This window comes from Sphingomonas sp. DMC8 (assembly GCF_056314185.1).
The window spans coordinates 111679-166027 of record NZ_JBQUYV010000004.1; the positions used below are offsets into that span (position 1 = coordinate 111679).

Consider the following 54349-nt stretch of genomic DNA (forward strand, 5'->3'; position numbering starts at 1 on the left):
ACGAGCAGCGCCTTGATCGCGGCGCTATCGTCCGATGCCATCAGCCACCAAGGGCTGCTGCCCTTGTCGGACAGGTCGATGCGGGTACCTTCATAGACCAGCCGGCTGCGCAGCACCTTTTCCGCTGCGGCGCGCAGTTGCGGGCCGTTGGCGAGGCCCGAAACCTTGCCCAAAGCGGCGATATAGTCGGCGAGCGAAGCGGTCGGCATTTCCGCCGGCGCCATGCCGATCTGGCCGAGCATGGCGGGCGTCGCCGCGCCGCTGCGGGCCAGCGCCGCGAAGGCGGCGACCCGCTGCAGCCGTACATCGCCATAATCCTCGCGCCGCAGCCTGCCGTCCATCACCGCCTTCATCGCAGTCAGCATCTTGGCACGCGGGCCATCGGGCAGCGGCAGGCCGGCTTCGGCAGTGATCGACAGGATATAGGCGGTCAGCGCCTCCGATCCCTGGCCGCCGGTGGGGAAATAGAGCAGCAGCCCGTCACTGTCCTGATAGGAGGGAATGTCCGCCGCGATCCCCGCCCATGCCGCGGCATCGCCGGTGGCAATGGCGCGCGAGGTCCGCTGCTCGAGGCAGTTATAGGGATAGGCGAGCATATAGTCGCGCACGCCCTGGAGCGGCGGGGCCAGTGTGTCGGTAAGGATCACATCGACCAGCCCGCGGCCCGCAATCGCGCCGGCAGGCGGCGCGATCAGGATCGGCCCGGTGCCCACGCGGGTGAGGCTTGCCGCCCAGGTTTCGACCGGCACCGCCGGGATCACGTCCTGCGTGACGGTCAACTGGTCCTGCGCCTTGCCGTCCTCGCTGCGGGCCTTCACCGTCCAGCGCAGCTTGCCTTCCATCGCCTCGGGCACGGTGAGCGTCCAGACGACCGGCTTGGCGGCGCCGGGCGGCAGGTCCACCGTCAGCGGCTTGCCGTTCGCCACGGCAGGATCGAGCGCAACGGTGGCGGTGACGCGCATCGCCCTGGCCGATCCGTTGCGCAGCGTGAACATCGCCCCGAACCGGTCGCCGCTCCGCACCAGCTGCGGCACGCCGGCATAGATGCTGAGATCCTGCGCGGTACGCACCGACGCCTCGCCGGTGCCGAAATATTGCGCGCCGCTGCTCGCGATCGCCACCAGCTTGAACGAAGTGAGCGCGTCGGACAGCGGCACATCGACCTGCGCATGGCCCCTGGCGTCGAGCGCCACCCGGCCCTTCCACAGCAGCACCGGCTGGAAATTCTCGCGATTGAGGCCCGACAGATCGCCGCCACCGCCGCCGCCGGCTTCCACCGCCTTCTTGCCGTAATGGCGCTTGCCGACCACCTGCGTCTGCGCGGTGGAGGTCAGCACCGACAGCGGCCGGTCGCCCATCATCGCGTCGAGCAAAGCCCAGCTATCATTCGGGGCAAGCTGGAGCAGCGCCTCGTCGACCGCGACGAATGCCACGTCCGCCTGCGCCGCCGGGCTGCCGTCGGGATTGGTCACGCCGACATCCACCTTGGCGGTGTCGCGCGTGGCATAGCTGGCGCGATCGGCCTTCACCGTCACGCCCAGCCGATGGCCTTCCCACCCGACCTTCACCCGCGCCATGCCAAGACGATAGGCGGGTTTGGCCAGGTCCACCGTGGCGGTCGGCTCGCCGCCGTCCTTCGACCAGGGCAGGCCCCATTTGCGCGCCATTTCCGATCGCCACTGCGCCCAGCCGGAGACGCGCCCGCGCACCGCCATCACCGAGACATAGACATCCGGGGCATAATCGCCGGGCATCGGCACCTCGACCACCGGATCCTTGCCGGACAGGCCGACGACGAAGCTCGACAGCACGCCTTCGCGCTCGACCGTCACCAGTGCGGTCGCCTCGCGGAACGGCATCCGGACCTGGAAGCGCGCCGTCTCGCCCGCCTTATATTCGTTCTTTTCGGGGATGACGTCCATGCGGTCGCCATTGTCGCCGCCGAACCACCATTCGTCATTGCCGACCAGCCAGGTGGACTGGACGGCGCGGGCGACATTGCCATTGGCGTCGCGCGTGGTCGCAACCGCATAGACTTCGCCCGATACGCCGGGGTCAAGCTGGCAGGCGGCCAGCCCCTGCGCATCGGTGGTTGCGTCGCAGGTCGCCGACAGCTTGGTGGTCTTCACCTGATTGTCATAGGCGTAGAAGCCGCCGATCAGCCGCCGCCGGGCGGTGAGGATTTCGCGGCTGTACAGCTCGACCGAGATGCGCTGCCCCTGGATCGGCTTGCCGGCGGTATCGAGCGCGACGAAGCGCAGGCGCAGATCGTCCTGCTTCATCAGCCAGCCGTCGGTCTTCACGCCGAGCTGCACTGCCGAGGCGAACAGCGGGATGCGGCGCGAGGCGGTGAGGATCTCGCCGTTCGCGTCCTGATAATCCATTTCGACCAGCATCGTGGTGTTGCGGTCGACCGCCTGCGGCACCGTCACGCTGGTCCGCGCGCTGCCTTCGGCATTCAGCGTCAGCGGCAGCGTCTGGGTGGGGGGCAGTTTCGGTCCCTCGTCGGCATCGCGGGAATCGCCGTCGAGGGGTTTCACCCCTTCGGTCATCGCCTGACCGCCGAAGCTGTAGCTTTCATAGCCTTCGGGCGTGGCGAAGTTCGCGAGATAGGCGACGCGCAGTTCGACCGGCAGGTTCGAGGCTCCGCCGCCCGAAAGATAGCCGACGAACAGGTCGAGCGGCATATTGGCCGGTCGCACCTGTGCTTCTTTCGGCCCGGCGACGCTCGCCTTCATGGTCGGCAGCTTATATTCGTCGACCTTGAACGACTGGCCGGTCCAGATTGTCTTCGGCTCGCCTTTGGGATCGGCCGGATCCTTCAGCAGGAAGGTGAGCGTGTAATCGCCCATCTTGGCGCCCTTGGGCGCGGTCCATTCGGATTCGGCGGTGCCGTTCGCATCGAAATGCACCGGAATGTCGTAGCTGGTGTCCGATCCCTGGTGCGACAGGCGCAGCGTCGCGTCGAACGGCGCCGGCGCCTTGAACCCGGCGGCGACCGGGCTGCGCACATAATGTTTCATGTGCACCGTCTCGCCCTGGCGGACGAGCGCGCGGTCGAACACGGTATGATATTTGTCTTCGGGCGCGCTCCAGCCATAGGGCAGCTCGAAGTCATAGGGGCGGATGCCGTCGCCCCAGATGCTGAGCGAAAAGCTGAAATCGTCCCCCTTGCGCGCCGACACCATCAGTGGCGAGGCGCTGTGGTCATTTTCGCAGCTTGAATAGGTTTGCGGCTCCGGCAGCCCCTTGGGCACGCCCAGCCGGCCGGAGGCATCGGTGGTGCCGCGCGCGAGCAGTTCCCCGGTGCAGCTATCGGTGATCTGGACGCTGGCGCCGCCCACGCCCTTGCCGCTGTCGAGCGCCGTTACCCAGACGAGCGAGCTGTCGCGGCCCCATTTGAAGTGCACCGCCATGTTGGTGACGAGCGCGGCGGTGGCGACATAGCGCGGCGCCTTGCGGCCGAGCAGCGCCTCGCCCAGGCGCGGGCTGGCGAGTTCGACGACGTAGAAGCCGGGCTTGGTCAGCGGGATGCCGACGACTTCGAAATCCTTGCCCTTGCCGGGCAGGCTGACCTGGAACGGCTTGCCGGTGCCGCCGGTAAGCAGCGGCTTGGCGCCGGTCTGGTTGATCGCGATCGTGTCGTCGCCGCGCTTCACATGGTCGTACTTTGTCTCGCCAGCGTCGATCACCGCGCGGAACCATTTGGCGATCTCGCCATCGCCGCCCGCGACGCGCAGGCTCTGGCCGTTCACCGCCATCTGGTTGCCGCGCAGCGCCGGTTCGACATTGCGCACCGTGACCGGCAGCACGCCGCCTTCGCTCGCTTCGAGAATGCCGAAATCGCCGGCGAACTTCACCAGCGGCGGTGGCGCATCGAAACGGATGTCGAGCGGGAAGCGCTCGGCATTGCCGAGCTTGCGGCCGCTTTCGTCGGTGATCCCCTGCGGCAGCACCAGCCGCGCCGTGACCGGCCCGGGCAGTGGCGCCTTGAAGCGAAGGTCGGCGACATAGGCCTTGGTCTTGTCGTCCTTCTGCAGCTCGGGCGTCAGCTGCTTGCCGTCGGCCATCTGGATGCGGATCGCCAGCGCCTGTTCGCGCTTGATCGGCGCGGAGAAGCGAACCCAGGCGTCTTCGACCGGGCTGCAGCCGGCCTGCGGGTTGACGCGCGAACATTCAAAGCGCGCGGTAAAGGGCTTGCGGACGGTGAAGTCGAACCGCTGGTCGGCACCCGCTGTACGGCCGCCGGCGCCGCGAATATCCTTGCCCCACACCAGCGCCATGTCGCGGCCCGGCGGCAGCGGGCGGCGGCATTTGAGCGCGACGACGCTGGCGGTGGCGCGTTGGCGCTCGGCGGCCTCGGCGGGCAGCGCCTCGGGCAGGCCGGCGTCGTTCAGGAAGCTGCGCACTTCCCAGCGATCGGTGCCGAGGTCGTGGAGCAGCTTGCCGGCGGTGTCGGCGGGCAGCAGGTCGACCGGGATCTTCTCGCCGATGCCGTCGACCGCGCAATAGGCATTGGCGGCGACCGAGGCGGGGTCGGGTGCCTGGTTGGCGGCGACGAGGAAGACCTGATCCTCCTCGATTGCATTGCCGTAGCGGCTGGGGAGCACCGCGCGGGCGACCGGGCCGCCGCTGTCGACGGTAAAGCTGTGCTGGCCGCCGATTTCATAGCCTTGCAGCGTTTTCAGCTTGTCCTTCAGCGTGAAGGTACAGGTCATGCCGCCCGGCAGAGGGCTCGCGAATTCATGGACATAGGTGCGCTGGTCGACCCAGCGGCCCTGGCCGTCGACGGGGCATTTCACGTCGAAGGGGCTGGCGGCGCGCGGGTCGCCCAGCGGTACCATCGGGGCCGAGAAGCGAACGGTGAAGCGCTCGATCGCGCCGCCGCCGATGCCGGGCGTGGCGAGTTCCACCTGCGGGCTGTTGTCGCTCAGCGCGGCGACCGCCCCCAGCGGCGCTGCGACCAGAGCAAGCAGGCCGATCCGCACACCCAGTTTCATGTAAAATCCTCTCCCCTTGAGGTGGCGCGAGATTGCTGTGCCGAAACCGCCAAGTCCAGCGATGTTTGCAGGAAATTTGTGACGTTCGATCGATCCGTAACGGATGAAGTTGCGAATGCGGAACGACAAGAAACGCGGCAGTAAACGCTGTGTGGAGCGGCCGGGGGGCGGTTCTCCACATCCGAATCGGAGGCATCGCGTGGGGGTGGCGACTGTCCTGGTTGGGGTCGATGCGGCTGCACGCGAGGCGATGCTGTTCGCAGCGATCTTCTTCCTGATCGGCGGGATCGACGATCTGCTGGTCGACGTCTTGTATGGCATTCGCCGGCTGGGGCGGATGCTTCGCGCGAGGGGGAGGGGAGAGCCCTTGCGCGGGGCACCGGCGGTGCCGTTGGCGGTGTTCGTCGCCGCCTGGGACGAATCGGCCGTGATCGGGCGGATGCTCCGGACCGCGCTGCAGCGGTTCGACTATCCCGAGTACCGGCTCTATGTCGGTACCTATCCCAATGATCCGGCGACGATCGAGGCGGTTGCCGCGGTTGCGGCCGATGATCCGCGGGTTCGGCTGGTGGTGGGGCCTTCGCCTGGCCCCACCACCAAAGCCGATTGCCTCAACGCGCTGTGGCGGGCGTTGCTGCGCGACGAGGCGGCCGAAGGATGGGCCGCGGCCGCCGTGGTGCTCCACGACGCCGAAGACATTGTCCATCCGCTCGAACTGCAGGTGATCGCGGCGCATCTGGAACGCTATGCGGCGGTGCAGATCCCGGTGCTGCCGCTGCGCCACCCGGCTTCGATCTTCGTCTCCGGCCATTATCTGGACGAGTTTGCCGAAGCCCATTGGGCGCTTGCGTAAATAGGGAAATTTACAATTTATGGACCCGGCGTTCCTATAATGAGGATAGCTGCTGTTCGCTATCTCCAAAAAACGGCGGTCGAATCTTGCGATCGGCCGTGCCGGTGTGTACCACGCAACAAGCTGGTTCATTCACCGGCAGGGGCGCTGAACAATAACAGCGGGAGTGTGTTTTGCCATTGCTAGCTTTGCTGGCGATGTGAGGTGGAGGTGCAGATGCCCATGACGATGATTCTTACGGATCAAGGGCTCCTCAAGCGGCTTATGCAGGCCGCAAAGAAGGGGGTCTCGGATCAAGAGCGTCGCGAACAGCGCGTGTCGTTCGTGTACGGGAACCTGCCTAAGAACAGCGCAATGTCCAAGCATCAGGTCGAGCAAGTCCTCGACCATCTGGATAAACTTGAGGGGCGTTAACGAAGCGTGTTCCTCTTCGAGCTAGTTGGTAGAGAAGACGATCCTGTATATTCTCGGCTGGCGGTCGAAAATCTCGGCCGCCAGTATAGTTTTTTGCAATCTCTAGTATATGCCGCGCTGGGCGTAAACCAGCCTATGCTGGCAATAGAGGTTATTAAGGCCCTAAATTTTCACGCTATTTCTTGCTTACATGTTAGCGCTGGCGAGTTTCGTCCGTGTCAGGTCACTGTCGGTGATTATGTACCGCCCCCGCATTTTCAAGTTCCCGCTTTGATGCAGATGTTCACCAATCAGGTGAATAGATACTGGGAGCAATCCGATCCGGTAACGCTGGCTGCCTTCGTTTTGTGGAAGCTAAACCACATCCATCCATTCGTTAATGGAAACGGACGTACGGCTCGGGTCACTGCATACTATGTATTGTGTCTCAAAGCCGGGGGCTGGTTGCCCGGGAAGAAAGTGCTTCCGGAGCGCTTGGTTGAGCGGCGCGATGAATATGTTGCTGCGCTGAAGGCGGTGGATGCATCGGCGCAAACTGGCACGCTTGAACTTGCCCCATTGCATACACTGATGACGCAGCTGTTGGATGCTCAGTTATCGGAGTCCGACACTGCGGGGTAACCGAGTCCACCCACACAAAGTTTGATTGCTATTATCCAGCCGCGCGGCCTAGCGCTTCTATATCGGCACCGGTCAGCGCCAGCGCCTGATCGATCTTGCGTTCGACGTGAATTATCGCGCCGCGCTGTTTGTCGAGCCTCGGGTGCAGGGTGATCCGGTGGATCAGGGCGCGGACCATCGGCACTGCCTCTGCCGCGCTTTCCGGGTCGGCTAGCACCCGTTCGAATTCCTCTATCTGCCGGCGATAGGATTCCTCGATCGCCGGATGCAGCGGCAGGATCTGCGGCAGTGCGTCCAGGCTGGCCAGCTCCTGTGTGAGCCGCTGCTTTTCCGCCTTGGCGGCGGACAGCATGTCGCGGATTTCCGCAAACTCGTTTCCGCCGGCCGCGAAGGCATCCAGCAGACGGTCCATCTTGCGGGTCGCTTCGCCCAGCTTGCGCTCGATCTTGTCGCGGTCGCGCGTGATCGCCGCGCTCTGGCGGGCGAAGTCCAGGTGATATTCGCGCACATAGGCGGCCACCACATCGGGCGCGAGCATGTTCGCCTTCAGGTCCGCGATCACGCGCCTTTCGAGGATAGGCATGCGGATCAGCCGGTTGTTGGTGCAGGCGTTGCCGTTGCGGTGCTTGCCACAGCCCACACAATCACCAACGCAAACGATGGCGGGCGAACCGCAAACGCCGCAGAAGATCAATCCGGACAGCAGGTGCTTCGGCCGGCGCTGATATTCGGGCCGTGTCACCTTCGCAGCCTCCAGCCTGTCCGCGACGCGGTCCCATAGAGCCTGATCGACGATGCGCAAGTGCGGTGCATCGCCCTCCGTCCATTCGGTGCCGTCGTTCGGGCGCATCACGCGGCGCCGCGTCATCGGGTTCACCACCGTCTTCGTGCGGCCATAGACCAGCCTGCCGATATAGATGCGGTTGCGCAGGATGCCGTTGCCGGTCTTTGCCTGACCGAGGATGCTGCTGGCATGCCAATATTGGCCCCAGCCCGGCGGCGGCACGCCTTCGGTGTTCAGCCGCCCGGCAATGGCGCGGGGGCTTTCGCCCGCGTCATATTCGCGGAAGATGCGCAACACGATCGCTGCCTGTTCGTCGTCGATTTCGCGCAGGCCCCGGATGATCTGGCCGCGTTCGTCCAGCCGGTTGGCAATGCGATAGCCATAGGCGCAATTGGCGCTGGACCGGCCCTGGGCGATCGTGCCGCGCTGGCCGCGCCGGACGCGCTGGGCCAGATCGGCACGGAACTGGCTGTCCGTAAAGCCTTTGATCAAGCCGACGATGGGCGTCACGGTGCCGTCGAACAGCGTGAACAGACGCGCGCCCGCATATTCGATCCGCTCGCGGATGATGTGCGCGTCGGCGACGTGGCGGGAAATGCGGTCGGTCGATTCGGCCATCACCTGATCGATGCCGCCGGCCTCGATCAGGCGCAGCATCGCGGCAAGGCCGGGGCGCTGATCCTCCCCGATACCGGCCGCGCCGGAAATGGCGCTGTCTTCGAACACGCCGACGATCGGCCAGCCTTCCGCCTCTGCCCGCTTGCGGCAGGCGGCGATCTGGTCCGCTGTCGATCGCGGGTTCTGGTTATCGCTGCTGAAGCGGGCGTAGACTACGGTCCGCACCGTTCGATTCCTTTTGTGCGCGGGCGGCGGCAATGTCCCTGCGAACGGCCGCGCGCGCAAGAGCCTGCGCCAGCGCGATCAGTTCGGGCGGGGACTGGACGCGGGCGGGGGCGTTCATAGCGACTGGTCCAGGCCCAGCCGGATGCGGTGGACCATATATTCGGGCCATGCCATGCGGCCGGCAGCTCTATCTTCGTCGCGATAGTGCTGGATCAGCTGATTGTGGCGATTGCTGGCGCGCCGCCCCGCCTCCCGCGCCTCGGCCGATCCGCGCGTGCCGTTGCGGGTGACGCGGGCGACGATCGACAACGGGGTCAGCACCCGGCCGCGCGCGGTCGCCCGGTTGTTCCAGTCGGCATTGTGCTGGCTGGAGCAGAAGAGCTGGTTGGCGCGGTTGGGCTCGAACAGCTTGCCACATTCGGGGCAGGTGCGCGGGTGCCACCGGGTGGCCTGTTGCCCCGGCATGCGATTGTGGCCCTCCCCAGGGCACGCTTGTAACAAGGGTGGGGCCGGCGGCTTAGGCATCGGCCTCGCCACCGCGACAAGCGTCGCACGTACCGCAGCCTGCATGCCCGGTACCGTGGCAGTTGCTCTGCGATGGCTTGGACACGGCACTGCCTTGGTTCGGCGGTCTGCCGAGGCCCCGCACCTCGTGCTTCAGCGCAACGCTAAACGATAGATCTTCTGGTGTGGCATCGCGCCAGATCAGAATGGAATTAAAAGGTTGGTGTCCCGGGCGTGGGGGGACGCGGCCTATGTCCATGGGCACACCGATCTGCAGCACGATGAGCGGGCGCCGAAAGAGCCGAGTGCGCACCATAAGCCGCGTAGGCCGGGAGGATTCGATCAGGTCAGCCACGGTTGGCCTCCGCTTCGGCTGCATCAAGTTTCCATTCGCGGGCGCTGATACCCGGTCGCATTTCGATGCTTGCCCCGGTCAGGTGCGCATGCCAGTTCGCCAGCGCGGCGGCTGTGCTTATGGTGTGATGCTTGGCCTTATCGGTGTCTCCACGAACGGCAGCATCTGCCGCCTTCTGGGCAAGGTAGCCGACAAGCCAGAACCAATCGAAAGGCGTCTTGCCTTCGTCGTGACTGGCTCCCCAACGCTCGCGCTGATGGGCGGCTTCAAGAGGCACGGCCGCCATGAAGTCAGATGTTTCGGGCGTGTTGATGATAGCGGCGCGAAGGGCCTGCGACTGATCGTGGAGTTTGCCCATGATCGTATCGACTGCCGCTTCCAGCCTATCGTCCGGTTCTGAAATCGCATGCTCTGCGCAATATTGCCGGCGCCGCGACATAGCGGCGCGCAGCGCTTCGGCTATGCATTCAAAGGTGGCCTCGCTCCAATCGACGGCAACGGGCCGGTCTGGAGACTCGTGATCGTCGGAATCAGCCTGTGTCGTGGCCAGTTGCAGATCGAGCGGGACGATCTTCACACTCGCATTGGCGACATGGCGGCCATTGCAATAGATCGGTCCAGTGGTCGTTTCCGCCCAGCACCGGCCAAGCTTCCCGAAGATCGCCTGTGCAATGCCTTGTGCTTCCTCTGCCGTCGCGTCGTCGGCAAGGTCGATGGTTATGCGCTTGATATGGTCCGTCATCAGAACAGTCCCGGCTGGTGGTTGGCAGGTGCGGCTGGGCGCGGGGGCGGCGGCGTTGCGCTGCGCGCTGCGCGCTTCGGCTCGGGCAGGCGCGGCCATTTGCGGCGCGCTTCCAGATTGCAGTGATGGAGGAACAGGATGTGGGGCAGATCGTGGCCCGGCGCCCACGGCGCGTGGTGATCGATCAGCGCCTCGATGCGGGCCAGCTGCGCCGCGTTCGCCTCGCCGGGCGCACGGGCGACGTGCTGGGCGAGATTCTGGCGCATGCAGGCGAGATCTTCGCGCATCTCGCTATGGCTGGCCTGCAGCTCCGGCTCCGGCTGGCGGTTGGCTATCGCCGCCCACATTGCCGCCAGCGCGCCGGACACGCGCGCCCGATCAGCCGCACCGGCGGCGCGATCGTCGCCGGCCTGGGCGAGCTGCTCCGCGTGGCGCTGGCGTGCGGCGTGCAGGCTAGCGGTTTCGGCCGCGAGGCCGGCCCAGTCGCGGGCGACGGGATCGGTGCGGTTCATGCCGACACGCCCATGCAACCGCAGCCGCTATCGCCGGGCTGATAGAGGTACTCGCGGTCGGGCTCGGCGTGCAGCCGCTGGGCGAAAGTGTCGAGCGTCAGCGGTTTCTTGTCGCCACCGCGCCGGTCGGTCATCATCGCCACGTCTGCGCCTAGATAGGCGCGGAGCTTGCGCTCCATCATCGCGTCGTAGGCGTAGCGATCGGGTTGAACGCGGAAGCGGTTGGCCCAGTGCGCCTGACCGGCCTTGCAGCAGAATCCGCCGCAGTTGTTGTGCACGTATCCGAGGCCGTAGAGACGCGGCGCCGCGATGCCGAATTCCTCAATCGGGGCGAACAGCATCGTCGCGACCCCATCTGGAAGGGCGAGACCGGCATCAAACGCGCGCTCAGCGTCAATCAGCGGGGCTTGGTAGTGCCAGCCGTCCAAGGCATTCCGGTGAAGAATGCCCATCGACTTTGCGTCGCCGAAGAAGCGCTCGGCCTCGTGGTTTCCGATCCCGACGAGGAACGTGTCCGGCGGCCCGAACAGCTCGCCAATGCGATGGCAGTTGGCAGAGCGCCAGTCCGCGAAACATAGGCGCTTCGCCACCTCGGAGCATGGGTCGGCGCCGCTGTTGCCGATGAACCGCCGGTCGCGGAAAATCTCCCACGGATCGCGACCCTCTACAAGCCAGATCAGCTCGGGGATCGCGTCCCGAGTCCTGGCGCGCAGATCTGCAAGGAATGCCCGCCATTCTGGATTGCCGCGGTATTCTTCAATCGGCGTGTCCCCGGGGACTCGATAGTCGGGGAAGTCCTCGGCTTTCACGGTCCAGTTCAGGCGCCGATCTGCCAGGTAGGCCGCAGACTCGATCAGAAACCGATAGGCGTCGGGGTCTTCATACAGCGTGTCGGTGAAGACCATGGCACGCTCAGCGCGTGGGTGCATCACACGGTCGATCATGTCGGCGCGGAACGAACCCTGGACGGCGCTCAGCATGGTGAAGCGGCGCCCGATCATGCCCAGCCCTCTAGATAGCGGGCGAGCGCAGCGAGCAGCTGGCCGCGTTCGTCGTCGAGCGGTTCACCCGAGGCGATGCTCGCCTCGATCGCCAGTTTGGTGGCGTCGGCCAGCTTCTCGATCGCTTCCTGGTCGAAGGGCGTATGAAGGTTGAGCGGCCCCTCGGTGGCGGCGAGCATGATGTCCGCCAGCGCAGTCGCGGCCTGGGACGCTGCGGCGAGGGCAAGGCGGCGGAAGTCGGGGTTGTCGGTCACATCCGTCACTTCACCGCCTCCGGCGCCACGATCTCGGCGTTCCGCGTCTCAGTGAAGGACCAGACCGTTATGTCGCGCGCGTTTGCGGCGATGAAGGTGTCGAACGCGACGTTGAGGTGATGGGCCAGCTTCGGCTGACTGATATGGCCATCGAATCCGTTCTCCCCGAACCGCTCCGCATTGGCTTCCACGAACTGCTCGATCAGCTTTTCGATCAGTTCGCCCTCGGCCTCGAACAGGTCCGTCTCAAAGGGGCCGTCCTGTGTGGCCTCCACCAGGGCAATGTGTACATCGTCGCCGTAGTCACGGCGTGCTGCCGCCAGCGCGGCATCGCGGGTCGCTTCGCTGACCGTGTAGCATTCCGGTTGAACCCATTCGGAGTCGGGTCCATCGGCCGCTTTGGCCGCCCACCAGCTCCATTGCTTGCGGTCGGCGGCGGCATGTTCGGTGCACTTGCGCTGGTAAAATTCGCGCTGCTTGCCGCAGCCGCGTTCGGCGCAGATGTCGACCGGTGAAAAGGTGCGGGTCATGAAAAGTTCTCCCGGACATTGGCCAGCCGCAGCAGCGTGTCGGCGTGGCACCAGATGGAGGTGAGTGGGCACCAGCATTGCAGGTCGCGCCCGCGCAGCTGGTGGAGGCAGGCGAGTAGCCGGCGGCGCCAGCGGTACAGGCCGTTGATTTCGGGTTCGTCGAACGCGGCGGCGCGGAGCACGCGCGGGCTCAGGTCGCCATCGATCCAGCTTCGATAAAGGATCACGCTACGCGCGTGGCCGATCTTCGGCCGGTCGGCGAAGGGATTGCCCCAGATCGTCGGGCGGCCGACATATACCGCGCCCGGCGGGGTGTAGGCCATTTTGCGCCGGGTGCGTTGCAGGCGAACGGGCTGGCGCTGGGCAGTGGCATTGATCGGAGGGGCGATATGCCCCTCCGATCCTACTGCGGGCGAAGCGAAGGCAGGGCTCACGAGTAGCTCGCCCCATTCCCATTCCCGGAGCCGGAGCCGTAGCCGTAGCCGTAGCCGTCGCCGGAGCCGTAGCCGTAGCCGTAGCCGTCGCCGGAGCCGTCGCCGTAGCCGTAGCCGTCGCCGGAGCCGGAGCCGTCGCCGGAGCCGTCGCCGTAGCCGGAGCCGTCGCCGTAGCCGGAGCCGTCGCCGTCGAGCTGGGCCGCCCGAAGCACATAGCGGCGATCCTTATCGGGAACCAACGCGAGCACCTCGGCCACAGGCATGGCCGCAGCGACCTTTTTGGCATGCCTGCGCACCAAGGTGCCGACGCCATCGAAACAGGCGCCGCCAAGGCGAACGACATCGTCCGCCGTGATGATCACTTGTTCCATACCGCCCATGCCTCCGGCGTGATCTCGAAGATGGCCGTGATGTCGTGCAGCATGGGGATATCGGCCGGTGCGCTGATCTTGCTGCTGCTGGTCGGCCCGGTCTCGCACAGCTGCATCACGCCGCGCGTGGTGCCCCAATAGATCGCCATGCGTGCGTTCTTCAGCGGCATGGCCTTGGCGGCCAGATCCTGCCCTTCGGGAATTTCGCCCGCGAATACGCCGCGATGCGCAGTGGTGATAAGAACTTGCTTCATGGTTTCCTCCACGGCGCCTGGATGAGGAGGGCGGTCGGGGCGCCTGGCCGACCGCCAAAGCGGTCAGTCGATCGCCTCGCCCAGCTGGGCGGCGATGCGGGCATAGGTGCGCGCGGCCCTGGCGGCGGCGCCGTTGGGGTCGGTGGCGGGCTTGTGGCCCAGCGCCTTCAGGATGTGATCGGCAGTGCGACTGGCATGGCGGGTCAGGCCCAGCCGCCGCGCCTTGCTGAAGCTGTTGCGCAGGATGGCCGGCACCTGTGCCCAGCAATCGGCGCAGACCAGTTGCCAGCGTTCGCGCGGGGCGGTGCAGCCGCGACGGCGGCAGCGACAGGGGCGATATGCCGTCACGCCATCCTCCGGCGGCGCAGATTGACTGCGCGATCCAGCCGGTCGAATTCGCGGCGTTCCTCCGGGGTCAGCCGCACCGCGTGCGGGCGGCGCGCGTCCAGCTCGCGCCAGCGCGGCATCAGGTTGGGGATCCGCGCGCCCATCAGCGGTGACCGCCTGCGAGCGCGAGTGCCAGCACCACGAAGGCGACGATGCCGCAAAATTCGCTCCAGCGGATCGGATCGCCGGCCATGCGGTGGGGGCTGGCAAGCGGCAGCGCGCGCGGCCGGCTTTTCGGGCGCATGCGCGGGGCGATCACATCGGGACCGGCCAGCATCTGCGCAGTGACGCGCAGGCGGCCTGTGCGGGGAAGATCGACCGGATCGGAATCGTGCGGCATCGGTGCCTCCGTTGATGACGGAGGCGGTATTTGCGGTAGATAAAACTAACAGTCAACAAAAATGTTAGATGAAACTACCAATGCGAGGCCGGTCGACGCCGGTTAGGGTATTTATTCACATTGGGGCGGTGCGGCCCCGAAGCCGGGGGGCGGGATGGTGCACGCGTTTTGTCGCGCATGCGGCGGCGATGTAACGGCGGACTCAAAGTTCTGCCTTCACTGTGGTGTGATGCTTATCAAGCAGGGTGCGCATACTGCACCTGTTGAAGGGAGCGGCGTTGCGGAGGAACAATCGAAGTCGCCACCGAATGCGCTTCCCGCATTTATCTTCGGTGGTGTTGGTATAGCGCTATTTTTTCTGCTGGTTCTGGCCGTCTCGACCGGAAGAGAGGCCGCTGGATCGGGTGCCGTATCAAGTGGCGTCGGCAATCTGAACGGTGCGGCCGACGCCACTGAGAATGGCTCGGCCGCGGAATCGTCAGTCGATGGCGCAAGCGGGTGGCAATATTCCTCCCGCGACGATGATATGTCGAGCAAGAAGGTGTTATCGGCGACACTGTCGAGCAAGAACCAGATTTCGCAGGGAATGCCCTATGGTGACAGTGGCTTGCGCGTCACCATTCGACAGCATCCGCGATGGGGGCGAGATGTTTATTTCACACTGGACAGCGGCCAGCTTGTTTGCGGCGTAAGCGATGAATGCTACGCACTGGTTCGCTTCGACCGAGGCCCCGCCCAGCGCGTGGCGCTTACAGAGCCCTCCGATCATAGCTCCAGCACCCTGTTCGCGTCCGGGCGCCTGGCGTCGGCGATATTGCGTGCAAAGCGGATGGTTGTGGAAATCGAAGTGTATCAGGCTGGGCGGCCACAGTTCGTCTTCGACCTGTCCGGGTTGGACGGGTCGAAAGTGGGGCTATGATCTGCTGTGGTGACCCATGGGGCGGCTCCTTAGAAGCGAGCGCCCTTCACCTTGTGCATGGCCGCGACCCGCTTGATATCGACACGAAAAGTGACGGCGGGATTGAACTGGCGCAGTTCGACATAGTCTGATCCGCGACGTACCAGCTCTTTCACCAGCACCATCTTGACGCCTTCGTCCTGATCGCGGCCGCCGCGCAACTGGACGATCACCGTGTCACCGATGCCCACGCTGTCGCGGGGGCTGACCCACACCTCGTGCCCGGGTTTCAGCGCGGGGACCATGGACTCGCCAACAATACGCAGGGCATAGGCCTGCGCATCCTTGGAAAGGAAATCCGGGCGGCTGATATAATCGAGCACCTGGCCGTGATGTAGTTCGGTGAGTTCGATATGTTCTTCCACGCCCCCGAAATCTCCCCCGACCGCGCTGCCTACCAGCGGCACCGGTGGTAGCGGTTCCTCACCAAAGAACGCATTGCGTACATCCCTGGCGCCCCGCGCGATGCCGACGACTTCCGACAAGACGAAGTCGTTATCGGTGCCTTTCGCATGGTCGAGCGCACGTTCATAATCGGTGCGAGGGGCGGAAATTGCGTTGAGCAGCGCATCCAGCACATCCTGGCTGGGGTTGCCGTGTTTTTCCAATCCTTTGAAGTAGTTCCGCGCAAGCCCGGCATCGGTTGCCCAGCGGCCGAGCGCGAGCCCGTCCGGCTTCAGCGCCAACAGCGCCCGATATACAGGGGGCTTTACCTCCGTCATGGTGTTCGCGGTATCGAACAGCGACCGACTAACGGCAACGGTAGATTGATCTAACATTTCCACTTGACTGTTAGTTTTGTCTACCGCATGCATCGCGGCCATGCAGATTCCGACCCATGACGAGGTGCTTCGCGACCTCGACGCCTTTTTGCGGCGCCATCCCGAAATCGCCCCGTCGCGGTTTGGCCGCGACGTGACGGGTGAGCCGGGGCTGGTGGGCCGCCTGCGCAAGGGCAGCTCCCCCACGCTGACGGTGCTCAACCGGATCAAGACGTACATGGACGCCAAGGACGCGGAACTGGGTGACGCTGTCGACCATGTGCCGGCAGATACTGCGGCGCCCACGCTGCCGTCATCGGGAAACGCCGGTGCCCTTTCCCCCCTGGAGGTGCAGCATGGCTGAGCGTGCGCTTACCGCCGACGAACAGCGGCTGGCCCGCGCGACGAAGCTGGCGGTGCAGATCGCCGGCGGTCTGGAGGATTGCGCGCGCGATACGGGCAAGTCCACGTCACAGCTTTCGCGCTGCTGTTCCCGCGAACATGTCGACAGCATTTCGCTGCGCGATGCGGTGATCATCGACAGCATCGGTTTTGGCAAGGCGGGGCATCCGGCCATCCTGACCGCTTATGCGCGGTTGCTGGGCGGCGTGTACGTCCAGTTGCCCACCGGCCCCGACGATCCCGAAGGCGTGACGCTGACACTGGCCGACGTAACGGCCGAGCTGGGCAGTGTGGCGGGTGAAGTGCGCCACGCGGTGAGCGACGACGGCATGGTGGATGCGCGGGAGGCGATCGCGATCCTGGACAAGCTGTACCATCTGGAAACCAAGGCCGCGACGATGCGCGTGCTGCTCCAGCGCATTGTCGACGGAGAGCGCAGGCAATGAGCAAGATGCATCTGCCGGCGCAGGTGCCCAATCTGGGTGCGCACAAGCTGGCGTGGATCGTCGGCACTTCGGGCGAGATCGGCCTGGAAATCGCGCGCTTCGGCGCGGCGACGGGCAATGCCGCGCTGTTCGACCGCGTGCTGGCCGGCGAAGTGGTGCCCGGCGCGGCGCTGGCCGCCATGATCGAGCTGTGGAGCATGGGCACGATCCAGCGGCGCGACTGGCGCCGGCCGGCGATGCGGTGGTGGTTCGACCGGCCGATCGGCTGGTTTCCGGCGCGACCGCGCGCGGCCCTGGCAGCGGCGGCTGCTGCCGCCCTTCAATCCATTTCTTTCCCCGGCGCGCGGCCCTCGGGTCGCACTGAAGACGCGCGCCATGGCGAGCCGGGTTTCTGCCCCTCTCGGCCCGGCTCGCCATCCCGTTTAAAGGGCGGCGCCCATGCTTGACGCTGCCGGCATCGTCGAATGGGTGCGCAACGCAAAGGCCGGTGACATGGTGGTGTATGCGCGTGGCGAGGCGATTCCGCGCCAGATCGCGGCGATGGCGTGGCGCCTGCAGGAAGCGGGCATGGTCGATCTGGTCCGCCGGCGCGAGCATGCGGGTTTCCAGTTCCTGATGCAGCGGCGCAGCAAGCCCTATGCCGGCACGCGGCGGGTGCGGTTCAGCTATCCGCGTGCATCGGCGGAAACGACGATCCTGCGCATGATCGCCCAGGCGGCGCGGCTGGGCCAGCCATGCCCCACCAATGCGGAATTCGCCCGGGTGGCCGGGCTGGCGGGGGCGGTCAGCGCTTCCTACCGGCTGCGCAAGCTGGTGCGCGACGGCAAGATTTTGCTGATCGACCATGGCCCCTATCAGCGGCGCGTGGCCGTGGTGGTGGCCAGCGGCGCACGGACGATGCCGGCGCGGCTGTGATGGCGGACCTGGTCGACATCGCCGGGGAGATCGAGCGCGAGCATCTGGCGCGCGCGATCGCCGATGCGCGGGCGGTGCCCTTTGTGCCCGGGGAACCGGGCGAATGCGAAACCTGTGGCGATTTTACCGCGCGGATCGTGGACGGGCGCTGTGCCCCATGCCGCGAACCGCGCGTGCCGAAACGGTGGTGAGGGAGGAAGCGATGGGTTGGGAAACGATCGACAATGTGAAGCCGAAATACACCAAGGCCAGCGTGCCGGTGGAAGGCCTCCGCGTCGGTACGCGCCGGGCGATGCGCGACACGCGCTTCATTGAAGTGAAGATCGGCATGGGGCTGGCGCGGCGCGCCCGTTTCGCGAGCGACCGGCAGCAGGTTCGGCTGATGTTCGGCACCGGCACGGATGCCGGCAAGGTGGGCGTTTCCGTCGATCAGGGGGGGGCGTTCGTCGCGCAAAAGGGAAAGCGGTTCGACTATTACACGCTGACCATCAATCGCGCGGCGGCAGAAGGGCTATTCGCGCTGGAATTCGAGCCGTTCACCGTCGATCGCGTGGAGGCGATCCGCCCCGAGAACGGCCAGCCGCCGATGTTCACCTTCCGCGCATCCGACGCGATGCTGGCGGCGGACGCGGAGTGATGGACGCGGCGGAAACAGCACGGCGCCTGGGCGCGGCGATGGCCGAAGTCCGGCGGCAACGCCTGGAGGGCCTGGCCTATGCCCGCGCCTGGCGCGCGCGGATGCGGCCGGTGTTCGACGCACTGTACCCCGAAACGGTGGGGCGGCACGGCCGCTGCAGCAAGTGCGGGCAGGTGGTGCAGCATGGCTGACCGGCGCAAACGATATGTGATCGATATGCTTCCGGGAGACGGCCGACGGCGCGTCATCCGGATTCCGTTTGCGGATCTGGCGGCGCCAAGCGGGATCACCCCCGGGCAGCCGGGCAGCCGGGTGTGCCAGTGACCGGACAGAACCGCAGCACCGCCGTCATGCAGCGCCGGCATGTCGCACATGACTCGCTCGATTATTTCCCCACGCCGCCCTGGGCGACGCGGGCGCTGACCGAGTGGATCGCGCGCGAGCTGGGCGATCCGATGGCCGAACAGAGGGTATGGGAACCAGCCTGCGGCGAAATGCACATGGCACGCCCGCTGCGCGAACGCTTCGGCACGGTGATTGCCAGCGACGTTCAGGCCTATGGCGAGCATGCACTGATCGATTTCCCGTCCCATGGCTGGACCTATCCGAAGGTGGATTGGGTCATCACCAACCCGCCTTTTGCCCTGGCGGAATCGTTCATCGCCACTGCCTTCGATGTGGCGCGGAGAGGCATCGCGATGCTCGTGCGTACTGCCTTTCTGGAATCGGAAGGGCGGGCGGAGGGGCTGTTTCTGGCGAACCCGCCGGCCTTTGTGCTGCAATTCGCGGAACGGGTAGTGATGCTGAAAGGCCGTCTGATCCGCGCCGGCGCGGTCGATCCGTTCGCCAATGTCGCCGGCACCAAGGCCAGCAGTGCGACCAGTTATTGCTGGATCGTCTGGCTGCGCGGGGCCGTGTGGGGAGAGCCGGACACGCGATTCCGGTGGCTGTTGCCTTGCCGGCGGCGGCTGGAGTGCGACGGGGATTATCCGGATTACACGGCACCTGCGGAGCTGGTGCCCACCTGAGATCGGGAGGCGACGGTCCAACTTTCTCCCGTCGTTGGCGGGCCTTGCCGGGTGGCCCCTCCCGAAACCCGGCACCTGAAACAGAATAGCCCGATCTACGGGAGGAATACGTGTCTTCACCGTCCGCCAGCCTTGCCGATCTCGACGCCATCCGGCGGCGGCACTCGCTTTCGGGCCTGATCGGCAAGAAGGTGAAGCTGCGGCGTAGTTCGGGCGGGTTTAAGGGATTGTGCCCGTTTCACCAGGAGCGGACGCCCAGCTTCCATGTGAGCGATGCCAAGGGCACCTATCATTGCTTTGGCTGCGGCGCGCATGGCGACCTGTTCCGCTGGGTGGAGGAAACCGAGGGCGTCGACTTCAAGGAGGCCGTGCGCCGGCTGCGCGAGGGTGAGCCGATCCGGGCCGATGCGGCGATCGCGCAGCGCGAGAGCCGGTGGCGGGAGGATTCGCCGTTCGTCGATTCGGTTGAGGTGGCGCGGTGGCTATGGCGCACGTCGCAGCCGGCGATCGGTTCGATCGTGGAGCGCTATCTGTTTTTGCGCGGGCTGGAGCTTGGCGGCATGCGGCAGTTCCGGATGCTTTCGGCGCTGCGCTTCCACCCTCGGGCGGCGGTGGTGCCGTGGCGTGTCGGCGCGGCCGAGGGTGATGTGCGCAGGCGCGCGCCGGCAATGCTGGGACTGATCGTGGACGGCGGCGGAATGCCGATGGGGGTGCATGCCACCTATCTCCGGCAGGATGGCAGCGACAAGATCGAGCGCAAGATATGGGGCGGGCTGCAGCGCGGCGCAGTGTGGCTGAGCGGTTGCCCCGCTGACGGGCCCGGCGGGTGCATCGTGGTGGGCGAAGGCATCGAAACCGTTTGGAGTTGGGTGCAGCGCAACCAGTGGCACGGCGCCGCCGCCGCCGCGCTGAGCCTGGACAATCTGCAGGGCGGCATCGTCCGCAAGGACGGCATGTGGCCGATGTGGAATATCCGCGCCGATCTGGGGCGCCCGCCGTTCCTGATCGAGGGCGCGGCCGAGGCGGTGGTGCTGGTCGACGCAGACATGAGGCCGCTGCGCGACCAGAAGCTGCAATATCGCCGGGGCGATCGCGGGGTGCGCGGGACGATCGACCAGGCCGAGCGCGCGCGGATCTGCGCCACGGCGGCGGTGCAGCATTGGCGGCATGCCGGCGCGGCGGCGGTCCGCGCCGAGCGCCCGCCCATGGGAATGGATTTCAATGACATGGTGAGGGCTGCGCAATGAGCGGGGATAGGCTGCGCCTTTTTGTCGAGCGCATCGAGCGGCTGATCGAGGAACGGGCGGGCATCACCGACGACATTCGCGACGTGTATGCCGAAGCCAAGGCGGAGGGCTATGACACCAAGACGATCCGCCAGCTGATCGCGCGGCGGGCGATGGAGCCGCACCACCGCGCTGAGGCGGAGGAGCTGCTGGCAACCTATGAGGCGGCGCTGGGCATGGAAGATGCCGAGGCGCGCGAGGCGCTGACCGCGTTGCGCCCCGATGCGGCAGCGATCGCGCTGGACCTGCTGACGGCGGAGATCGTGGCGCTGGAGGATCGCGGCCATGCGGCGACGCTGGTGGAGCATGTGCTGTTCCTGCTCGATCTGCGCGCTGAAATCGCGCTGCTGCGCGCGCAGGAATCCGCGCGGCGCAGGCTTGCCAAAGAGGAAGGTTTCGACAGCAAGCAGCTCGCCTTGGTGGTTCGCTGGTTCGAAAAGGTGGCGAAGCATGGCGAGGAGACGATGCGCGCCGGGGAGGCCACCTTCGGCCTGTATCGCGGTACGGTGGAGGCGCACAACGCCAAGGCCGGGATGGCGACCGAGCGCGACCAGGCGCTGTTCGAGAAATTCGCCGGGGATGACCGGCAGCAACAGAAACAATCGGCCCGTCGGAAGCGCGTGAACACCGCGCTGTTGCTGGCGCGCGCCGTAGATATCGATGGGAAGGGAAAGCGCCATGGCGGCTAGGACAGGGTTTGAGGTGGCGGTGGTGGATCCGTGGGCGCTTGCGTGGAAGGAACTGAACGACCAGGGCAATGCCGATCGGCTTGTGGCGCATGCGCAGGGTCTGTTGATCTATGTGCGCAGCTGGGGGTGGCTGGCTTATGCGGACGGGTATTGGTCGCGCGATGATGGCGAGCGGCTGGCCCGGCTGAAGGCAATGGACGTAGCGCGCGGCATGCGGGCCGAAATGGAGGCGCTGGAAGACCGCCTCGATCGCCGCGATCTGCCGGCCGGCATGACCGAGGATCTGCTGGAGGCGCGGATCGAGGCGCTATCGAAGCATGCGACCAAGTCCGGCGACAGTTCGCGCACCAAGGCGATGCTGGAGCAGGCGGCGAACCTGGACGTGCTGAACCGGCGGGAAGAGGAATTCGACGCCGATCCGCTGACGCTGAACGTGCGGAACCGGACGCTGCGCTTCGTGCAGGGCGCCGATGGCTGGGAGCTGCGCGCCGCCCCGCACGACCCCGAGGACCTACTGACACGGCAATGCGCGGCCGATTGGGTACCCGAGGTGGAAAATGCCATGTGGCTGAAGCACATGGAGACGGTGTTGCCGAACCCGGAGGTGCGCTGGTTCTTCCAGAAGCTGATGGGGTATTGCGCCACGGGCCTCAACGTAGAGCAGATCTTCGTCATCCTGCAGGGAAAGGGCGGCGATGGCAAATCGACCGCGATGAATGCGCTGCGCATTGTGCTGGGCAGCTATGCCGTCTCCGGCAAGGTGCAGACTTTCCTCGACGGGCCAGACACCGATGCCGGCGGGGCGACGCCCGAGCTGGTGCGATTCGTGGGCGACACACGGCTGATCTCCATCCAGGAGCCCAAACGGGGCAAGGCCATGGCGGAGGAGCGGGTGAAGCAATTCACCGGCGGCTCTCCCGTGCCCTACCGTCCGCTGTACGGTGCGGAGAGCGAGTTCGAGCCGCGCGGCAAGGTGGTGATGGAGGCGAACAAGCGACCGCGCATCACCGGCGACGACGACGGCATCTGGCGGCGCATCATCATCATGATGTGGCGACACCAGTTCAAGGGCACGGCGATCGTGAAGGGGATGCACAACCGCATCCTGCGCGAGGACAATGGCGGCCCCAGCGGCGTGCTGAACTGGATTATCAAGGGCATCATCGGATACCTGAACGAGGGGCTGGAGCAGCCGCAGGAAGTGGTCGACGCGATCGAGGAGTATCGGCGTTCCGCCAACCCTTTTTCCGAATGGGTCCATGCCATGCTGGATATGAGCGACCCTATGGCGCGCGAACTGTCGGCGGACCTCTATGCTTCGTACAAGCAATGGTGCGAGGCCGAGAATAAGCCCGATAGCGAAATCATGAATTCGACGAAGTTCGGCCGCGAGCTGGGTGATTTGCAGATCATCCTGTGCGGCAAGGACAGTAAAGGCAGGAAGATGCGGCGCGGCGCGCGCCTGCGCACGGGCGACGAGCTGCTGCCGCCGCTTACCAATGATGGTAGCGATGATCTTGCCGATGATGGGCTGTGGCCCCTCGATGATAACGAACCGCTTTGAGGCACAGACAGTCAACGGACAGTTGACCTGAACTGTCTGTGCTTTCGGGGTGCGCGGCGTCGATATGAAATCCTCGCCAGTTTGGTAGAGTGAAAGCATTAGCGCAATAGGTGTTTAAACCGTCCGTCTGTCCGTTAACTGTCCGTAGCGCAAAGCCGCAGAAGAACGTGAGTTGCGGACAGTCCGGACAGTACAGACTGTTTCGTCGATAACCTGCTCATGTGGGCGCGCATGCATGCGCGATATGCCCACAACCATCTGTCTGTCCGTTCTATAATCAAAGAGGGAAAGATGAATACTTCTAACTTCTCCAATGCAGCAAAGGCGCGGAGCAGCGAATTCGGTTCCACTTTGGGCTGGACGTTCACGGATGTGCAGGATCGGCTGGTGGAGGCGTGGGCCTTTCTCGCCCGCCTGCCCGATCGGGAGCGGGGATGGCAGCGGGTCCAGGCGATCTGGCCGGACGTTCGCCGGCACAACGCATTCGGGGACTATGGCGACATGGATGCCGATGCGCGGCCTGTGCTGCCCGGGCTGTCGTCGCATGAAGTGGGGCAGATGGAGGAAGCGTTGGGCTGGCTGGAGCACGTGCCCGAACGCGACCGAAAGCTGGTCGGCATGGTGCTCGCCCAGTTGCAGCGGGTGGCGCGGCCGGAATGGGTGTGGATCGCTGACCGCTTCGGGCGCGTGGCGCAGCCGGACGCCTATCGCAAGCGCTATGGCCGTGCACTGACCGGCATCTGCCGCGCCCTCAACGCCGCAGAAAACCGCAAGTAGAGGCAGTCAAGGGGTAGAATGTGCGTTCGACGAAATTTCAGATGTCCGCCCCGGCGCCGATTTGGGCTATCCAGCCGATAGCCTTGGGGCAGTCGCATGCGGCGTCGGTGCCGCACCGCATCGGCCCCCGGCTTCCTCGCATCGCCACCGACACGTCCGCGCCTCTGCCCACGGCATGGCTCGGGCGGACGCGCGCGGTCGGAGCGACCCATGCCGGTGCCGCTGCACCCAGCCACCCCCTGCCGCATCGCGGTGGTAGGGGTGGGGGTGCCTTGGGTCCTTCCCCGGCCCGCCCGCTATACGGGGGCCGGAGGCGAGTTGCGTGCGAGTATCGGTTATTTTTCCTCGGCTTGTTGTTGTTCTTTCGGTTTGGGTTGAGCGATGCGCGGTAATCTGGCCGATCTCGCCGCAACTGGGCTGGCTTCGGAACCTACGCTGCGGAAATGGCTGCAGGCGCAGCCGGACCAGCCGTGGATCATCAAGCGCGGGTCGAACGGCGATGCGTATGAAATCGACATCCCGGGCGCTATCGCGGCATGGCGAGCCGAGGAAGAGCGCAAGGCCGAGGAAGCGCGGCAGCGTGCCGACGACATCCGCCAGCTCGCGCTGGACATGGGAATCGGCGTGGCGGCCCAGCCGCAATCGGGGTTGTCCATTCAGGAGCGCAAGGCGCTTCTGGAAGAGGAACTGATCGCCACCAAACTTATGGAAAAGCGCCGCGAGCTGGTGCCGCTGGCGGAAGTGGTCGCGTCGCTGGCCGATATACTGGGCCGGTTCCAGCAGAAGCAGGCGACCTTCGCGGCCCGGCTGGCGAAAAAAATCGACCTTAGCCGCGACCAGATCACGGCGATCGAACGGCTGATGCACGCCGACCAGGCGTCGCTTGCCGATGCAATGGAGAATTGGAGCAAGCAGCTTGGCGACGGCAGCGACGATCCCGCCGCCCCGTTGGGTGATTCCGCCCTTTCCCGATAGGGGCGACATCCTGCGCCGGGTGGCACATTTCTGCCGCCCACGCGAAAAGCTGAACCTGCTCGAATGGTCGATCAAGTATCGCGGGTACGATCCGGACACGCTGCCCTGGCAGAGCGAGGTGCGTCTGGCGCTGGGCGATCCGGCCACGTCGGAAATCGGCATCATCAAGCCGGCGCAGTGCGGCGCCACGACGATCGGCACGGACTGGCTGGGCTGGATCGTCGATACCGACCCGTCCGACACGCTGGTCTGCCAGCCCGACCGGCTGATGGCGGAAAAGTTCGTGAAGGGCCGGCTGGACCCGATGGTGTCCGCCACACCCACGGTGGAAGCGAAGCTTCGCCCGGTCGACAACGCGAACAACCAGTGGATCAAGCTGTTTCAGGGCATGGTGCTCACCACCGTCTGGCCCGTGCCGGCGCAGTTTACCCAGCTGTCGATCCGCTTCGGTTGGCTGGACGATTACGACCAGTATGACGACAATATCGGCGAAACCGGCGGCGAAGGCGGCCAAGGTTCGGGCATCGCGCTGCTCGACGGTCGTTTCATCAGCCATGAAGGCCGCGAAAAGAAGTACATCAGCAGCTCGCCCGCCAAGGACGAAAAGAGCGGCATCGAAGCCTTCGTCGCCGACGGCACCGATGAACGCCTGTGGCCCGAATGCCCGCACTGCGGCGACCGGTTCGAAATAGATTTCCTGCGCGACCTGCGCTTCGATACCAGCGGCACTGCCGATCTGGCGGAAGAAACCGCGCATGTGATCTGCCCGGCCAACGGCTGCGTTCTGGAACCGGGCGACCGCCGCAAGCTGCACGAGAGCTGCGCGCGGCTGCCCAACCATGGCTTCGTCCAGGCGAACCCCGGCGTGTCGAAGCGTCGCCGCACCTTCCGGGTGGATGGCCTGATGGCGCTTCCCACCTGGCCGACACTGGCCCGCAAATGGCGAGAGGCGCAGATTGCATGGGAGCTGCGGCAGGATGAAAGCGCGCTGCGCACGGTAGTGAACACACAGGCCGGCAAGAACTACCGCTCCAAACACTCCGGCGAAAAGCCGATTGAGACGGACACGCTGAAGGCCCGGCGCGAGCTGGGCCTGCACCTTGGCCTGATGCCGGCCGGCGCGAAATTCTGGGTTATCGCCACCGACGTGCAGAACAATCGCCTGGAACATCTGGCGATGGCATTCGGCGAAGGGATCGAAGGCTGGATCGTCGATCGCTGGTCCACCGATGTGCTGGAGGATGGGCTTACCACGCTGGCGCCGTTCAGCCATCCGGAACATGCCCGGGTGATGCTGCCGCTGTGGGAGCGGCGCTATCCGCTGGCGGATGGTTCCGGCATGTCGCCGCCGCCGCTCACTGTGCAGATGGACATCGGCGGCGGCGGCGCAAAGGGCGAGGGCGCAGCGGAGTTCGCCAAGGCGCTGTGGGAGCTGGCGCGCGCCGCCGGCATCCATCGCAACCGCATCACGCTCACCAAGGGCGGCAGCAGCGCGGGTGGCGAGCTGATGCCCCGCGCGAAGTTCGCGGAACAGAAGCGGCAGGGCGGCGCAAAGCGCACCTCGGCCGAATTGTGGTTGCCCAATGTCCACCGGATCAAGGGCATCATCGACGCGCGCCTGCGCCGGCCGAAACCCGGCCCGGGCTATATCCACCTGCCCGGCGGCAAGACGGGCGGCGGCAAGCTGAAACCGGGGCAGGATGAAGGCGCCACCGGCCGCCTGCTCGACCAGCATGTCGAGGAAATCACGGCCGAAGAGCTGAAGAAGGGCAAGTGGGAAAAGATCAGGCCCCGCAACGAAACGTGGGATCTGCTGGTCTATGCCTATGCCGCCATCCTGCGGCCACCCTTCGCCCAGTCGCGTACCCATGCGCGCTGGGTGCCCAAGGAATTCCGCGTGCCGGATCAGGCGGCGTTGCCGCTCCCGGCGCCGGAACGGCAGGCGGGTGATGGAGTGCCCGGCGCACCGCCACGGCCTGCCGCACCCACGCCGCCGGCATCGCCGGCACCGACGAAACTGGCACCAACCGTGCCCACGTCGAAACGCAACACCGTCAATCGCTTCACCAAGCGGAACGGGAATTGGATCGGAAAACGCTGATGGCCTGGACAGAAGCCGACCTCGACATCGTCGATCAGGCTCTGAAGAGCAACGTCCGCAAGGTGACCTTCGCGGACGGCCGCTCGACCGAATACCAGAATGCGGGGGAGCTGCTCGCCGTGCGGAACACGATCAAGGCGGAGCTGGATCGCGACGTTGCCCGGGGCGCACGCCGCACCCGCGTAGCTGTCCTGAAGGTGCGCCGATGAACTGGTTGGAGCGCTCCATTGCCGCGATCTCGCCGCGCCTCGCCGAGCGACGGGCAATGTCGCGGGTTCGCCTGCAGGGGCTGACCGCCATCGAGCGGCGGCAGATGCGTCAGACCCGAGCCAGCGGCGGCAGCTTCGACTTGAACAGCGGCAACCCGGACGATGCCCGTCCGCGTCGCTATCTCGATCGCGCCACCGTGCTTCGTCTCGCTTCCCAGAACCCCTATGGAAAGAAGGCGCTGAATGCGCTGGTGAACAACGCCGTGGGCTGGGGCATCACCGGCACGCCAAAAGGCCCAAAGACGCTGAGCAAGCTCTGGCAGGATTGGGTGAAGGTCAGCGACTATCGCGGTCGGCTAAACTTATACGGCCAGCAGGAACTGGCGGTCCGCACCATGTTTCGCCAAGGCGAGGTGTTCATCCTTCGCCGCTGGGTCAAGGGCGCCGCGGTGCTGCCGTTTCGCATCCAGTTGGTCGATGCAGGAATGCTCGCTACCGACAAGTTCGGCGAAAATATCGAGGATGGCATCCAGTACGATGGCAACGGCAACGTCGTAGGATACTGGTTCCAGCAGGCGCGCCTCCGTTATCGCGGTTCGAAGCCTCCCGTGTTCTTCAAGGCCGAGGACGTGATCCACCTCTTCATTGAAGAGGAGGTGGGCCAGCCGCGCGGCGTCTCAGTATTCGAGCCGGTGGTAAAGCGGCTCGACGATATCGACGAAACGCTCGACGCCGATCTCGTTCGCCGCAAGATCGATGCGTGCTTCGCCGGCTTCCGCACGCTGAGCCCCGACGCCGAAGATCGCCCGACCGGCGAACGCGAAGAGCAGGGCGGCGGGCGTCCGCCGGTCGACACTATAGAGCCCGGCATGTTGTTCACCCTGGAACAGGGCGAGGACATCAAGTTCAGCGATCCGAAGCCGGCGGGAGGCTTGGGCGATGCGGTCAAGATCCAGCTGCTCGCCGCCGCCGCCGGCATGTTGGTCACCTACGAGCACATGACCGGTGACCTGTCGAACGTGAATTTCTCGTCCTATCGGGCAGGCGCGCTGGAGTTCGATACGTTCATCTCGCGCGTGCAGTGGAACACGTTGATCCCGGTCGGACTCGATCGTGTGTGGGACTGGTTCTGTCAGGCCGCGTATGAATTCGGCCGTACCGGCAAGCGCACCTATGAAATCCGCTGGGCGCCGCCGCCGCGCAAGACGATCGACCGGCTCGGCGATGCCAAAGCCGATCAGCTCGAAATGGAACTTGGGCTGGAAAATCGTCGTGCGCTGCTCGCGGCGCGGGGGGTCGATCACGACACGCATCTCGAAGAGACTGCGCGCGATCTCGCCTTCCAGCGCGAGAAGAAACTCTATTTCCAGGGTGACCCCGCCGAAGCGGCAGCGGCGCAGGCCGCAAAATCAGGTCAGCAGGCCTAAAAGGAGACAACAATGGAACGTCGCAAGCCAGCGCCGCCGCGCGCGGTGCCGCCCCCGCGTGCGCTCGCTTTTCTCACCGGGTCGGGTTTGATTGCTGCGGCAGACGCCCGGAGCAATGCGCTCGCCGTCGATCTGGCGGTGCCGATGCTCACCCGCAATGCGCCCACCACAGACCAGGTAGAGGAGCGCCGCCAGCCGCAGGCCGGCGGGCGTGGCGAGCGCAGCCTGGCCATTGTTCCCGGCAGCTACGACGCCGACAATCACACGGTCGAGGTGGTTCTGTCCTCCGGCGCAGCGGTTCAGCGCTACTACTTCATCGAAGAGCTTGAGATCAGCGAGGCGGCGGTTGATCTCAGCCGTGTCGAGGCTGGCGTCTGTCCGCTGCTGGACACGCACAACCAGTACGAGCTTTCTGCCCAAATCGGCCGCGTCGTCTCGGCCCGGATCGAAAAAGCGCAGTTGGTCGGTGTGGTGCAATTCGACCAGACCGATGAGGGCCAGCTAATCGAGGCGCGTGTCGCGCGCGGCGAGCTGCGCGCGATCTCGATCGGCTACCGGGTCACCACCTGGACGATCACCACCAACACTACGAACGCGGATCTCGATACCTGGCGGGCAACCGCCTGGGAGTTGCTCGAGGCGAGCTTCGTTCCCGTTCCCGCCGATCCGAACGCCGTGGTTCGGTCGGCTCCTGGGACTTCATCGCACGGTACCATCGAAGAGGAAGAAGATATGCGACGCAACCTCCCGGGCGGCGCGGCTGCAGCCGCACCCTCCTCCACCAGCGCGCCGGCGATTGGCGCGGCCCCGGCAGCACCTTCCGAGCGCGCACAGCTCGCGGCCCCGCCGGTGGCTGAACCGCCTGCACCTACCGCAGGCCGCATCACGGCTCGTCAGATCCGCGAACGTTGCGCGCGCTCGGCCGATCTCGGCAGCGACTTCGCCCTCGAACTGATCGAGCGTAATGAGACGACGCCGCTTGGCGAGGCGGAATTCGAGCGCGCCATCAGCGAGCGTTTGCTCGATCAGCGCCTGCAACCGCGCATTGATGTGCGCGTCGGGCCGGCGGGCACGGAAAGCGAAGACTATCGTCGCGCCCTCGAGGTCGCCGTCACGCTCCGCGCAGACACGCGCGCGCAGTTCGAGCAGCGCGATCTCGATCTCGCCTATGAGTTCCGCGGCCTGTCGCTGCTCGAACTCGCTCGGGACTACCTCCAGCGCAGCGGCGTTAACCCGCGCGGCATGGGCAAGCTGGAAATCGCCGGCGCGGCCCTTGGCCTCCGCTTCGGCGCCCAGAATACCAGCGATTTCGCAAATGCCCTTTCCAGCGCCATCGGCAAGCGCGTGCGGCAAGCCTATCAGACGGCGCCGCAGTCCTTCACCCCTATCGTGTCGCAGGGAACGCTCCCGGATTTCAAGCCGACCAACATCGTCGGCTTGGGCGATGCGCCGCAGTTGCTGCTGGTGCCCGAAAATGGTGAATTCACCTACGGCGCCATGTCCGATACCGGCATGTCGTACAAGCTGCAGACCTATGGTCGCATCATCGCGCTCACCCGTCAGGCGATCATCAACGACGACAAGCGCCTCTTCGCCAAGATCCCGGACAAGTTCGGCACCAAGGCGCGCGACCTGGAAAGCGACCTCGTCTGGGGGCTGATCTTCGGCAATGTGACGCTGCCCGATGGTTATGCCCTGTTCTCCGCGCAGCACGGGAATCTCGCGGCCTCGGGCACCGACCTCACCGTTGACGCCGTTGCGGCCGGACGGGGCGCCATGGCGCAGCAACGCAGCGCTGAAGGTGGCTTCATCACCATCCGGCCTGCTTTCCTGGCGGTCGGTCCGCTGCTGCAGACCAAGGCGGAGCAGTTTCTCACGGCCGTCGCGGCCACGCAGACGTCGAACGTCAACCCGTTCGTGTCGAAGCTTCAGCTGCTCGTTGAGCCGCGCATCACCGACAAGTCCTGGTACTTGTTCGCCGATCCGGCCGCGGCCGATACGATCGAACTGTCGCACCTCGAAGGCCAGGAAGGTCTGTTCATCGAAACCCAGGCCGGGTTCGACGTCGACGGCGTCAAGACCAAGGCCCGTCTCGATGTCGGCGCTGCGATCGTCGAATATCGCAGCATGTACAAGAATCCCGGTCTGTAAGTTTGATCAGAAGGAGTACGTGTCATGGTACAGAAAAAGCTGATCTGCCTGCTGGGGCCGAAAGTCATTGATGGCGCGGTTCGCTATCCCAACGAAGGCGTAATCTCCATCGATGTCGCTACCGCCGAGCGATACCTTGAAGAAGGTAGCGCTATTTCTGCGGAGTTCGATACTGAGGAAGTCGGCGACGAAGACCTTGGGTCGATGACTATCGCCTCTCTCAGACAGGTAGCTGCGGCTGAGGAAGTCGATCTTTCGGGCGCCACCAGCAAAGCCCAGATTCTCGACAAGATTGCCGCAGCGCGCGCTGGCCGGCCTGCACAGGAGTAAGGAAAGATGAAGAACTTCATTCAGAAGGGCGATGTAATCCCCTGCATCGCGCCGTACGCGCTCACGAGTGGCCAGGGGTTCCTTGACGGCGCGCAGTTTGCCGTGGCGGCAGCGGACGCGGCGAGCGGTGCCGCAGTGCAGGGGCTGGTTCGCGGCATGGTGACCCTGCCGAAGGCGGCTGTTGCCATCACGCGGAAGACGCTGGCGTACTGGGACAACACCAATCGCGTCGTCACCAATGTCGCGAGCGGTAACACCAAGATCGGCATCTTCCAGTCCACGGTGATTGCAGGGGCTGCAACGATCGATCTGTTTATCGAGCCCTGCTTCTAAACGCCTTCCTCCCGCACCTGAACGGGCGCCGCGGCGAGTCTGTGGCGCCCGTTCCGTTTTCAGGGGTATCCCATGCAGATCCAGACCTACATCGCCGCGACGGACAACGCCGGAAACTTCCGCGATGCCGGCAGCCTCCTCACCGCGGGTGAGGCGGACGACGAAATCGCCACCGATGTCGCGCAGTCACTCCTCGATCGCACCCTTGCGGTCGAGATCACGCCGAAGGCCGCGCGTGGCGCCAGGGCGCAGGCAGGCGGCGAATGAGCATCTGGGATCAGGCCATGCGCGCGATCGACGGCGTGATGCAGGATCCCGATGCGCTGATCTACACCGGCGCCGGGCTCGTTGCGCAGCCGGTCCAGGCCGTGCGGCTGGATGGCCCGGCGGACGAATTCGACACGCACGTCCAGGGCAATTCCCTCCGCCGCGTCGAATATGAGGTCGATCCCGTCGCCAGCGGCATGACGGCCGATCCGCGCAAGACGAACAGCTTCACGCATCGCGGCCGGCGCTGGCTGGTCGAACAGGCCACTTGGCGTCCCGAGCTGGGCCGCTGGCGCCTGATCGTTGCCGATGCGGGAGCGGCGTGATGCCCACCGTTCGCGACAACATCCTCGCCAAGGCGATGACGCTGCTCCAGGCCGCGACGCCGGGCACCGGCTGGGAGCTGGAGCCCGCTGGCGATCCGGACAGCTTCCCTGCGGGCGCCCTGTTCGATCTCGGTCACCGGGTGGTCGAGCGCGAATGGGGCGCCACGCGCTACGAAATGCACCTGGCCGTCGAAGGCTATGTCGACGGCCTCGACGGCACCGCGCCCACCGCCGCGCGCACGGCGATGCAGGCCGCTGTCGTCGCCGCGTTGCTCGGCCTGCCGGCGCAGCTGCCTGGCGTTGTGGAGATCGTCGAAGACGGCGACCTTCGCATGATGACCGCCGAGCTGGCCGCGCGCCGCCGCCTCGGCTTCGTCCAGGACTTCGCAGTCCAGTTCCTCACCAACCGCTCCAACCCGGCGCTGCCGGCCTGAAACTAGGAGACCACCATGCCAGATCCTGTACTCCGGCCCGGCAACGGGCTGCTGCTGATCGCGCTGCAGAGCGCCGAAGGCACCTATGCCACCCCCTCGGCCGCGACCGACGTGATCCCGTATGAGGAAGAGTCGATCGACTTCAACAGCCCGTACAAGACGGAAGCCACCACCGAAGCGACCGGCACGCTGGCTGCGGGCGCGCCGCTGGTGATCGGCCAGGCTGCAACCTTCACTTTCCGCGCCCGCATGAAGGGCGCTGGCGCCGGTGCGACCTACAGCGCCAGCGTCAAGCCGCCGCATCACGCGCCGCTGTCGGCTTGCGGCTGGCTCGGCCAGTTCACCGCCGCGCTTGCCGCCGCCGCGCTCACCGCCGGCACCGCCAGCACCGCCACGCTGGGCACCGGCGCGGCGGCGACCGCCCAGGCCTATCGCGGCATGCCGCTCGTCCTCACCGGCGCGCCGGCGGCGGGCCGCACGCCGCTGATCACCGACTATACGGCGGCGAAGGTCGCGACGCTGAGCGAGACGTTCGGCTCGGCGCTCAGCACCAGCAACACCGGCGCGATCCCGGCCAACTGGACCTATGCGCCCACGTCGCCGGTCGACAGCACCTCGCGCGCCACCATGCACCCCTGCGCGACCATCTGGTATTACGAGGACGGCGTCCTGCATAAGTGGGGCGACTGCCGCGGCACGCTCGATCTGGAAGGCTCCAGCGCCCGCCCGGGCATGGCGACCTTCAGCTTCACCGGCGTGTATCTGGGCCGCAGCGACGCGGCCATTCCCACCGGTATCGTCTATCCGGGCCAGTCCGCGCCGCTACTGGTGCAGGGGGCGAACACCAGCGCCGCGATCCAGATCGCGAACAAGAACCTGCCGATCAGCAAGTGGAGCCTGAAGAACGGCGGCCAGATCGAAACGCCGGACGATCCCAACACCACCTATGGCTTCGGCACCGGCCAGATTGCCGATCGCGCCCAGGTGCTGCAGGTCGATCCGCTGATGACGTTCGTGGGCACGCGCAACGTGCTCGCCGATATCGCCGCCTTTTCCCAATATCCGGCGGCGCTTCAGTTCGGTTCGGTCAACGGCAATCGCTGGTCGCTGCTGCTCCCGCTGGCCCAGCCCACCGATGCGACGCCGGCCACGCGCGGCAAGCTGCGGTCGGAAACCATCAACTATCAGGCGATCAACCCGCTTGCCCGCGACAGCGCCAATCGCGATGGCGATGTCGTGATCTGCTTCTGGTGATTCCATGACGATCCTGACAAGCACCACCGCAACGCTGCCCTTCACGCCGCCCTGGCTGGAAGGGCAGCCCGACGCCCCGGTGTTCCACCTGCGCGCCGGCAGCACCATCGAACGCGGCGAAATGAATGCCGTGCTGGACGGCCGGCTGCGCGCCGCCGTCGTCTATGATTTCCACCTGCGCGCCGTGCAGATGGACGGCATCCGCGCCCTGTTCGCCGGCGATCCCGCCTTCGAACGCCTGCTGGAACTGTTCGGCGCCGATGCGGAGGAACAGGCCCGGTTCAGCGCGGAAGACAAGGCGCTGGTCGAACAGGTCGATACGCTGCTGGTCGATCACTGGCCGGCCTATGCCGATCTGGTCGAACAGACCCGCCGCCGGCGCGAGCTGGCGCCGATCGTCGCGTTGCAGCGCTTCTGCACCGGTTGGGAAAATCTGGCCGACGAACATGGCCACCCGATCGACTATGCGCGCGGCAAGGATGGCCTGGTGGCGGATGCGGCGCTGCGCCGCATCGATCAGTTCACGCTGCGCTTCGCAGGCAACGCGGCCTTCAACCTGCAATTCGGCGGGGGACAGGAAAAAAACTCCGCGCGGCCGTCACCGTCCGGCGACGGCCAGAAGACTTCGCCTTCGGCCTCACGGCCGGCGAGGGGTGGGAAATCGAAGGCGACCGCTGGCCGGAAAACCCGCGCCTGACGCTGCCGGCATGGGTGTGGCCTGTGGTGGACCTGTATTTTCTGTCCAACCGCTACGCCTCGCCCCTGGGTGGCCGGGGGCTGCCATGCCCCGGCAGCGTGGGGGAACAGCCAGCTGCTTTACTCGACGCCTTCGCCCTGCTGGAGGCGATGGAGAAAGCGCCGGAATGAACCTTTCTCTCCCGCGCACTGACTGTTTCCCTGCTGTGTACGGCAATAGGTTCCGCGCCCTCGGCAAGGCTGAAGAACGGGGGACAAGATGAAGAACGTGAAATGGGCTGCGACGCTCGCGGCGGCCATGTGCATCGCCGGTACGGCGCAGGCACAGGTACAGGCGCAGCCGGCGGTGGCCGTGCCGGCGGCACCGGCTACTGGCGCGGTGCTGCGCGTCGGCACGGAAGTGCCGCTGCGGCTGAGTGAAGAACTCACCACCAAGGGCAAGAAGCTGAAGGTGGGATACCGCTTCCATCTGGAGGTGGCGGAAAATGTGATGGTCGACGGTCACGTCGTCATCCCCGCCGGCACGCCGGCCTTCGGCGAAGTGACCGATGTGCGCAACAAGGGCATGTGGGGCAAATCCGGGCACATCAATGCGCGGGTGCTCTATGCGCTGCTCAACGGCCGGCAGATTCGCCTGACCGGCAATTTTGACGAAAAGGGCACTACGGGCACGGCCGGTGTGGTTGGCGCCGTGGCGTTCCTGCCGGTGGCGGGCTTCTTCACCACCGGCACCAGTGCGAAGCTGGCGGTGGGTACGCCGGTAAAGGGCTTTATCGACGAAGACGTGCCGCTGTCGTTCGGCGCTGCATCTGCCCCGCCGCCGCTGGTGGTGCCGGTGGAAAAGGCGGCGGGTACGCAGCAGTAACAGGCCGCCACCGGCGCGGCGCAATCGACAGGGCTTCCGGGGCGACCCGGGAGCCCTTTCTTGTTTTGGGGGCGGTGGTGGCGGATGGCGTCGATCTCATCATGGACGGCGCCGCGCTCAGCCGTGAAGGGGATAGCATGGTTCGCGCCTATCTGGGTGCGGCCAAGCGTGCCGTCGCCACCGCCACGCGCAGGGGCGAAAAGGATCTTGAGGCGGCGACCGCTGCGGCGGGCGGCGGCAGGCTGGCGCGCGCATGGAAATCCGATGTGTATCCGCGCACCGGCGTTGCCCGAAACCCGACAGGCGAAATCTTTGGCAATGGCAGTTATCGCACACAGGGCGCGCTGATCTATTGGACGCAGTCCGGAACGGCGCAGCCTGCTCGGGGCGGCTTCTTTGCCGTGCCTACCGATGCCGTCGGCATCCAACCGCGCTCTGTGCGCAGCCAAGCCACGCAATATATGATCACGCCGCGCGAATGGCAGCAGCGTACCGGGCTTGGCCTGCGGCTGATGGCGCGGCCGGGCAAATCGCCGGTCCTGATGGCGTTCGCGCCGCCGGGTTCGCGCAAGCGCGTGCCGAAGGGGCCGGTCTTCGTATTGATCCCGCAATTCCGGCTGCGCGGGGCGGTGTCGATCGACGATGTACTGGCGGCGGCGCGGGAAGCGCTGCCGTCCGAATTTTTCGCTGAGGTTGCCGCCCTTCGATAAGGCGCGCGTCCGCTTTCCTGCTCTTTCCACAATGAGGTGATTCATGGCGCGCGTGACGGAAATCGTCGCGCGCCTCCAGTTGCAGGCAGAACAGTTTTCTTCGGAATCGGGGAAGCAGTTCGCCGATCTGGCGGCGCGCGCGAAAAAGGCATCCGGAGACGTGCGGCGGGAATTCGTTGGCGCCTTTGCAGAGGTGCAGCGCGTTGCCCAGACCGCGTTGCAGCTGCCGCGCACCGATACCGGCTCGCTCGACCTGTCGCGTGAAATCGCCCAGTTGAAGGCGCAGCAGGCCGCCGCCGAAAACGACGCAGCGGCGCAGCGCGAACTGGCGGCGGCGGCGAATGCCGTGGCCGCCAGCGGCAGCCAGACCGCTGCCAGCCAGAAGCTGGTTGCCGATGCGGCGATGGTCGCGGAACGCGCGGCGCAGGAAGAGGCCGCCGCGATCCGCGCGAAGATCCTGGCGTATGAGGAATTGCAGGCGGAGCTGGCGAAGACGGTCAGCAATACGCGCGTGCTTACCCAGTCCGAGCAGGAACTGGTGAATACCTCGGGCCGCAACAAGGCCGGCCTTGTCAATCTGGGGCAGCAGTTCACCGATTTTGCGGTGCAGGTTTCGTCGGGGCAGAGCGCCGCCATCGCCTTCGCCCAGCAGATGCCGCAGGCGGCCTATGCCGCGTCGCAGATGGAAGGGGCTTTGGGCAAGGTGGGTGCCTTCCTCACCGGCCCCTGGGGTACGGCGCTCACGATCGCCACGGTGGTAGCGGTGCCTTTCGTCGCAAAGCTGCTGGACGGTGCGGATGCAGCGAAGGAACAGGCGAAACGGCTGGAGGAAGCGGTCACCGCTGCGGATTCCTATGGGGCCGCGCAAACGCTGCTGGGCAAGATACTGGATCTTACCACGGGTAAGATGAAGACGCAGAATGAGGTGCTGATCCAGTCGATCAAGCTGCAGGCACAGGCCAATATCCTCGACGCGAAAAAGAAGCAGAAGGATGCATCCGACACGCTGGCCGGCGTCGGTCAGCCCACATTTGCAGAGAATACCAGCGCTTCGTTCTCGGCAATCGGATCGATGACTGCAGGCGCCCCGAATATATCTGGTGCAGAGGAGCAGGCATCGGCGCTCGCCACGCGTCTCGCTCCCCTGCGCGCGGTTCTGACCGATTACATTAATCTGGTGAATGATCCGCGCTCGACCGGCAAGCAGCTGTCCGCCGGTCTGGATGATACGATTGGTCGCCTCGACAAGCTTAGCGCATCCGGTAAGCTGGCGGGCCGGGATTTGATCGACGCCAAATCGGCGGTGCTGGCACTCGGCAAGACAGTCAACGACATCAGCGCTAATCAGATGGTGGTTGACGCTATCGACGGCAAAGGCGTTGCCGACCCGCTGAAGCCCTACAAGCGCGATCCAAAGCCGAAGAAACCTAAAAAGCCGAAGGACTATTCGGGCAGCGACAATGCGGCGGAACAGGAAATCGCGGCGATCAATGCACAGTGGGACGAACAGCCCAGGCTGATCGACCGCGCCCGGCTGGACACGCTGAAGCTCGACAACGTCATGGAGCGGTTGGCGAAGCGCGATCAGACGCCCGAGGTGAAAAAGCTGATCGCGATGGTCGGTCAGGCGCGGCAGGCGATCGTGGACGGCATGGATCGTCCGTTCCAGCAGTTCGTCCGGTCGCAGCGTGAAAGCCTGGAGGTCGGCCAGCTGGTGCTGGCGGGGCGGGATGCGGAGGCACAGGCGCTGCAGAATGTGCTGCGCCTGCAGGATGCGCAGGGCACCGTGACCGATGCGCAAATCAAGCGCGTCTATCAGCTCGCCCGGCAGCACGAGGCGATCACGCGGCTGCTGGAGGATCAGCGCCGCGTCGTCGGCATCTATGAAAATGCCTGGAGCGGCGTGCTCGATCAGGTCGACAAGGTGTTCGGCCGCATCCAGGGTAACGCCGGCGGCCTTGTGGGCGTGGTGCAAAAGCTGCAGCGCAACTTGCTGGAAAATGCCCTGTTCGGCGGTATCGATCAGGATATCGAGCGCTATATCCGACAGGCGACCGGCAAGCAGACCCCTGCGGAGATACTGCAGGGACAGGCAAAGGATGCCGGTGCCACACTGGGGAGCAGCGTCGGCAGCGCATCCGATGCGGTTCGCAGCTTTGCCGATGTTGTTCTGGACGCGACCGCGCGGATCAAGGGTTATGATCCTGCCGCGATCCGCGCGGGACGGGCGGCGGTGGGTTCGGTCGGTTCAACGGTCGGTGGCATCGCTGCCGGCCTGTACGGCCCCGCGTTCGGCGCCAACGATAACGGCTCGCAGGAAATCACCGTGGTGGCAAAGGCGTTGCCCGAAGCGGCGCTGGGGCTGGTGAAGGCATCCGGGGTCTGGAGCATTGCCACCGACGGCTTTGTCCGGCGCCTTGATGCGCTGGGCATCCGGCTGCCGAAACAGCTCGCCGATGGCATCAAGACGGTGCTCCCGGCCGTGCTGGAAGGTGCTGCCTATGGCCAGATCGGCGGAAATGTCTTTTCCGCCCTGGGCGGGGGAAAGAGCGACAATACCGCAAGCGCGATCGGTGGCGCGTGGGGCGAGCAGTTCGGCAAACAGCTCGGCCCCGCCATTTCGGATGCGGTGGGCGGCGCAGCAGGCGATCTGCTGGGCGGCCTTGCCGGGCCGCTGGGTGGCGTGCTGGGTGGCGTGCTGGGCAATGTGGTGGGCGATCTGTTCAAATCCACCCCGCGCGGTTCGGCCCAGATCACCAGCGTCGACAGCAAGGCGGTAGTCAGCGGCAATTCCTCGGCCGTTCAGGCCGATCTGGGCGGCCTGGCTACCAACGTGCAGACCGGCATCCAGAAAATTGCGGATGCCTTTGGCGCCGATATCGGCAGCTTCGCGGTCAGCATCAACAAGTACAAGGACAGTTACCGCGTCGATCCTTCCGGCGGCACCAGCGTGGGCGGCAAGTATGGCGACAAGGACGGCGTACTGAAGTTCGACAACGATCCGCAGGGGGCCGTGCGCGCCGCCATCGCCAACGCGCTGTCGGACAGGGCCATCAAGGGGATCAGCGATGCGTCGCAGCGCATTCTGGCATCGGGCAAGGATCTGGAAACCGCGATCAGCAAGGCGCTGCTGATCGAACAGGTGCCGAAGGATCTGAAGGCATGGCTCGATCCCGTCGGTGCGGCGGTCGACGAAGTGAACCGCAAGTGGAAAAAGACTGTCGACGCGCTGAAGGAAGGCGGCGCCTCTGCCGAGCAGATGGCGCAGGCGCAGCAACTCTATAACCTGCAACTGGCGCAGGCGAAGAACAGCACCGCCAGCGCATCGCAGACGCTGAAGGATTTCCTGACCGGGCTGAAGCTGGGCAGCAATTCGCCCTATTCGCTGCGCGATCAGGAATCGACGGCGCTGGCGAAGCTGCAACCGTTTCTCGACCAGATCAACGCCGGCCAGTCGATCGACCAGCAGGCCTATCAGGCGGCGGCGAACGCCGCGATCGACGTGGAGCGGCAGCTATACGGATCGACCCAGCAGTTCTTTTCCTTCCTCGATCTGGTGCAGGGCGCCACCAGCAAGGCAATCAGCTCGATCGACAATGCGGTGCCGGTCACGAAGGCAGTGGAAAGCCCGTTCGCCAGCGCGACTGCCGACAACACGAAGAAGCTGACCGAACAGACGGACGATACCAACACGCTGCTGTCGAAGATTGCCGACACGCTGGCCTCCATCGCCGGGGATACCGGCACCAGCAACAGCTTCATCACTGCCCTTCGCAACTACGGGTGAACCATGCCAGCAACTGATGCCGATATCGGCGCCGGGTCGCGCGCGAATGTCGTCGCGACCTGGTCGAGCGCCGCCATTGCCGCGCGCTATCCTTCCGCCCGCGACGGCGGCACGGACCCGGCGACCGGCTATTTCGACGCCATCGCCGATGCCCAGACCATCACCGATGCGCGCGGTGCGCTGATCGGCACCGATCGCCGGCGCTTTGCCGTGGAGGTGCAGGATGTGCTGGTGCCCGCGCTTTCCGCCGGCATTCCGCAACTGGCGCTGATCGACAGCGAACAGGCGGCGAACGGCACCTTCCTGGCATCGCGCATCGAAGTCGATCTGGAACAGGATCGCACCAGCTATGAGCTGTTCGGCTGATGGCGAACGCATTCCTGCTCGCCCCGCTGGCGCCGGTGGCCCAGTCGGCCGTGTCCACGGTTCAGGCCGGCACGCCCGCCAATGCGTTCAACGATTATGCTGGCATCGTCGTGCAGCTCGCCTGCGATACCAGCGGCAATGTTGCGGCGCTGCGGTTCGATCTGGGCGCCGATACGCAGTTCGACACGGTGATGGTGTTCGGTATCGAGCTGCTGCCGCAGACCGCGCCGCAGTTCACGATCAACTATGCCACGGCGGCGCAGGGCAACTTTACCGGCAGCTTTTCGACCGATTCGAGCGGCAGTTGCTACGCCGGCTCCATCCTGCCGGTGTCCGGCAAGGGCGTTTCCTGGCTGATGCTCTCCGCGCCCGTCACCGCCCGCTATGTGCAGCTCAACTGGTATGCCGGCGCCGCCGGCCAGTCGGTGCGCCTGTCGCGCATCGCGATCGGCAAGCGGTTTCAGCCCAGCCGCAATTTCAGCTTCGGCGCCCAGCCGGGGGTGCGCGATCTGGGCTCGGTCGACTTTTCCTCGCGCGCCGTGCTGCTGCGCTATCGCGGCAAGAAGCTGCGCACCATCGCCCTGCCGTTCGATTACATCACCAAGCAGGAGGCAGAGGCCACCAGCCTGCGGTTGCAGGAACAGCTGGGCAATACGGAAACGCTGGCGCTGTGCACCGATCCCGGGGCCGATCCGCAGCGGCAGAACCGCTGCTATTTCGGGCCGCTGGTGGGTGACCTGAACCATGTCTGGGCCAAGGCGGCAGCCTGGCAGCTGAAGATCAACATGGTGAGCCTGTTCTGATGCGCGGCTGGGTCCAGATCGATGCATGGGATCCGGTGGCCGGCGCTGCCGTGACGTTGCAGGCGACGAATGAGGATGATGTCGCCACCTGCATGGCCGCCGGCGGCCCGTGGTGGCCGATGATCGCGAAGATGCCGGTGTTGCGCTACGACTTCTTCGACGGTGCGTTCGGCGACCAGATCACCGCGCCGTCGTCGTCGCTGGCGATGCAGGTGGAAGCGTGGCCGAATTTCGCTCGCTATGCGCTTGCAGACGCGCGTATCCGCCTGTGGATCGATCTGGCGGCCCAGCCCATCCTGGACGCCCGCATCACCGGGCAGCCGGTGATTGCCCGGGGGCAGGCGACCATCCAGTTTGCCGTGGACGATCGCTGGCTGGATAATCCGCTGCTCACCACCTATGCCGGCACCACCGGTGCGGAAGGGCCAGCTTCGCTGAAGGGCACGCCAAAGCCGCTGGCGCTGGGCGCGCCGCGCTATGTTGCCGGCAAGCTGATCGATAGCGTCAACAACGTGTTTCAGGTCTCTGGCTATGGCGCGGTGCAGGGTTTCGAGGCTGCGCTGGAGCGGCTGGCGCGGTTCGGCGCGCCGATGCAGGATTATGCCAGCTATGCGGCGCTGGTGGCCGCCACCATTCCGGCAGGGCAATGGGCCACCGCCAAGGCAGTCGGCATGGCGCGGTTCGGCGCGCCGACCAACGGGCAGATCAGCTTCCTGTTGCAGGGCGATGCGGCCGGCGCCGATGGCTGGGCGCGCAAGCCCGGGCAGCTTATCCGCCGCATCGCCCAGCTTTCGGGCGGCACCGGCAAGATCGACGACACATCGCTGAACGCGCTCGATACGGCACGTCCCTACAATCTGTCGGTCTATGTCGAACAGCAGACGACGGCGCGTGAGCTGATCCAGTCGATCGCCGCCAGCCTGAACGCGGTTGCGGTGGTGAGCTGGACCGGCAAGCTGTGCGTGCTGCCGATCGCGCTGGGCACGGCCACGGCGACGCTGGCCGCCGATGGCAGCGCGCTGCCGCCGGTGCGGTCGGTGGAGCAACAGGAAATCGCGCCGCCGTTCAAGCGCCTGTCGCTCACGGCAGAACGCACCTGGACAGTGCACGCGCTGGCGGACATCGCCTTTGCCGACACGCTGGTGGACATGGGGCCATACAATCCCAACACCACCTACCGCGCGGGAAACATCACCCAGTCGGGCGGCTCGAGCTATAAATACATCAACCCCACGCCGACGGCGGGCAATGCACCGCCCAATACGACCTATTGGAGTGTGCTGGCAGCGCAAGGGGTGCAGGGCGCCCAAGGCGCCGACGCGATCAACAACGTCAACCGACTGCGCAACTCGCAGTTCGAGCGGGGCACGCAGGGGTGGAGAGTGCCCTACTTGAACAACGCCACCCTGCAAAGCGGGTACCCAACCTCCGGCGTGTATAATGGCTCTAGCTACTACAAGGCTTTTGCGAACGCATCGTCGGCGTCGAGCCAATTTTCGCTCGGGGACGACAATGCCAATGGCTATCATTTTCCTGTCAATGGTGGAGAGCGCCTGGCGGTCCAGCACGGCGTGGAGGCGCTGGGAGCTGTATCCTCGATAGCTTCGGTCATATGGTGGAATGCCGCTGATGGCAGCAGGCCCTGGGGCAACTCTGCGGTCGGCTCGCTTAATGGGCCGCAAGGGTACAACACGCCTGTGCGAGGCTTTGTGACGGCTCCCGCGGGTGCGGTCTCCGGTGATCTGGAAGTGTATGTCAACGCATCCGGCGCCGGCAGCTTCGGCGCGTCGATCACGCTGCCGATGGTATCCAGCGCCACTGCGACGCAAACCGCATTTCCTCCATTCACCGCGGGGCCGGTAGATGGCAATGACGGTGTCTCGACAGCCCAGGTCACCATCTACCAGCGCGCAACCAGCACGCCTGCGCTACCCAGTGCGGCTGCGACCTACACTTTTGCCACCGGCGCGATCAGCGGCCTGAACAATGGCTGGGGCGCAACCATCCCAAGCGGCACGGCGCCGGTTTACACTTCGCAGGTGGCCGTCACCGGAACGGGGGCAACAGCGACGATTACGGCCGCAAGCTGGAGCGCCGCCCAAAAAACGATCGACACGGGCACCACCGCGCGCGTCGCGCTTTCCGGCGACGACACGATTGCGACGAGCGGCTCGACTGAAACGACGATCGCCAGCACCACGATGACGCTGCCCAGTGGCGGTAATCTGAAGATCGGTGGCGGCATCAGCAACAATGTCGGGCAAGGATCGCAGGTTTCGTTCACGACGCTGCGTCTGAAGGTGGCGGGCACCACCGTGGCTAGCGGCACGCTGGGTATTGCGGCAAACGGGTCGATCACGTCGGACCCCACGGCTGCATGGTCGGGCAGTCTCTACAGCAACCCGTCGTCGGGATCGGTAACAGTGTCGCTAACCAGTCAGCGCAGCGGGCCCGCCGCCTCCGGGGGCGCAAGCTACACGGCCAATCTGCTGGTGGAGGCGGTATCGTGATCGGCTGGATTGACGCGACCGGCGAGCTGGTGCGTGTGTCCGCGCCGGATGAGCCGGTGCCGGAATGCAATGGGTTCGACCACGTCGACGTGCCGGCGGACTGGTTTTCGGGCCAGATGGTGTGGGACGCGACAGCGCGCGCATTCGTCCCGCGCGACCTGCTTGGCGCCGCCAAGGACCGTGCATGGATGGCCGTGAAAGCGGCCCGCGATGTAGCGCGAGCGAAGTGCGACACGCCGGTCGGCCGCGTAGACTGCAGCGATCGCAGCCTGATCCTCACGAACGGTGCGGCGCAGATGGCCCAAATGGCGCGCGATGCCGGCGATGAGGCTGGCTGGTCGATCGGCTGGACCATGGCCGACAACAGCGTGGTGACGTTGTCGGCACCCCAGATGATCGCCGTGGCGAGCGCAGTCGGCGCACATATCGCCGCATGCTGGGCGCATGGGCAGGTGCTGCGGTCCGCCATCAATGCAGCCGACAGCATCGAAGCGCTGGACGCGATCGACATCACCACCGGCTGGCCGGGCCAAGCCGCCACCTGACCTGAACACATCATCGGGAGAACTGCCATGTTCACGCGATTGCGCGCCTGGGCACATCAGGTGCTGGGCGCGCTCGACCAGCTCGCGCTGGTGCTGATCGCCGCGCCCTTCTTTCTGCTGGGTCTGTGCCCGTGCCCGCTGGCGTTCGAGACGATCAGCGCGCGCGTGGGCGCCAGCGCGGCGGCCGGTGCGCGCTGGGCCGTGGCGGCGGCGTGGATCATCGACCGGCTGATGCATCTGGTTGCGGGCGCGCCGCCGGGCCATTGCGCGCGTTCGGCCGCGCGGGTGGCCCGGATGCGGGCGGCGGTCGAAGATAGAGACGTAGCTGCCACGCGGCCGGGGGTGGCAGCATGACTATGAAGGGGGCACCGATGACGCCATTTTTTGAAGCTGCGCTGGCGAAATATGGCTGGGTGTGGGTGGGCCTCACCTTTGGCTTTGCCGCCAAATATGCGCTGCTCATCAAACGCGGCGTGCGGGTTCAGGCCCGGCTGGTCTTTGCGGACATGCTGCTGCTGCCGATGGTGGCGCTGATCGCCTATTGGCTGGCGAGCCGCGCCGGACTGGAGGCAGAGGCGCGGGCGCTGTTCGCGGCCTTCTGCACCGTCGGCGCCGATCGCCTGATCAAGTTGCTGACGGACCGTTTCGTGGCGCGTCTGGGCGCCACACCTGTCCCCGGCGCGGACGCCTGATCCCCGCCTGAACCCAAAGGAAATCGACAATGGACCTCACGACGCTTCGGCGGCGGCTGGCGGCGCTTGGCCACGCGCCATCGCCCGAAGGTGCGCCGTTCGGCGCGGCGGATCGCGCCGCGATCGTCGCCGCGCTCACCGATGGCCCCGATTATCGCCTGACCGACGACGACATTGCCGATGCCGCGCACCGGCTGAATGTCGACCCGGCCGCGATCTGGGCGGTATGGGATGTAGAGGGCTGTGCGTCGCCCTTCATCGCAGGTCGGCCGACGATCCTGTTCGAACCGCACCGGTTCAGCCGTGCGACCGGACACCGCTATGATGCCTCGCGCCCGACGATTTCTTCGCGGACGTGGAATCGCGCGCTCTATCCGGCGGCGCAGGTCGGGCGGTGGACCCAGTTGCTCGACGCGGTCGCGCTCGACGTGGACGCGGGCTTTGCCAGCGCCAGCTATGGCGGCTTTCAGATCCTGGGCGAGAACTATGCATTGTGTGGCGCCGTCTCGCCCTGGGCCTTTGCCTGGCAGCAATCGCAGACCGAGGCCGATCAGCTGGCGGCATTCCTCGCCTTCGTCGAGGGCGCGGGGTTGGCGCCGGCGCTGCGGCGCGGCGACTGGGCGGCGTTCGCGAAGGGCTATAACGGCAGCGCGTATCGTGAAAACCGGTACGACCAGCGGTTGGCCGCTGCCTATGCCAAGCGAAAGGCAGCGGCATGACACAGCGTGAGCACCTGGTGGCCTATCTCGCCACGCTGGCGGCGCTGGTGGTGGTGTTCGTCTCCGCCCTGATCGTGGGCGCGGTGGCGCCCGGTGTCGTCGGCAAGATCGGCGAATTTGGCCTCGCCACCATCACCGGCGGCCTGATCGGCGTGCTGCGCCTGCCGTCCGGCCCGTCCAATCCTGAGGAAAAGCGATGAACCCCTTCCGATATGTATCCGCCGGCCTCGGTCTGGCGCTGCTGATCGTGTCCGGGCTGATGGCGCATTATGCGCACCAGCGCGATGCGCTGCGGCAGGCCGTCTCCATCGCCGCCCATGCGGTCGACAAGAACAAGCGGCCGGTCACGCTCGGCACGCACGCCGCGATCGATCAGGCCACGATCCTCGGCAAGGCCGTCGACGATGCGCGACAGGCGCGCGCCGATGCTGCGGCGGCCGATGCCAATCACGCACTGACCGTAGAGCGCCGCGACGGCGCCATTGCACAGGAGATATCCCGCGATGTTCAATCGAAGCTCGATCGCGTCCAGGCGGAACTGGATGCTAGCCGCGCTCTTGCTGCCAGCCGCCTGCGCCAGCTCGCCCAGGCCAGACCCGATCCGGGTGGTGGCGGAGCGGCGTCAGACCCCGCGCCTGCCGACGCCACCTGCCGCGCTGTTGCAGCCGCCAGCTGTGACGAAATTCTTGCCCTCCTCGCGGCAGGCGAGCGCAACACCGGCCAGCTCCTCGGCTGGCAACGATGGTGGGCCGAAGTGAGCACGGCACGCGCGGCCGACGAAGCAGCTGAAGATGGCAGTGGAAACGCGCCGGACGGGGCTGCGCCGCGATAGCGCGCCTGTGCCGTTCCGCGATCCGGGAGAGCACCGAAATGGCATATCTGAACGACAAGATGGCGGCCAATATCCGCTATGTGATGCTCGAATATGAGAGGGTGACGTTGCAGGTTTCCGGCCTGGGCGCGACCGATGTGATCACGGTCAGCGGCGGCAATGCCTATGCCGATCCGCCCGTCGCGCTGATGGGCATCAACAAGTCGGATTCCTCGTTGCTCAGCAACGGCACCATCGCCGCGAACGGCCTGTACGAATTCGGCGTCGACGGCTGGATTTCGTGGAGCGTCGCGGCTGCCGGCGGGGGTGCCGCGACTTCGACGCCCAAGGTCACCATGCTGGCGAAGGGGTAAGCAAGATGGATCTGATTGCTCGCGTGATGGCCATGCGCGCCAAATCCAAGGCCGATGGCGTTGTCCCGATGGTCGGGGCCACCGCAAGTGCAGCGGGAGCCGGCGGCATGGTGCCGACGCCTGGTGCAGGCAGCGTGAATTGTGGGCTTACCGGCGGTGGCAACTATGTGCCTATTCCGGTTGCGCACGACAAGGCGAGGACGTGGAAACAGGGCGACCGCGTTATCGCCGCCGGGGCACTGGCAGAAGCCAACAGCGACATACCGGCAGGCACCGATTTCGCATGGGGGATCAGCGGCGCGACGTGGAAGCCGGTGACCTATCGCAATTGGCGCGGGCTCTACACCAAAAACACCGTCTATGCCGCCGGCGACATGTTCATCCTAGGCAATACGCTGGCATCAATGCCGCTGGTGGTGGAAACCGCGTTCACATCGTCGAACACGGCCGGCAAGACCGACGCGGAGACCTTCTGGCTGGACATGTACACCCCCGGCGGTGTCGGTGTGGGAAAAGTCGCTGCGGCGCCGTGGCCGGCGTCTCTGCATTACTACCGAGAATATCAGAGTGTCGGCGCGACGATGACGGCGCCGGGGCAGGTAGGCACGCTTCCGGCACCGCCTGCCGGTGCCATCGGGCAAGTCTATTACGGCAATGGCCAGTGGGGCGATGCCGGCGCGGCGCTGCTTAACCGCAACACCGGCGGCATCACCTACCTGGGCTATGGCGCCATGGTCAGCCGATATCGGGGGCAGTTCACCCGATCCGCCACCATGGCGACCTTCGCCAATGCGCAGCAATCGCAGTGGTGGACCTATTACGACACGGTGCCGCTGACACTGGGCGGCATTACCTTCTACATGGGGGATATTGTCGTCTGCGGAAACACGATCACCGGTACGCCGGCCGATTTCACGGCGTTCTCGCTTCAGTCCGCGCGCACCTTCGGCTTCATGGACAAATGGAAGCTGGACATGGCGGGCGACAGCTTCAAGCTGCTCGGTGCGGGCGATTTGTTCCAGACAGTTGCCGCCAGTACCGTCACGGTCATCAACCTTGCCCAGGGCGCGAACTGGAACAGCAGCTCTTATGCATTCTCCGCGAACGGAGACGGCGGCATCAAATGCAATATCGCCGGCATCATCCGCATCACCGCAAATCTTGCGCTCGATGCCGGCACCGGTGCGACCAATACCGGTCGGCGCACGCTCATTGTTACCTGTGGTGCGAACACGCTTGGGTCGACCACCTGCTACATGCCTACGGATCAAGCCGATATCGCGGCTATGCCATACAGCACGATCCACCAGGCGGCCAAGGACGAGGTCGTTTACCTAAAGGCGTATCACTGGTGGGCCACCGGTCTTCGTTGCCGCATGGCGGTGGGTATGGGCTGCGATCTGGCGGTGGAGCTGCTGAAGGCGGTTTGACGGCGCAGGATGCCGCCGCCCTCGACTCCCATGCATGTTCCTGTCATGTTCTCGGTATGCGCCGCCGAGTCGACAACCCCGAATTGCGCTTTCTGGTAAAGCGCGGCCTTCAGACCTTCCCGCTGTCGCTGCTACGCGACCTGAGCCGGGGCACCGATGTGCGCCAACGCGCATTAGATCGAGCAACGGACATCATCATGGAGCGGCTCGACCATCTCGACTATACCGCGCCGCCACCGCTGGAAAATCACGGAAGCTGATCAGCCGCCATGTCGGCGTAGAGCGCACCACCGCCTTGCTGGACGCGATGCGGGCGGCGCGAGGGAATGGATGATGATGAATGTCGAAGGCACATGGTGGTTGCTGGTGGGAGAGCAGCTATTCGATGAAGAACGCACGCGCCAACTGACACTATCCGCGGGCGATGCGCTGGATGGGCGCTCCGGTGAGCGCCTTGGACGCTACTCGTTGCTGGAGGCCGAAATCACCATCAGGCTAGGCCCCGACAGGATCGTTGCCCGGGTGCCAGAACGCGGCCAGGGTTCGATCAGCGGAAATCTGTTCTCGGGGAAGGGCGCGAAGCAGCTGATACTGCCGGCGACACTCTTTCCGCTATCCTGGCGTCCGCCCTCCGATGTGGAGATCGAAACGATGCTACGCGAGCTGGGCGTTTGATCGAGTGGGAAACACCGGCCCGCGCACAGCCATTTTTGCTGCATCATAGGGCCGTTGCAGATCGAGAATGTCTTCGTAGCTGCCGCGCAACCAGCGATCGATCTCGGCCGGGTCCAGTATCGTAATCATCGCCTTGGGGTGGATGGGCGCAACGAGCGCGTTGGGATCGCACGTCACCATCGCGAAGCCCGCGCCGGCGGCGTTGGTCTGCCAGAAGCCCGCAACGGCGAAGCAGGGCTGATCGGTGACGCTGAACCACATCTCTCCCTTCAGCGGTGGCTTGCCGTCGCCCAGGTCGTGCTTTTCGGGTGTAAACTCTGCAAATTCTGTCAGAGGGACGATGCACCGGTTTTCGGGTTTCTCCGCAAGGCGTTTCCATTGCGGCAGCTTCAGGTTGCGTATGTTGGTCATGGGCCATGCCGCTTGGCCGCCCAGTGCGTCCCATTGCATCACATCCCATGCGCGTTCGCCGCAGTGCTCCCGGATCACGTAATTGCGCGACTTGGGGCGCAGCTCGGCTGGCGCAAAGCGGTTGTCGCGCGGGCGTTCGCTGAAAAGCTTGGCTGTCGCGCCGAACAGGGTTTCCGGCTCGCCCCGGAATCGCGCTCTGTTGCACATCGGGTGATGATATCAGCGGTCAGGGCTCTGGCGCTAGGGATCAATCCATAACGCCCGCGCGGCGACACCACGAGGCGCAGGGCGGCACGTGGAATTTTCCTTATACGTGCAGGCTGTAGATAGACTGACAGGCATCCTCTTTCGCCATCAGCCCCGCCGGCGCAAATCAGTCCTGCCTGGTGTCCACCCCATGGTAGGCGCGTGCGCATCATCGGCAATCTGGATCGGTTCCGAAACGGCGGGGAATTACGCCAGCGCACAAATCGGGGAAGCCCATGGCAAGCAGATGCTGGTCCGTCAGGCGGTGCGGGCCGGCATGCCGCTGGCGGGGACCGGCTGTGCGATCCGGCGGACCATGCTGGCCCGCATCGCCGAGGCGCGCGGCGGGCTGCCGTTCGATTCGACCAGCCTTACCGAGGATTATGAGCTGGGCCTGACACTGCGGGCGATGGGCGGCGACTGCGTGCTGGCGCGGGTGCCCGAGCGGCCGGGCGGCCCGCCGGTGGCGGTGCGGGCCTATTTTCCGGAAACGGTGCGCGCGGCGGTGCGGCAAAAGGCACGCTGGATGACGGGCATCGCACTCGCCGGCTGGGACCGCACCGGGTGGAGCCGGTTCTGGGACATGGGCGACCACTGGATGCGCATGCGCGACCGGCGGGCGACGCTTGCCATGCCCGTGCTCGCCGTCGCCTATGCCGCGCTGGTGCTATGGGGCATGGCGTTCGCCGGCCACTGGATAGCGGCCAGCACCATGCCGATGCCGCATCCGCTGGTATCCGGCCTGATCGGCACCAACCTCACCCTGCTCAGTTGGCGCACGCTGGTGCGGGCGAGCTTTGTCTTCCAGCTTTATGGCCTGGCCGAAGCGCTATGGTCGGTGCCGCGGATCGTGGTGGCCAATTATGTCGCGCTGCTCGCCGCCCGACGGGCGCTGACCTTGTATCTGGGCATCCTGGCCGGACAGGCGCCGCGCTGGGACAAGACCGCGCATCAGTTTCCCGACGAGGCCGGGGCGGCGTGACCCGGCAAGGGCGAGGGCGGCCGCTGCGCTTCGTTGCGCTCGTCGCCTTCGGTTGGCTCTGCCTGCGCGGCGCCTTGCTCTGGTCTTCGGACCGAGGCGCGCCGGTGCGTTACGGTCCGCGCGCGCCGGCTACGGATGCGGTGCGCCCTGCGGATGGTCCTGCCATGCGCGCGGCGGACTCTGCCAATCGCTCTGCGACTGCCCACCCGCTCGCGCCGAAAAGTGGGTGGAGCGGGGCATGTCGGGGCATCGAATATGTCCCGCTGTGCCACGGGATCGCACGGCGGCAGCAGTGGGGAACAGGTTCGCCCGTGTCGGCGCTGCCGGCGCACGCCGATGTGGTGGTGCCTGGTGGTTCCAGGCCGGAGCCCCAGCGCCCGCCGGGGGCGATGCGACTGACCGAGGGGATGCCGGAGGTCACGGCCATATTCTCCGTTCCGCAGGAGGGAAGCGGCGCCGTTCCCGTTGCGGCGGCGCCCCCGGGCGTCCGGTTGCAGGCGAGTGCGTGGCTGGCGGTTCGGCCGGGCCGCGGGATCGGGGCGGCGCCGGGCGGGGGGCAGATCGGGGGCAGCCAGGCCGGGCTGCGGATCGTGCGGATGCTCGATAGCCGCCATCGGCTCGGCGCATTTGCCCGGCTCGCCGGGCCACTGGCTGGACGGGGCAGCGAAGCGACGCTCGGGCTGGAGTGGCAACCGCTTCGCGCGCCCGTCCGGCTGGTTGCCGAACGGCGCTTCGGGCTCGACGGCGTCCAGGGCGGTCCGGCGCTGGGGATGGTCGGCGGTGTCGATCATCGGCTCGCCGGTTTCCGGATCGAAGGCTATGGCCAGGCCGGCGCGGTGTGGCGCGACCGCCGCGAGCCGTATGCCGATGGTGCGTTGCGACTGACGCGGGCGGTGGGATCGCGCGGGCACCTGGGCGTCGGCATTTGGGGCGCCGCCCAGCGCGATGCGCAACGGCTCGACATCGGCCCCAGCTTTTCGCTGACGCTGCCGGTGCAAGGCCAGGCCCTGCGCGCGACGTTCGACTGGCGCCAGCGGGTGGTGGGGGATGCCCGGCCAGGATCGGGGCCGGCCTTCACCCTGGGTGCGGATTTCTGAAGCAGGGCGGAGGGCTTTCCTTCCGGTGCAACAGTTATTCCGCCTCGGCGCTTCACTGCGGCGCGTCTTTGGCGAGCCCGCGCGCATACCAGCCTTGCGACGCCTTCACGATCGCCACCACCGAAAGCATGACCGGCACTTCGACGAGCACGCCGACGACGGTTGCCAGTGCCGCACCCGATTTCAGCCCGAACAGCGAAATGGCGGCGGCCACGGCCAGCTCGAAGAAATTCGATGCGCCGATCAGGGCCGCAGGCGCCGCGACGCACCAGGCGACGCCGAAACGGCGCGAGAGCCAATAGGCCAGACCGGCGTTCAGATAGACCTGAAGGAGGATCGGCACTGCCAGCAGCGCGATGACCATGGGTTGCGCGACGATCGCATCGCCCTGAAAGCCGAACAGCAGAACCAGCATTGCCAGCAGCGCCACGAGCGACACCGGACCGAGGCGCTTCAGCAACCGATCCAGCGCGGCCTGCCCGCCCCCTGTCAGCACGAGACGCCGGACGAGCTGTGCCGCGATCACCGGCACGACGATGTACAGCAGTACCGAGATCAGCAGCGTGTTCCACGGCACCGTGACCGAGGCGACGCCCAGCAGCAGCCCGACCAGCGGCGCGAACAGAAACACCATCAGCACGTCGTTCAGCGCGACCTGCGAGAGCGTATAGGTCGGCTCGCCTTCGCACAGGTTCGACCACACGAACACCATGGCGGTGCAGGGGGCCGCCGCCAGCAGGATCAGACCGGCAATGTAGGATGGTCCTTCCCCTGCCGGCAGGAAGGGCGCGAACAGCCAGCCGATGAACAGCGAGCCGAGCGCCGCCATCGAGAAAGGCTTCACCGCCCAGTTGACGAACAGGGTGACGCCAACCCCTTTCCAGTGCTGGCGGACCGATCCAAGCGCGCCGAAGTCGATCTTGAGCAGCATGGGAATGATCATCAGCCAGATCAGCGCGGCGACGATCAGGTCGACGCGTGCGACCTCGACTGAGGCGATCGTCGCAAAGGCGCCGGGCAGCAGATGCCCGAGCCCGATGCCCGCGACGATGCAAAGCGCGACCCATAGAGTCAGATAGCGCTCGAACGTGCCGATACCCGGCCGCGCAGTGGTGGCTGTGTCCATGGTTTCAGCGCAGCCGTTCGCCGGCGGCATCCACCACCTGTTCGCCGTCTTCCTTGGCGAAGGCGCCGCGTTGGCGCGCGGGGAGCAGATCGAGCACGGCTTCCGAGGGGCGGCACAGCTTCACCCCCAGCGGCGAGACGACGAGCGGGCGGTTGATGAGGATCGGGTGCGCCATCATCGCGTCGAGCAGCGCATCGTCAGACAGCGCGGTATCGTCCAGCCCCCGCGCCGCATAGGGGGTGCCCTTCTCCCGCAACAGATCGCGCGGGGTGATGCCGGCGCGCTCGATCAGCTCGATCAGCATCGCGCGGGAGGGCGGGGTCTTCAGATATTCGACGATGTGCGGCTCGATGCCGGCATTGCGGATCATGGCGACCGCGTTGCGTGACGTGCCGCATTCGGGATTGTGATAGACAATGATGTCGACGGCCATGGCGGCGTCCTTTCAGCAACAAGGGGCGAGTTCGGCGACCAGTGGCGCACACAAGGCTGCGTTGCCGGCGCAGCAATCCTTGACGAGGAACAGCGTCAGCGCGCGCAAGCCCTCCAGATCGGCACGATAGACAATAGAGCGGCTTTGCCGTTCGGCGCGAACCAGGCCAGCGCGGGCAAGCACGCCCAGATGCGCGGACATCGTATTTTGCGGAACGGCGATCTGGCGCGCGATCTCACCCGCCGCCAGGCCGTCGGGTTCATGCCGTACCAGCAGGCGGAACGCCTCTAGCCGCGTTTCCTGGGCAAGCGCCGACAACGCGGCAATGGCGGAATGATTATCCATATATCCAGAATAACGGATATGTTGCAGGTGACGCAACCCCGTTTTGCCGGCGCGCGGCCCTTCCGGCGGGGGCCATCCCTTTTGCACCGCCGCGCAAAGACGGCTAGGGCTGGGCGCGCATGGATCTCTATCTTCCCATCGCGAACCTGTCGGTCAATGCGCTGGTGATCGTGGCGCTGGGGCTGGGCGTGGGCCTGCTTTCGGGCATGTTCGGGGTCGGCGGCGGGTTTCTGACGACGCCGCTCCTCATCTTCTACGGCATTCCGCCCACCGTTGCCGCCGCATCGGCCGCCAGCCAGGTGACCGGCGCGAGCGTGTCGGGCGTGTTCGCGCATCTGCGGCGGGGCGGGGTCGATCTGCAGATGGGGGCGGTGCTGGTCGCCGGCGGCGCACTGGGCAGCCTCGCGGGTGCCTGGCTGTTCACGCTGTTGCAGGCGAGCGGGCAGATCGATGTGGTGATCGGTATGCTCTACGTCATTCTGCTGGGGTCGATCGGCGGGCTGATGTTCCGCGAGTCGGTGGGCGCGATCCGGGTGAGCCGGGGCGCCGCCGCGCCCAAGCCGCTCAAGCGCCGCCACCATCCGCTGGTTGCCGCACTGCCGTTCCGCTGGCGCTTCTATACCTCGGGCCTCTACATCTCCCCGCTGGCGCCGCTGTTGCTGGGCTTTTTCACCGGCATCATGACGATGCTGCTGGGCGTCGGCGGCGGCTTCATTCTCGTGCCGGCGATGCTCTACATCCTGGGCATGGGTGCGCAGACCGTGGTGGGCACCTCGCTGTTCCAGACGCTGTTCACCACGGCGGTGGCGACGATGGTGCACGCGACCACCACCAAGGCGGTCGATATCGTTCTGGCCGCGCTGCTGCTGCTCGGCTCGGTGATCGGCGCGCAGCTCGGCGCGCGGTTCGCGGCGCGTGCCAAACCCGAATATCTGCGGCTGATCCTGGCGCTGATCGTGCTGGGGGTGGCAGTGCGAATGCTGCTGGGACTCGCCTGGCGGCCGGATGAAATCTATTCGGTGACGGCGGCGTGAAGTGGCTGCGGCTCCTGCTGGTGGGGCTGGCGCCGCTGCTGATGGGCCAGTCCAAGCCGGTGCTGGTGCCCGATGTGTCGCAACGCGACATCGAGATCGCCTATAGCTTCACCGGTGCCGAACTGCTGCTGTTCGGCGCAATTCTCTATCCTGGCGGCCGCAACCCCGACGCGGGCGAGCGGCCGGCTGACATCGTGGTGGTGGTGAAGGGCCCGACCGAATC

Annotated in this window: 65 protein-coding genes and 2 pseudogenes (2 of these 67 running past the window's edge); 48 read left to right on the plus strand and 19 right to left on the minus strand. The window is 65.8% G+C overall.

Annotated features, from left to right (window positions below; all coding sequences use genetic code 11):
- Positions 1–5000, minus strand: the 5' portion of a protein-coding gene (locus tag ACT53K_RS09975) for an alpha-2-macroglobulin family protein (protein ID WP_476228468.1). The gene continues 772 nt to the left of window position 1, outside the view; only the first 5000 of its 5772 coding nucleotides appear in the window; the start codon lies at positions 4998–5000; its stop codon lies beyond the left edge, outside the window.
- Positions 5001–5205: 205 nt separating this feature from the next.
- Here ACT53K_RS09975 and ACT53K_RS09980 point away from each other — a divergent pair, with 205 nt between their 5' ends.
- The 3 genes from ACT53K_RS09980 to ACT53K_RS09990 all read left to right on the plus strand — a co-directional run bounded on the left by ACT53K_RS09980 (position 5206) and on the right by ACT53K_RS09990 (position 6888).
- Positions 5206–5853 carry a glycosyltransferase gene (locus ACT53K_RS09980; RefSeq protein WP_476228469.1) on the plus strand — a complete coding sequence of 216 codons (648 nt, stop codon included), beginning with the start codon at positions 5206–5208 and terminating at the stop codon, positions 5851–5853.
- A 222-nt stretch (positions 5854–6075) separates the two neighbouring features.
- Entirely contained in the window at positions 6076–6267 is a 192-nt protein-coding gene (locus ACT53K_RS09985) for a hypothetical protein (protein WP_476228470.1), read from the plus strand.
- A 6-nt stretch (positions 6268–6273) separates the two neighbouring features.
- A complete protein-coding gene (locus tag ACT53K_RS09990; protein ID WP_476228471.1) occupies positions 6274–6888 on the plus strand; it encodes a Fic family protein in 615 nt (204 codons plus the stop codon).
- A 556-nt stretch (positions 6889–7444) separates the two neighbouring features.
- On the opposite strand, the pseudogene ACT53K_RS09995 reads toward ACT53K_RS09990, so the two are convergent.
- From ACT53K_RS09995 to ACT53K_RS10055, 13 genes and pseudogenes are all read right to left on the minus strand, one after another.
- A pseudogene (locus ACT53K_RS09995) lies at positions 7445–8515 on the minus strand (recombinase family protein); the annotation flags it as partial.
- 114 nt (positions 8516–8629) lie between these two features.
- The gene (locus ACT53K_RS10000; protein ID WP_476228472.1) at positions 8630–8980 is read right to left on the minus strand and encodes a hypothetical protein; all 351 of its coding nucleotides are present in this window, start codon (positions 8978–8980) and stop codon (positions 8630–8632) included.
- Positions 8981–9366: 386 nt separating this feature from the next.
- Positions 9367–10116: a hypothetical protein gene (locus ACT53K_RS10005; protein ID WP_476228473.1), complete on the minus strand. Its 750-nt coding sequence runs from the start codon at positions 10114–10116 to the stop codon at positions 9367–9369.
- Positions 10116–10628, minus strand: a complete 513-nt coding sequence (locus ACT53K_RS10010; protein WP_476228474.1) for a hypothetical protein — start codon at positions 10626–10628, stop codon at positions 10116–10118. Before ACT53K_RS10010 ends, ACT53K_RS10005 begins: the two co-directional genes overlap by 1 nt.
- Positions 10625–11629, minus strand: coding sequence for a hypothetical protein (locus ACT53K_RS10015; protein ID WP_476228475.1), 1005 nt, complete (start codon positions 11627–11629; stop codon positions 10625–10627). Before ACT53K_RS10015 ends, ACT53K_RS10010 begins: the two co-directional genes overlap by 4 nt.
- Positions 11626–11883, minus strand: coding sequence for a hypothetical protein (locus ACT53K_RS10020; RefSeq protein ID WP_476228476.1), 258 nt, complete (start codon positions 11881–11883; stop codon positions 11626–11628). Before ACT53K_RS10020 ends, ACT53K_RS10015 begins: the two co-directional genes overlap by 4 nt.
- 5 nt (positions 11884–11888) lie before the next feature.
- Positions 11889–12413 (minus strand): hypothetical protein, encoded by a 525-nt coding sequence (locus ACT53K_RS10025; RefSeq protein WP_476228477.1) that lies wholly within the window; start codon positions 12411–12413, stop codon positions 11889–11891.
- Positions 12410–12847, minus strand: coding sequence for a DUF4326 domain-containing protein (locus ACT53K_RS10030; protein ID WP_476228478.1), 438 nt, complete (start codon positions 12845–12847; stop codon positions 12410–12412). Before ACT53K_RS10030 ends, ACT53K_RS10025 begins: the two co-directional genes overlap by 4 nt.
- Entirely contained in the window at positions 12844–13218 is a 375-nt protein-coding gene (locus ACT53K_RS10035) for a hypothetical protein (protein ID WP_476228479.1), read from the minus strand. Before ACT53K_RS10035 ends, ACT53K_RS10030 begins: the two co-directional genes overlap by 4 nt.
- Positions 13206–13472: a DUF6948 domain-containing protein gene (locus ACT53K_RS10040; RefSeq protein WP_476228480.1), complete on the minus strand. Its 267-nt coding sequence runs from the start codon at positions 13470–13472 to the stop codon at positions 13206–13208. Before ACT53K_RS10040 ends, ACT53K_RS10035 begins: the two co-directional genes overlap by 13 nt.
- A gap of 63 nt (positions 13473–13535) precedes the next feature.
- Entirely contained in the window at positions 13536–13820 is a 285-nt protein-coding gene (locus ACT53K_RS10045) for a hypothetical protein (protein WP_476228481.1), read from the minus strand.
- On the minus strand, positions 13817–13963 hold the full coding sequence (locus ACT53K_RS10050) for a hypothetical protein (RefSeq protein ID WP_476228482.1): 147 nt from the start codon (positions 13961–13963) through the stop codon (positions 13817–13819). The genes ACT53K_RS10045 and ACT53K_RS10050 overlap by 4 nt, the downstream gene beginning before the upstream one ends.
- A complete protein-coding gene (locus ACT53K_RS10055; RefSeq protein WP_476228483.1) occupies positions 13963–14199 on the minus strand; it encodes a hypothetical protein in 237 nt (78 codons plus the stop codon). The genes ACT53K_RS10050 and ACT53K_RS10055 overlap by 1 nt, the downstream gene beginning before the upstream one ends.
- 229 nt (positions 14200–14428) lie before the next feature.
- Here ACT53K_RS10055 and ACT53K_RS10060 point away from each other — a divergent pair, with 229 nt between their 5' ends.
- Positions 14429–15118: a hypothetical protein gene (locus ACT53K_RS10060; protein ID WP_476228484.1), complete on the plus strand. Its 690-nt coding sequence runs from the start codon at positions 14429–14431 to the stop codon at positions 15116–15118.
- 29 nt (positions 15119–15147) lie between these two features.
- On the opposite strand, the gene ACT53K_RS10065 is transcribed toward ACT53K_RS10060, so the two are convergent.
- On the minus strand, positions 15148–15981 hold the full coding sequence (locus ACT53K_RS10065; RefSeq protein ID WP_476228485.1) for a S24 family peptidase: 834 nt from the start codon (positions 15979–15981) through the stop codon (positions 15148–15150).
- Between ACT53K_RS10065 and ACT53K_RS10070 the strand changes: the two genes are divergently transcribed.
- The 40 genes and pseudogenes from ACT53K_RS10070 to ACT53K_RS10265 all read left to right on the plus strand — a co-directional run bounded on the left by ACT53K_RS10070 (position 15980) and on the right by ACT53K_RS10265 (position 48452).
- Complete coding sequence (locus tag ACT53K_RS10070) at positions 15980–16282, plus strand: hypothetical protein (protein ID WP_476228486.1); 303 nt, start codon at positions 15980–15982, stop codon at positions 16280–16282. The genes ACT53K_RS10065 and ACT53K_RS10070 overlap by 2 nt on opposite strands.
- Positions 16275–16766: a phage regulatory CII family protein gene (locus ACT53K_RS10075; RefSeq protein ID WP_476228487.1), complete on the plus strand. Its 492-nt coding sequence runs from the start codon at positions 16275–16277 to the stop codon at positions 16764–16766. Before ACT53K_RS10070 ends, ACT53K_RS10075 begins: the two co-directional genes overlap by 8 nt.
- Positions 16763–17212, plus strand: a complete 450-nt coding sequence (locus ACT53K_RS10080; protein ID WP_476228488.1) for a hypothetical protein — start codon at positions 16763–16765, stop codon at positions 17210–17212. Before ACT53K_RS10075 ends, ACT53K_RS10080 begins: the two co-directional genes overlap by 4 nt.
- Positions 17205–17681 (plus strand): hypothetical protein, encoded by a 477-nt coding sequence (locus ACT53K_RS10085; RefSeq protein WP_476228489.1) that lies wholly within the window; start codon positions 17205–17207, stop codon positions 17679–17681. The genes ACT53K_RS10080 and ACT53K_RS10085 overlap by 8 nt, the downstream gene beginning before the upstream one ends.
- Positions 17681–17872: a conjugal transfer protein TraR gene (locus ACT53K_RS10090; RefSeq protein WP_476228490.1), complete on the plus strand. Its 192-nt coding sequence runs from the start codon at positions 17681–17683 to the stop codon at positions 17870–17872. The genes ACT53K_RS10085 and ACT53K_RS10090 overlap by 1 nt, the downstream gene beginning before the upstream one ends.
- 11 nt (positions 17873–17883) lie before the next feature.
- Positions 17884–18318 carry a hypothetical protein gene (locus ACT53K_RS10095; RefSeq protein WP_476228491.1) on the plus strand — a complete coding sequence of 145 codons (435 nt, stop codon included), beginning with the start codon at positions 17884–17886 and terminating at the stop codon, positions 18316–18318.
- On the plus strand, positions 18318–18509 hold the full coding sequence (locus ACT53K_RS10100) for a hypothetical protein (protein WP_476228492.1): 192 nt from the start codon (positions 18318–18320) through the stop codon (positions 18507–18509). Before ACT53K_RS10095 ends, ACT53K_RS10100 begins: the two co-directional genes overlap by 1 nt.
- Positions 18510–18638: 129 nt before the next feature.
- A complete protein-coding gene (locus ACT53K_RS10105; protein ID WP_476228493.1) occupies positions 18639–19346 on the plus strand; it encodes a hypothetical protein in 708 nt (235 codons plus the stop codon).
- Between the two features lie 110 nt (positions 19347–19456).
- Positions 19457–20593: a CHC2 zinc finger domain-containing protein gene (locus tag ACT53K_RS10110; RefSeq protein ID WP_476228494.1), complete on the plus strand. Its 1137-nt coding sequence runs from the start codon at positions 19457–19459 to the stop codon at positions 20591–20593.
- Positions 20590–20811, plus strand: a pseudogene (locus ACT53K_RS10115) (DUF2312 domain-containing protein); the annotation flags it as partial. The gene ACT53K_RS10110 and the pseudogene ACT53K_RS10115, both read left to right, overlap by 4 nt.
- Before the next feature lie 499 nt (positions 20812–21310).
- Positions 21311–22885, plus strand: a complete 1575-nt coding sequence (locus ACT53K_RS10120; protein ID WP_476228495.1) for a DNA primase family protein — start codon at positions 21311–21313, stop codon at positions 22883–22885.
- A 291-nt stretch (positions 22886–23176) separates the two neighbouring features.
- Positions 23177–23662 (plus strand): DUF6362 family protein, encoded by a 486-nt coding sequence (locus ACT53K_RS10125; protein WP_476228496.1) that lies wholly within the window; start codon positions 23177–23179, stop codon positions 23660–23662.
- A 381-nt stretch (positions 23663–24043) separates the two neighbouring features.
- Positions 24044–24637, plus strand: a complete 594-nt coding sequence (locus tag ACT53K_RS10130; protein ID WP_476228497.1) for a hypothetical protein — start codon at positions 24044–24046, stop codon at positions 24635–24637.
- A complete protein-coding gene (locus tag ACT53K_RS10135) occupies positions 24579–26738 on the plus strand; it encodes a terminase gpA endonuclease subunit (protein ID WP_476228498.1) in 2160 nt (719 codons plus the stop codon). The genes ACT53K_RS10130 and ACT53K_RS10135 overlap by 59 nt, the downstream gene beginning before the upstream one ends.
- The gene (locus tag ACT53K_RS10140; protein WP_476228499.1) at positions 26738–26947 is read left to right on the plus strand and encodes a phage head-tail joining protein; all 210 of its coding nucleotides are present in this window, start codon (positions 26738–26740) and stop codon (positions 26945–26947) included. Before ACT53K_RS10135 ends, ACT53K_RS10140 begins: the two co-directional genes overlap by 1 nt.
- Positions 26944–28374, plus strand: coding sequence for a phage portal protein (locus tag ACT53K_RS10145; RefSeq protein WP_476228500.1), 1431 nt, complete (start codon positions 26944–26946; stop codon positions 28372–28374). The genes ACT53K_RS10140 and ACT53K_RS10145 overlap by 4 nt, the downstream gene beginning before the upstream one ends.
- A 12-nt stretch (positions 28375–28386) precedes the next feature.
- The gene (locus tag ACT53K_RS10150; protein WP_476228501.1) at positions 28387–30525 is read left to right on the plus strand and encodes a prohead protease/major capsid protein fusion protein; all 2139 of its coding nucleotides are present in this window, start codon (positions 28387–28389) and stop codon (positions 30523–30525) included.
- Between the two features lie 24 nt (positions 30526–30549).
- Entirely contained in the window at positions 30550–30855 is a 306-nt protein-coding gene (locus tag ACT53K_RS10155) for a hypothetical protein (RefSeq protein WP_476228502.1), read from the plus strand.
- A gap of 6 nt (positions 30856–30861) precedes the next feature.
- Positions 30862–31188 carry a DUF2190 family protein gene (locus ACT53K_RS10160; RefSeq protein WP_476228503.1) on the plus strand — a complete coding sequence of 109 codons (327 nt, stop codon included), beginning with the start codon at positions 30862–30864 and terminating at the stop codon, positions 31186–31188.
- Between the two features lie 72 nt (positions 31189–31260).
- Complete coding sequence (locus tag ACT53K_RS10165) at positions 31261–31455, plus strand: hypothetical protein (RefSeq protein ID WP_476228504.1); 195 nt, start codon at positions 31261–31263, stop codon at positions 31453–31455.
- On the plus strand, positions 31452–31781 hold the full coding sequence (locus ACT53K_RS10170; protein ID WP_476228505.1) for a hypothetical protein: 330 nt from the start codon (positions 31452–31454) through the stop codon (positions 31779–31781). Before ACT53K_RS10165 ends, ACT53K_RS10170 begins: the two co-directional genes overlap by 4 nt.
- The gene (locus ACT53K_RS10175) at positions 31781–32215 is read left to right on the plus strand and encodes a hypothetical protein (protein ID WP_476228506.1); all 435 of its coding nucleotides are present in this window, start codon (positions 31781–31783) and stop codon (positions 32213–32215) included. The genes ACT53K_RS10170 and ACT53K_RS10175 overlap by 1 nt, the downstream gene beginning before the upstream one ends.
- 15 nt (positions 32216–32230) lie before the next feature.
- Entirely contained in the window at positions 32231–33469 is a 1239-nt protein-coding gene (locus ACT53K_RS10180) for a hypothetical protein (RefSeq protein WP_476228507.1), read from the plus strand.
- Positions 33470–33473: 4 nt separating this feature from the next.
- Entirely contained in the window at positions 33474–34166 is a 693-nt protein-coding gene (locus ACT53K_RS10185; protein WP_476228508.1) for a hypothetical protein, read from the plus strand.
- 258 nt (positions 34167–34424) lie between these two features.
- Positions 34425–35030, plus strand: a complete 606-nt coding sequence (locus ACT53K_RS10190) for a hypothetical protein (RefSeq protein WP_476228509.1) — start codon at positions 34425–34427, stop codon at positions 35028–35030.
- Positions 35031–35107: 77 nt separating this feature from the next.
- Positions 35108–35740 (plus strand): hypothetical protein, encoded by a 633-nt coding sequence (locus ACT53K_RS10195; protein WP_476228510.1) that lies wholly within the window; start codon positions 35108–35110, stop codon positions 35738–35740.
- Positions 35741–35783: 43 nt separating this feature from the next.
- Entirely contained in the window at positions 35784–39527 is a 3744-nt protein-coding gene (locus ACT53K_RS10200) for a hypothetical protein (RefSeq protein ID WP_476228512.1), read from the plus strand.
- Between the two features lie 3 nt (positions 39528–39530).
- A complete protein-coding gene (locus tag ACT53K_RS10205; RefSeq protein WP_476228514.1) occupies positions 39531–39893 on the plus strand; it encodes a hypothetical protein in 363 nt (120 codons plus the stop codon).
- Positions 39893–40696 (plus strand): hypothetical protein, encoded by an 804-nt coding sequence (locus tag ACT53K_RS10210; protein ID WP_476228516.1) that lies wholly within the window; start codon positions 39893–39895, stop codon positions 40694–40696. Before ACT53K_RS10205 ends, ACT53K_RS10210 begins: the two co-directional genes overlap by 1 nt.
- Positions 40696–43206 carry a hypothetical protein gene (locus ACT53K_RS10215; RefSeq protein ID WP_476228517.1) on the plus strand — a complete coding sequence of 837 codons (2511 nt, stop codon included), beginning with the start codon at positions 40696–40698 and terminating at the stop codon, positions 43204–43206. Before ACT53K_RS10210 ends, ACT53K_RS10215 begins: the two co-directional genes overlap by 1 nt.
- Positions 43203–43751: a DUF4376 domain-containing protein gene (locus ACT53K_RS10220; RefSeq protein ID WP_476228518.1), complete on the plus strand. Its 549-nt coding sequence runs from the start codon at positions 43203–43205 to the stop codon at positions 43749–43751. Before ACT53K_RS10215 ends, ACT53K_RS10220 begins: the two co-directional genes overlap by 4 nt.
- A 27-nt stretch (positions 43752–43778) precedes the next feature.
- Positions 43779–44105, plus strand: a complete 327-nt coding sequence (locus ACT53K_RS10225) for a hypothetical protein (RefSeq protein ID WP_476228519.1) — start codon at positions 43779–43781, stop codon at positions 44103–44105.
- A gap of 17 nt (positions 44106–44122) precedes the next feature.
- Positions 44123–44443 carry a hypothetical protein gene (locus ACT53K_RS10230; protein WP_476228520.1) on the plus strand — a complete coding sequence of 107 codons (321 nt, stop codon included), beginning with the start codon at positions 44123–44125 and terminating at the stop codon, positions 44441–44443.
- A 29-nt stretch (positions 44444–44472) separates the two neighbouring features.
- Complete coding sequence (locus ACT53K_RS10235; RefSeq protein WP_476228521.1) at positions 44473–45162, plus strand: N-acetylmuramidase family protein; 690 nt, start codon at positions 44473–44475, stop codon at positions 45160–45162.
- Complete coding sequence (locus tag ACT53K_RS10240; RefSeq protein WP_476228522.1) at positions 45159–45362, plus strand: hypothetical protein; 204 nt, start codon at positions 45159–45161, stop codon at positions 45360–45362. Before ACT53K_RS10235 ends, ACT53K_RS10240 begins: the two co-directional genes overlap by 4 nt.
- Positions 45359–45994 (plus strand): hypothetical protein, encoded by a 636-nt coding sequence (locus ACT53K_RS10245; RefSeq protein WP_476228523.1) that lies wholly within the window; start codon positions 45359–45361, stop codon positions 45992–45994. The genes ACT53K_RS10240 and ACT53K_RS10245 overlap by 4 nt, the downstream gene beginning before the upstream one ends.
- A gap of 38 nt (positions 45995–46032) precedes the next feature.
- The gene (locus ACT53K_RS10250) at positions 46033–46347 is read left to right on the plus strand and encodes a hypothetical protein (RefSeq protein WP_476228524.1); all 315 of its coding nucleotides are present in this window, start codon (positions 46033–46035) and stop codon (positions 46345–46347) included.
- A gap of 5 nt (positions 46348–46352) precedes the next feature.
- Positions 46353–47777 (plus strand): hypothetical protein, encoded by a 1425-nt coding sequence (locus tag ACT53K_RS10255; protein WP_476228525.1) that lies wholly within the window; start codon positions 46353–46355, stop codon positions 47775–47777.
- Positions 47778–47833: 56 nt separating this feature from the next.
- Positions 47834–48037, plus strand: a complete 204-nt coding sequence (locus tag ACT53K_RS10260; RefSeq protein WP_476228526.1) for a hypothetical protein — start codon at positions 47834–47836, stop codon at positions 48035–48037.
- Positions 48038–48107: 70 nt separating this feature from the next.
- Positions 48108–48452, plus strand: coding sequence for a hypothetical protein (locus ACT53K_RS10265; RefSeq protein WP_476228527.1), 345 nt, complete (start codon positions 48108–48110; stop codon positions 48450–48452).
- Here ACT53K_RS10265 and ACT53K_RS10270 read toward each other — a convergent pair.
- Positions 48432–49070, minus strand: a complete 639-nt coding sequence (locus tag ACT53K_RS10270; protein WP_476228528.1) for an SOS response-associated peptidase family protein — start codon at positions 49068–49070, stop codon at positions 48432–48434. The genes ACT53K_RS10265 and ACT53K_RS10270 overlap by 21 nt on opposite strands.
- 190 nt (positions 49071–49260) lie before the next feature.
- Here ACT53K_RS10270 and ACT53K_RS10275 point away from each other — a divergent pair, with 190 nt between their 5' ends.
- On the plus strand, positions 49261–50091 hold the full coding sequence (locus tag ACT53K_RS10275; protein WP_476228529.1) for a glycosyltransferase family 2 protein: 831 nt from the start codon (positions 49261–49263) through the stop codon (positions 50089–50091).
- A 311-nt stretch (positions 50092–50402) separates the two neighbouring features.
- Positions 50403–51188: a hypothetical protein gene (locus tag ACT53K_RS10280; protein WP_476228530.1), complete on the plus strand. Its 786-nt coding sequence runs from the start codon at positions 50403–50405 to the stop codon at positions 51186–51188.
- 52 nt (positions 51189–51240) lie between these two features.
- Here the strand turns inward: ACT53K_RS10280 and arsB are convergent, their stop codons facing one another.
- From arsB to ACT53K_RS10295, 3 genes are read right to left on the minus strand one after another with little or no spacing between them, the layout of a single operon-like run.
- Entirely contained in the window at positions 51241–52314 is a 1074-nt protein-coding gene (gene arsB / locus ACT53K_RS10285) for an ACR3 family arsenite efflux transporter (RefSeq protein WP_476228531.1), read from the minus strand.
- Positions 52315–52318: 4 nt separating this feature from the next.
- Positions 52319–52747 (minus strand): arsenate reductase (glutaredoxin), encoded by a 429-nt coding sequence (arsC, locus tag ACT53K_RS10290; RefSeq protein ID WP_476228532.1) that lies wholly within the window; start codon positions 52745–52747, stop codon positions 52319–52321.
- A 12-nt stretch (positions 52748–52759) separates the two neighbouring features.
- The gene (locus ACT53K_RS10295; protein ID WP_476228533.1) at positions 52760–53092 is read right to left on the minus strand and encodes an ArsR/SmtB family transcription factor; all 333 of its coding nucleotides are present in this window, start codon (positions 53090–53092) and stop codon (positions 52760–52762) included.
- Positions 53093–53211: 119 nt separating this feature from the next.
- Here ACT53K_RS10295 and ACT53K_RS10300 point away from each other — a divergent pair, with 119 nt between their 5' ends.
- Positions 53212–54126 (plus strand): sulfite exporter TauE/SafE family protein, encoded by a 915-nt coding sequence (locus tag ACT53K_RS10300; RefSeq protein WP_476228534.1) that lies wholly within the window; start codon positions 53212–53214, stop codon positions 54124–54126.
- Between the two features lie 41 nt (positions 54127–54167).
- Positions 54168–54349, plus strand: partial view of a TIGR02186 family protein gene (locus ACT53K_RS10305; RefSeq protein WP_476228744.1) — the start only. It continues 541 nt past the right edge of the window; only the first 182 of its 723 coding nucleotides appear in the window; its start codon is at positions 54168–54170; its stop codon lies beyond the right edge, outside the window.

Bases quoted from the DNA above. Each gene is read 5' to 3' on its own strand.
- ACT53K_RS10145 (WP_476228500.1), top strand. From the start codon at position 26,944: ATGAACTGGTTGGAGCGCTCCATTGCCGCGATCTCGCCGCGCCTCGCC.
- ACT53K_RS10295 (WP_476228533.1), bottom strand. From the start codon at position 53,092: ATGGATAATCATTCCGCCATTGCCGCGTTGTCGGCGCTTGCCCAGGAA.
- arsC (WP_476228532.1), bottom strand. From the start codon at position 52,747: ATGGCCGTCGACATCATTGTCTATCACAATCCCGAATGCGGCACGTCA.
- ACT53K_RS10150 (WP_476228501.1), top strand. From the start codon at position 28,387: ATGGAACGTCGCAAGCCAGCGCCGCCGCGCGCGGTGCCGCCCCCGCGT.
- arsB (WP_476228531.1), bottom strand. From the start codon at position 52,314: ATGGACACAGCCACCACTGCGCGGCCGGGTATCGGCACGTTCGAGCGC.
- ACT53K_RS10235 (WP_476228521.1), top strand. From the start codon at position 44,473: ATGGACCTCACGACGCTTCGGCGGCGGCTGGCGGCGCTTGGCCACGCG.
- ACT53K_RS10165 (WP_476228504.1), top strand. From the start codon at position 31,261: ATGCAGATCCAGACCTACATCGCCGCGACGGACAACGCCGGAAACTTC.
- ACT53K_RS10240 (WP_476228522.1), top strand. From the start codon at position 45,159: ATGACACAGCGTGAGCACCTGGTGGCCTATCTCGCCACGCTGGCGGCG.
- ACT53K_RS10255 (WP_476228525.1), top strand. From the start codon at position 46,353: ATGGATCTGATTGCTCGCGTGATGGCCATGCGCGCCAAATCCAAGGCC.
- ACT53K_RS10035 (WP_476228479.1), bottom strand. From the start codon at position 13,218: ATGGAACAAGTGATCATCACGGCGGACGATGTCGTTCGCCTTGGCGGC.
- ACT53K_RS10200 (WP_476228512.1), top strand. From the start codon at position 35,784: ATGGCGCGCGTGACGGAAATCGTCGCGCGCCTCCAGTTGCAGGCAGAA.
- ACT53K_RS10230 (WP_476228520.1), top strand. From the start codon at position 44,123: ATGACGCCATTTTTTGAAGCTGCGCTGGCGAAATATGGCTGGGTGTGG.
- ACT53K_RS10075 (WP_476228487.1), top strand. From the start codon at position 16,275: ATGGCTGAGCGTGCGCTTACCGCCGACGAACAGCGGCTGGCCCGCGCG.
- ACT53K_RS09985 (WP_476228470.1), top strand. From the start codon at position 6,076: ATGACGATGATTCTTACGGATCAAGGGCTCCTCAAGCGGCTTATGCAG.
- ACT53K_RS10170 (WP_476228505.1), top strand. From the start codon at position 31,452: ATGAGCATCTGGGATCAGGCCATGCGCGCGATCGACGGCGTGATGCAG.
- ACT53K_RS10180 (WP_476228507.1), top strand. From the start codon at position 32,231: ATGCCAGATCCTGTACTCCGGCCCGGCAACGGGCTGCTGCTGATCGCG.
- ACT53K_RS10080 (WP_476228488.1), top strand. From the start codon at position 16,763: ATGAGCAAGATGCATCTGCCGGCGCAGGTGCCCAATCTGGGTGCGCAC.
- ACT53K_RS10175 (WP_476228506.1), top strand. From the start codon at position 31,781: ATGCCCACCGTTCGCGACAACATCCTCGCCAAGGCGATGACGCTGCTC.
- ACT53K_RS10120 (WP_476228495.1), top strand. From the start codon at position 21,311: ATGGCGGCTAGGACAGGGTTTGAGGTGGCGGTGGTGGATCCGTGGGCG.
- ACT53K_RS10060 (WP_476228484.1), top strand. From the start codon at position 14,429: ATGCTTATCAAGCAGGGTGCGCATACTGCACCTGTTGAAGGGAGCGGC.
- ACT53K_RS10155 (WP_476228502.1), top strand. From the start codon at position 30,550: ATGGTACAGAAAAAGCTGATCTGCCTGCTGGGGCCGAAAGTCATTGAT.
- ACT53K_RS10065 (WP_476228485.1), bottom strand. From the start codon at position 15,981: ATGGCCGCGATGCATGCGGTAGACAAAACTAACAGTCAAGTGGAAATG.
- ACT53K_RS10250 (WP_476228524.1), top strand. From the start codon at position 46,033: ATGGCATATCTGAACGACAAGATGGCGGCCAATATCCGCTATGTGATG.
- ACT53K_RS10015 (WP_476228475.1), bottom strand. From the start codon at position 11,629: ATGATCGGGCGCCGCTTCACCATGCTGAGCGCCGTCCAGGGTTCGTTC.
- ACT53K_RS10210 (WP_476228516.1), top strand. From the start codon at position 39,893: ATGGCGAACGCATTCCTGCTCGCCCCGCTGGCGCCGGTGGCCCAGTCG.
- ACT53K_RS10205 (WP_476228514.1), top strand. From the start codon at position 39,531: ATGCCAGCAACTGATGCCGATATCGGCGCCGGGTCGCGCGCGAATGTC.
- ACT53K_RS10245 (WP_476228523.1), top strand. From the start codon at position 45,359: ATGAACCCCTTCCGATATGTATCCGCCGGCCTCGGTCTGGCGCTGCTG.
- ACT53K_RS10040 (WP_476228480.1), bottom strand. From the start codon at position 13,472: ATGAAGCAAGTTCTTATCACCACTGCGCATCGCGGCGTATTCGCGGGC.
- ACT53K_RS10225 (WP_476228519.1), top strand. From the start codon at position 43,779: ATGTTCACGCGATTGCGCGCCTGGGCACATCAGGTGCTGGGCGCGCTC.
- ACT53K_RS10085 (WP_476228489.1), top strand. From the start codon at position 17,205: ATGCTTGACGCTGCCGGCATCGTCGAATGGGTGCGCAACGCAAAGGCC.
- ACT53K_RS10260 (WP_476228526.1), top strand. From the start codon at position 47,834: ATGCGCCGCCGAGTCGACAACCCCGAATTGCGCTTTCTGGTAAAGCGC.
- ACT53K_RS10010 (WP_476228474.1), bottom strand. From the start codon at position 10,628: ATGAACCGCACCGATCCCGTCGCCCGCGACTGGGCCGGCCTCGCGGCC.
- ACT53K_RS10140 (WP_476228499.1), top strand. From the start codon at position 26,738: ATGGCCTGGACAGAAGCCGACCTCGACATCGTCGATCAGGCTCTGAAG.
- ACT53K_RS10300 (WP_476228534.1), top strand. From the start codon at position 53,212: ATGGATCTCTATCTTCCCATCGCGAACCTGTCGGTCAATGCGCTGGTG.
- ACT53K_RS10130 (WP_476228497.1), top strand. From the start codon at position 24,044: ATGCGCGGTAATCTGGCCGATCTCGCCGCAACTGGGCTGGCTTCGGAA.
- ACT53K_RS10125 (WP_476228496.1), top strand. From the start codon at position 23,177: ATGAATACTTCTAACTTCTCCAATGCAGCAAAGGCGCGGAGCAGCGAA.
- ACT53K_RS10025 (WP_476228477.1), bottom strand. From the start codon at position 12,413: ATGACCCGCACCTTTTCACCGGTCGACATCTGCGCCGAACGCGGCTGC.
- ACT53K_RS10090 (WP_476228490.1), top strand. From the start codon at position 17,681: ATGGCGGACCTGGTCGACATCGCCGGGGAGATCGAGCGCGAGCATCTG.
- ACT53K_RS10190 (WP_476228509.1), top strand. From the start codon at position 34,425: ATGAAGAACGTGAAATGGGCTGCGACGCTCGCGGCGGCCATGTGCATC.
- ACT53K_RS10185 (WP_476228508.1), top strand. From the start codon at position 33,474: ATGACGATCCTGACAAGCACCACCGCAACGCTGCCCTTCACGCCGCCC.
- ACT53K_RS10160 (WP_476228503.1), top strand. From the start codon at position 30,862: ATGAAGAACTTCATTCAGAAGGGCGATGTAATCCCCTGCATCGCGCCG.
- ACT53K_RS10100 (WP_476228492.1), top strand. From the start codon at position 18,318: ATGGACGCGGCGGAAACAGCACGGCGCCTGGGCGCGGCGATGGCCGAA.
- ACT53K_RS10215 (WP_476228517.1), top strand. From the start codon at position 40,696: ATGCGCGGCTGGGTCCAGATCGATGCATGGGATCCGGTGGCCGGCGCT.
- ACT53K_RS10055 (WP_476228483.1), bottom strand. From the start codon at position 14,199: ATGCCGCACGATTCCGATCCGGTCGATCTTCCCCGCACAGGCCGCCTG.
- ACT53K_RS10000 (WP_476228472.1), bottom strand. From the start codon at position 8,980: ATGCCGGGGCAACAGGCCACCCGGTGGCACCCGCGCACCTGCCCCGAA.
- ACT53K_RS10275 (WP_476228529.1), top strand. From the start codon at position 49,261: ATGGTAGGCGCGTGCGCATCATCGGCAATCTGGATCGGTTCCGAAACG.
- ACT53K_RS10265 (WP_476228527.1), top strand. From the start codon at position 48,108: ATGATGATGAATGTCGAAGGCACATGGTGGTTGCTGGTGGGAGAGCAG.
- ACT53K_RS10095 (WP_476228491.1), top strand. From the start codon at position 17,884: ATGGGTTGGGAAACGATCGACAATGTGAAGCCGAAATACACCAAGGCC.
- ACT53K_RS10270 (WP_476228528.1), bottom strand. From the start codon at position 49,070: ATGTGCAACAGAGCGCGATTCCGGGGCGAGCCGGAAACCCTGTTCGGC.
- ACT53K_RS10070 (WP_476228486.1), top strand. From the start codon at position 15,980: ATGCAGATTCCGACCCATGACGAGGTGCTTCGCGACCTCGACGCCTTT.
- ACT53K_RS10050 (WP_476228482.1), bottom strand. From the start codon at position 13,963: ATGGGCGCGCGGATCCCCAACCTGATGCCGCGCTGGCGCGAGCTGGAC.
- ACT53K_RS10005 (WP_476228473.1), bottom strand. From the start codon at position 10,116: ATGACGGACCATATCAAGCGCATAACCATCGACCTTGCCGACGACGCG.